51 protein-coding genes (2 of these 51 cut by a window edge) are annotated in these 57,013 nt (G+C 75.5%); 22 read left to right on the plus strand and 29 right to left on the minus strand.

Features of this window, described 5'->3' with window-relative positions:
• From ppsA to K8Z61_RS14910, 6 genes are all read right to left on the minus strand, one after another.
• On the minus strand, window positions 1-826 hold the beginning of the coding sequence (ppsA, locus tag K8Z61_RS14885) for a phosphoenolpyruvate synthase (RefSeq protein WP_224130669.1). The gene continues 1,610 nt to the left of window position 1, outside the view; the window shows 826 of its 2,436 coding nt (coding positions 1-826); it begins with the start codon at window positions 824-826; its stop codon lies beyond the left edge, outside the window.
• Window positions 823-1,722 carry a pyruvate, water dikinase regulatory protein gene (locus K8Z61_RS14890; protein WP_224130670.1) on the minus strand — a complete coding sequence of 300 codons (900 nt, stop codon included), beginning with the start codon at window positions 1,720-1,722 and terminating at the stop codon, window positions 823-825. Before K8Z61_RS14890 ends, ppsA begins: the two co-directional genes overlap by 4 nt.
• A gap of 77 nt (window positions 1,723-1,799) precedes the next feature.
• Window positions 1,800-5,237, minus strand: coding sequence for a thiol reductant ABC exporter subunit CydD (gene cydD, locus K8Z61_RS14895; RefSeq protein ID WP_224130671.1), 3,438 nt, complete (start codon window positions 5,235-5,237; stop codon window positions 1,800-1,802).
• Window positions 5,234-6,274 carry a cytochrome d ubiquinol oxidase subunit II gene (cydB, locus tag K8Z61_RS14900; RefSeq protein ID WP_224130672.1) on the minus strand — a complete coding sequence of 347 codons (1,041 nt, stop codon included), beginning with the start codon at window positions 6,272-6,274 and terminating at the stop codon, window positions 5,234-5,236. The genes cydD and cydB overlap by 4 nt, the downstream gene beginning before the upstream one ends.
• Window positions 6,275-6,311: 37 nt before the next feature.
• Window positions 6,312-7,820 carry a cytochrome ubiquinol oxidase subunit I gene (locus tag K8Z61_RS14905; RefSeq protein WP_224130673.1) on the minus strand — a complete coding sequence of 503 codons (1,509 nt, stop codon included), beginning with the start codon at window positions 7,818-7,820 and terminating at the stop codon, window positions 6,312-6,314.
• Between the two features lie 200 nt (window positions 7,821-8,020).
• Window positions 8,021-8,950, minus strand: a complete 930-nt coding sequence (locus K8Z61_RS14910; protein WP_224130674.1) for a hypothetical protein — start codon at window positions 8,948-8,950, stop codon at window positions 8,021-8,023.
• Between the two features lie 157 nt (window positions 8,951-9,107).
• Here K8Z61_RS14910 and K8Z61_RS14915 point away from each other — a divergent pair, with 157 nt between their 5' ends.
• Entirely contained in the window at window positions 9,108-9,773 is a 666-nt protein-coding gene (locus K8Z61_RS14915) for a response regulator transcription factor (RefSeq protein ID WP_224130675.1), read from the plus strand.
• A gap of 1 nt (window position 9,774) precedes the next feature.
• Window positions 9,775-11,520 (plus strand): GAF domain-containing protein, encoded by a 1,746-nt coding sequence (locus K8Z61_RS14920; RefSeq protein ID WP_224130676.1) that lies wholly within the window; start codon window positions 9,775-9,777, stop codon window positions 11,518-11,520.
• A 255-nt stretch (window positions 11,521-11,775) separates the two neighbouring features.
• Here the strand turns inward: K8Z61_RS14920 and K8Z61_RS14925 are convergent, their stop codons facing one another.
• Window positions 11,776-12,216, minus strand: a complete 441-nt coding sequence (locus K8Z61_RS14925; RefSeq protein ID WP_224130677.1) for an OsmC family peroxiredoxin — start codon at window positions 12,214-12,216, stop codon at window positions 11,776-11,778.
• An 82-nt stretch (window positions 12,217-12,298) separates the two neighbouring features.
• On the opposite strand from K8Z61_RS14925, the gene K8Z61_RS14930 reads away from it, so the two are divergent.
• Together K8Z61_RS14930 and K8Z61_RS14935 are read left to right on the plus strand one after the other, a co-directional pair.
• Complete coding sequence (locus K8Z61_RS14930) at window positions 12,299-12,790, plus strand: MarR family winged helix-turn-helix transcriptional regulator (RefSeq protein WP_224130678.1); 492 nt, start codon at window positions 12,299-12,301, stop codon at window positions 12,788-12,790.
• A 314-nt stretch (window positions 12,791-13,104) separates the two neighbouring features.
• Window positions 13,105-14,415 carry an HNH endonuclease signature motif containing protein gene (locus K8Z61_RS14935; RefSeq protein ID WP_224130679.1) on the plus strand — a complete coding sequence of 437 codons (1,311 nt, stop codon included), beginning with the start codon at window positions 13,105-13,107 and terminating at the stop codon, window positions 14,413-14,415.
• Window positions 14,416-14,523: 108 nt separating this feature from the next.
• Here the strand turns inward: K8Z61_RS14935 and K8Z61_RS14940 are convergent, their stop codons facing one another.
• The 5 genes from K8Z61_RS14940 to K8Z61_RS14960 form a co-directional block, all read right to left on the minus strand.
• Entirely contained in the window at window positions 14,524-15,315 is a 792-nt protein-coding gene (locus K8Z61_RS14940; RefSeq protein WP_224130680.1) for an FAD:protein FMN transferase, read from the minus strand.
• The gene (locus K8Z61_RS14945; RefSeq protein ID WP_224130681.1) at window positions 15,312-15,884 is read right to left on the minus strand and encodes an FMN-binding protein; all 573 of its coding nucleotides are present in this window, start codon (window positions 15,882-15,884) and stop codon (window positions 15,312-15,314) included. The genes K8Z61_RS14940 and K8Z61_RS14945 overlap by 4 nt, the downstream gene beginning before the upstream one ends.
• A 5-nt stretch (window positions 15,885-15,889) precedes the next feature.
• The gene (locus K8Z61_RS14950) at window positions 15,890-17,323 is read right to left on the minus strand and encodes a ferric reductase-like transmembrane domain-containing protein (protein WP_224130682.1); all 1,434 of its coding nucleotides are present in this window, start codon (window positions 17,321-17,323) and stop codon (window positions 15,890-15,892) included.
• Between the two features lie 4 nt (window positions 17,324-17,327).
• On the minus strand, window positions 17,328-17,969 hold the full coding sequence (locus K8Z61_RS14955) for a hypothetical protein (RefSeq protein WP_224130683.1): 642 nt from the start codon (window positions 17,967-17,969) through the stop codon (window positions 17,328-17,330).
• 119 nt (window positions 17,970-18,088) lie between these two features.
• Window positions 18,089-20,140, minus strand: coding sequence for an MMPL family transporter (locus K8Z61_RS14960; RefSeq protein WP_224130684.1), 2,052 nt, complete (start codon window positions 20,138-20,140; stop codon window positions 18,089-18,091).
• Window positions 20,141-20,158: 18 nt separating this feature from the next.
• Between K8Z61_RS14960 and K8Z61_RS14965 the strand changes: the two genes are divergently transcribed.
• Complete coding sequence (locus tag K8Z61_RS14965; RefSeq protein ID WP_224130685.1) at window positions 20,159-20,662, plus strand: MarR family winged helix-turn-helix transcriptional regulator; 504 nt, start codon at window positions 20,159-20,161, stop codon at window positions 20,660-20,662.
• 6 nt (window positions 20,663-20,668) lie between these two features.
• Here K8Z61_RS14965 and K8Z61_RS14970 read toward each other — a convergent pair whose 3' ends face one another.
• Entirely contained in the window at window positions 20,669-21,643 is a 975-nt protein-coding gene (locus tag K8Z61_RS14970) for a DUF389 domain-containing protein (RefSeq protein WP_224130686.1), read from the minus strand.
• A gap of 79 nt (window positions 21,644-21,722) precedes the next feature.
• Here K8Z61_RS14970 and K8Z61_RS14975 point away from each other — a divergent pair, with 79 nt between their 5' ends.
• From K8Z61_RS14975 to K8Z61_RS14990, 4 genes are read left to right on the plus strand one after another with little or no spacing between them, the layout of a single operon-like run.
• Window positions 21,723-22,502, plus strand: a complete 780-nt coding sequence (locus tag K8Z61_RS14975) for a YqjF family protein (RefSeq protein WP_224130687.1) — start codon at window positions 21,723-21,725, stop codon at window positions 22,500-22,502.
• Between the two features lie 10 nt (window positions 22,503-22,512).
• Complete coding sequence (locus K8Z61_RS14980; RefSeq protein ID WP_224130688.1) at window positions 22,513-23,703, plus strand: pyridoxal phosphate-dependent aminotransferase; 1,191 nt, start codon at window positions 22,513-22,515, stop codon at window positions 23,701-23,703.
• 35 nt (window positions 23,704-23,738) lie between these two features.
• A complete protein-coding gene (locus K8Z61_RS14985) occupies window positions 23,739-24,134 on the plus strand; it encodes a hypothetical protein (RefSeq protein ID WP_224130689.1) in 396 nt (131 codons plus the stop codon).
• Entirely contained in the window at window positions 24,131-25,531 is a 1,401-nt protein-coding gene (locus K8Z61_RS14990; RefSeq protein WP_224130690.1) for a hypothetical protein, read from the plus strand. Before K8Z61_RS14985 ends, K8Z61_RS14990 begins: the two co-directional genes overlap by 4 nt.
• A gap of 33 nt (window positions 25,532-25,564) precedes the next feature.
• Here the strand turns inward: K8Z61_RS14990 and K8Z61_RS14995 are convergent, their stop codons facing one another.
• Together K8Z61_RS14995 and K8Z61_RS15000 are read right to left on the minus strand one after the other, a co-directional pair.
• Window positions 25,565-27,064: a VWA domain-containing protein gene (locus K8Z61_RS14995; RefSeq protein ID WP_224130691.1), complete on the minus strand. Its 1,500-nt coding sequence runs from the start codon at window positions 27,062-27,064 to the stop codon at window positions 25,565-25,567.
• A gap of 24 nt (window positions 27,065-27,088) precedes the next feature.
• Complete coding sequence (locus tag K8Z61_RS15000) at window positions 27,089-27,967, minus strand: MoxR family ATPase (RefSeq protein ID WP_224130692.1); 879 nt, start codon at window positions 27,965-27,967, stop codon at window positions 27,089-27,091.
• 62 nt (window positions 27,968-28,029) lie between these two features.
• Between K8Z61_RS15000 and K8Z61_RS15005 the strand changes: the two genes are divergently transcribed.
• A complete protein-coding gene (locus K8Z61_RS15005; protein WP_224130693.1) occupies window positions 28,030-28,467 on the plus strand; it encodes a hypothetical protein in 438 nt (145 codons plus the stop codon).
• Window positions 28,468-28,538: 71 nt separating this feature from the next.
• Here the strand turns inward: K8Z61_RS15005 and K8Z61_RS15010 are convergent, their stop codons facing one another.
• From K8Z61_RS15010 to K8Z61_RS15020, 3 genes are all read right to left on the minus strand, one after another.
• Window positions 28,539-29,351, minus strand: a complete 813-nt coding sequence (locus tag K8Z61_RS15010; protein WP_224130694.1) for a crotonase/enoyl-CoA hydratase family protein — start codon at window positions 29,349-29,351, stop codon at window positions 28,539-28,541.
• Entirely contained in the window at window positions 29,348-29,878 is a 531-nt protein-coding gene (locus tag K8Z61_RS15015; protein ID WP_224130695.1) for a gamma carbonic anhydrase family protein, read from the minus strand. The genes K8Z61_RS15010 and K8Z61_RS15015 overlap by 4 nt, the downstream gene beginning before the upstream one ends.
• Before the next feature lie 203 nt (window positions 29,879-30,081).
• Entirely contained in the window at window positions 30,082-32,091 is a 2,010-nt protein-coding gene (locus K8Z61_RS15020) for an amino acid transporter (protein ID WP_374227969.1), read from the minus strand.
• A gap of 156 nt (window positions 32,092-32,247) precedes the next feature.
• Here K8Z61_RS15020 and K8Z61_RS15025 point away from each other — a divergent pair, with 156 nt between their 5' ends.
• Window positions 32,248-32,673, plus strand: a complete 426-nt coding sequence (locus tag K8Z61_RS15025) for a hypothetical protein (RefSeq protein ID WP_224130696.1) — start codon at window positions 32,248-32,250, stop codon at window positions 32,671-32,673.
• Here the strand turns inward: K8Z61_RS15025 and K8Z61_RS15030 are convergent.
• The 8 genes from K8Z61_RS15030 to K8Z61_RS15065 form a co-directional block, all read right to left on the minus strand.
• Complete coding sequence (locus tag K8Z61_RS15030) at window positions 32,655-33,332, minus strand: response regulator (RefSeq protein WP_224130697.1); 678 nt, start codon at window positions 33,330-33,332, stop codon at window positions 32,655-32,657. The two genes, K8Z61_RS15025 and K8Z61_RS15030, sit on opposite strands and share 19 nt — an antisense overlap.
• Window positions 33,329-35,947: a DUF4118 domain-containing protein gene (locus K8Z61_RS15035; RefSeq protein ID WP_224130698.1), complete on the minus strand. Its 2,619-nt coding sequence runs from the start codon at window positions 35,945-35,947 to the stop codon at window positions 33,329-33,331. Before K8Z61_RS15035 ends, K8Z61_RS15030 begins: the two co-directional genes overlap by 4 nt.
• Window positions 35,948-35,954: 7 nt before the next feature.
• Entirely contained in the window at window positions 35,955-36,581 is a 627-nt protein-coding gene (gene kdpC, locus K8Z61_RS15040; protein WP_224130699.1) for a potassium-transporting ATPase subunit KdpC, read from the minus strand.
• Between the two features lie 38 nt (window positions 36,582-36,619).
• Window positions 36,620-38,722: a potassium-transporting ATPase subunit KdpB gene (gene kdpB, locus K8Z61_RS15045; protein ID WP_224130700.1), complete on the minus strand. Its 2,103-nt coding sequence runs from the start codon at window positions 38,720-38,722 to the stop codon at window positions 36,620-36,622.
• The gene (gene kdpA, locus K8Z61_RS15050) at window positions 38,719-40,383 is read right to left on the minus strand and encodes a potassium-transporting ATPase subunit KdpA (protein ID WP_224130701.1); all 1,665 of its coding nucleotides are present in this window, start codon (window positions 40,381-40,383) and stop codon (window positions 38,719-38,721) included. The genes kdpB and kdpA overlap by 4 nt, the downstream gene beginning before the upstream one ends.
• Window positions 40,380-40,568 carry a hypothetical protein gene (locus K8Z61_RS15055; protein ID WP_224130702.1) on the minus strand — a complete coding sequence of 63 codons (189 nt, stop codon included), beginning with the start codon at window positions 40,566-40,568 and terminating at the stop codon, window positions 40,380-40,382. The genes kdpA and K8Z61_RS15055 overlap by 4 nt, the downstream gene beginning before the upstream one ends.
• Before the next feature lie 126 nt (window positions 40,569-40,694).
• Entirely contained in the window at window positions 40,695-41,417 is a 723-nt protein-coding gene (locus tag K8Z61_RS15060; protein ID WP_224130703.1) for a DUF305 domain-containing protein, read from the minus strand.
• Window positions 41,418-41,560: 143 nt separating this feature from the next.
• A complete protein-coding gene (locus tag K8Z61_RS15065; RefSeq protein ID WP_224130704.1) occupies window positions 41,561-42,190 on the minus strand; it encodes a hypothetical protein in 630 nt (209 codons plus the stop codon).
• Window positions 42,191-42,448: 258 nt separating this feature from the next.
• On the opposite strand from K8Z61_RS15065, the gene K8Z61_RS15070 reads away from it, so the two are divergent.
• Complete coding sequence (locus K8Z61_RS15070; RefSeq protein WP_224130705.1) at window positions 42,449-43,876, plus strand: OFA family MFS transporter; 1,428 nt, start codon at window positions 42,449-42,451, stop codon at window positions 43,874-43,876.
• 117 nt (window positions 43,877-43,993) lie between these two features.
• Here the strand turns inward: K8Z61_RS15070 and K8Z61_RS15075 are convergent, their stop codons facing one another.
• Entirely contained in the window at window positions 43,994-44,503 is a 510-nt protein-coding gene (locus K8Z61_RS15075; protein ID WP_224130706.1) for a DUF427 domain-containing protein, read from the minus strand.
• 114 nt (window positions 44,504-44,617) lie between these two features.
• Here K8Z61_RS15075 and K8Z61_RS15080 point away from each other — a divergent pair, with 114 nt between their 5' ends.
• The 10 genes from K8Z61_RS15080 (at window position 44,618) to K8Z61_RS15125 (ending at window position 56,273) form a co-directional block, all read left to right on the plus strand.
• Window positions 44,618-45,925 (plus strand): hemolysin family protein, encoded by a 1,308-nt coding sequence (locus K8Z61_RS15080; protein ID WP_224130707.1) that lies wholly within the window; start codon window positions 44,618-44,620, stop codon window positions 45,923-45,925.
• 9 nt (window positions 45,926-45,934) lie between these two features.
• Window positions 45,935-46,252 carry an antibiotic biosynthesis monooxygenase gene (locus K8Z61_RS15085; protein ID WP_224130708.1) on the plus strand — a complete coding sequence of 106 codons (318 nt, stop codon included), beginning with the start codon at window positions 45,935-45,937 and terminating at the stop codon, window positions 46,250-46,252.
• A 3-nt stretch (window positions 46,253-46,255) separates the two neighbouring features.
• A complete protein-coding gene (locus K8Z61_RS15090) occupies window positions 46,256-47,476 on the plus strand; it encodes a glycoside hydrolase family 5 protein (protein ID WP_224130709.1) in 1,221 nt (406 codons plus the stop codon).
• Window positions 47,477-47,669: 193 nt separating this feature from the next.
• Window positions 47,670-48,029, plus strand: coding sequence for a hypothetical protein (locus tag K8Z61_RS15095; RefSeq protein ID WP_224130710.1), 360 nt, complete (start codon window positions 47,670-47,672; stop codon window positions 48,027-48,029).
• Window positions 48,026-50,167, plus strand: a complete 2,142-nt coding sequence (locus K8Z61_RS15100; protein ID WP_224130711.1) for a glycosyltransferase family 2 protein — start codon at window positions 48,026-48,028, stop codon at window positions 50,165-50,167. The genes K8Z61_RS15095 and K8Z61_RS15100 overlap by 4 nt, the downstream gene beginning before the upstream one ends.
• A complete protein-coding gene (locus K8Z61_RS15105; RefSeq protein WP_224130712.1) occupies window positions 50,164-51,894 on the plus strand; it encodes a hypothetical protein in 1,731 nt (576 codons plus the stop codon). The genes K8Z61_RS15100 and K8Z61_RS15105 overlap by 4 nt, the downstream gene beginning before the upstream one ends.
• Complete coding sequence (locus K8Z61_RS15110; RefSeq protein ID WP_224130713.1) at window positions 51,891-52,475, plus strand: hypothetical protein; 585 nt, start codon at window positions 51,891-51,893, stop codon at window positions 52,473-52,475. The genes K8Z61_RS15105 and K8Z61_RS15110 overlap by 4 nt, the downstream gene beginning before the upstream one ends.
• Entirely contained in the window at window positions 52,472-53,626 is a 1,155-nt protein-coding gene (locus tag K8Z61_RS15115) for a hypothetical protein (protein WP_224130714.1), read from the plus strand. Before K8Z61_RS15110 ends, K8Z61_RS15115 begins: the two co-directional genes overlap by 4 nt.
• Window positions 53,623-55,098, plus strand: a complete 1,476-nt coding sequence (locus K8Z61_RS15120; protein WP_224130715.1) for a substrate-binding domain-containing protein — start codon at window positions 53,623-53,625, stop codon at window positions 55,096-55,098. Before K8Z61_RS15115 ends, K8Z61_RS15120 begins: the two co-directional genes overlap by 4 nt.
• Window positions 55,095-56,273, plus strand: coding sequence for a hypothetical protein (locus tag K8Z61_RS15125; protein WP_224130716.1), 1,179 nt, complete (start codon window positions 55,095-55,097; stop codon window positions 56,271-56,273). Before K8Z61_RS15120 ends, K8Z61_RS15125 begins: the two co-directional genes overlap by 4 nt.
• A 117-nt stretch (window positions 56,274-56,390) precedes the next feature.
• Here the strand turns inward: K8Z61_RS15125 and K8Z61_RS15130 are convergent, their stop codons facing one another.
• Together K8Z61_RS15130 and K8Z61_RS15135 are read right to left on the minus strand one after the other, a co-directional pair.
• Window positions 56,391-56,774 (minus strand): hypothetical protein, encoded by a 384-nt coding sequence (locus K8Z61_RS15130; RefSeq protein WP_224130717.1) that lies wholly within the window; start codon window positions 56,772-56,774, stop codon window positions 56,391-56,393.
• Window positions 56,775-56,915: 141 nt separating this feature from the next.
• A protein-coding gene (locus tag K8Z61_RS15135) for a sensor histidine kinase (protein ID WP_224130719.1) crosses the window boundary here: on the minus strand, window positions 56,916-57,013 show its final stretch. It continues 1,147 nt past the right edge of the window; 98 of the gene's 1,245 nt are visible here — the last part of the coding sequence; the start codon falls outside the window, past its right edge; its stop codon occupies window positions 56,916-56,918.

Below are 57,013 nucleotides of genomic sequence, written 5' to 3' on the forward strand. Positions count from 1 at the left end.
TCTTGGTGGCCTTGGCGCCCACGCCGCGCTTGAGGATGGCCGGACGCCCCTCGCGCAGCGCCGGCTTGTAGACGTAGAACTCGTCGGGGTTCACCGCGCCCTGGACGACGCCCTCGCCGAGGCCGTAGGCGGAGGTGATGAAGACGGCGTCGGTGAAGCCCGACTCGGTGTCCATCGTGAACATGACGCCGGAGGCGCCGATGTCGGAGCGCACCATCCGCTGCACGCCGGCCGAGAGCGCCACCGCGCTGTGCTCGAAGCCGTGGTGCACCCGGTAGGCGATCGCGCGGTCGTTGTAGAGCGAGGCGAAGACCTCGCGGATGGCGAGCAGCACGGCGTCGACGCCGCGCACGTTGAGGAAGGTCTCCTGCTGGCCGGCGAAGGACGCGTCGGGCAGGTCCTCGGCGGTCGCGGAGGAGCGGACGGCGAACGACGGCTCCTCGCCGGAGGCCTCGCGGGCCTCGGCGGCCAGCTGCTCGTAGGCGGCGCGGACGTCGGCCTCGAGGTCCTCGGGGAACGGCTGGGCGACGACGGCCTCGCGGATCTCGCGGCCGACCTCGGCCAGGCGGCGGACGTCGTCGGTGTCGAGGTCGCGCAGCAGCCCGTCGATGCGCTCGGCCAGGCCGCCCGACCCGTCGACATCAGTGCCGATGAAGCGGTGGAACGCCGACGCGGTGGTGGCGAAGCCGTTCGGCACCCGCACCCCGAGATCCGCGAGCTGGGAGACCATCTCGCCCAGCGAGGAGTTCTTGCCGCCGACCTCCTCGAGGTCGGCCATGCCGAGCTCGGAGAACCAGCGGACGTTCGCGGAGGTGTTCGTGCTCATCGGTGCTCTTCCTGGTGGCGGGGGCGACGGACCATCGGGGCGGACCCGGCGTGGGTGAGGGTCTGCAGGATGACGGCGGAGATCTCCTCGACCGAGCGGGCGGAGGAGTCGATCGACGGGATGCGGTGGGCGTGGAACAGGTCCGAGGCCCGGCGCAGCTCCCAGCGGCACTGCTCGGGGCTGGCGTAGCGGGATCCGGGCCGGCGCTCGTGGCGCACCCGGCTGAGGCGGTCGACGGTGGTGGTGATGCCGAAGCAGCGGTCCCGGTAGGGACGCACCGGCTCGGGCAGCTCGGAGCTCTCCAGATCCTCGTCGACGAGGGGGTAGTTCGCGACGTACAGGCCATGCTGGAGGGCCAGGTACATCGACGTGGGCGTCTTCCCGCAGCGCGACGGTGCGAGAAGGATCACGTCGGCCTTGTCGAGGGCCCGCAGCGACTGGCCGTCGTCGTGCTCGATGGTGAACTCCACCGCCGCCATCCGGGCGTTGTAGCGCTTGATGTCGCCCACGCCGTGCAGCCGCAGGGCCTGCCGACGGCCGCGCCGGCCGAGCAGCTGCTCGACGCGCGCCATGTGCAGGTCGAAGAAGTCGATGATCGGCGCGCGCGTGCGACCCAGCTCCTGGCGCACGTCGTCCTCGGCCGCGGTGCAGAACACCAGCGGGGCGACGGGGCCGGCGTCGAGGGCGGCGTCGATGGTCTCCACGACGGCCCGCGCGGCCTCGACCGAGGAGATGAACGGGATCGTGGTGCGCTCGAAGCGCAGCTCGGGGAACTGCAGCAGCAGCGCGTTGCCCATCGTCTCCGCGGAGATGCCGGTGCTGTCGGACAGGAAGAACACCGGGACGACGGGCTCCTGGCCGTCCTCGCCGGGCTCCTGCAGCCGGTCCTCGCTCACGCGTCCCTCCCCCCGCCCGCCGCTCCCTGACCGGGGACGGGCAGGCGAACCGTAACCACCTCGCGGCGGCGCGCGCACTAGCGACCGACGCGCGGGACCGGCTGCCCCACCCCGGCGGGCCCCCACCGGACGACCCGATCGACGAGCTCGAGCCCGATCGGCGTGTGGGTGATCCACAGGACCGTCCGGCCGCCGGCGACGCCCCGACCGAGCACCTCGCCGGCCAGCCGCAGCGCGGTCGGGTGGTCGAGGTGCGCGGCCGGCTCGTCGAGGACCAGCACCGCCGCGTCGGCCAGGAGGGCCCGCGCGACCCCGAGGCGTGCCCGCTCGCCGCCCGACACCGCCGCGTGACCGGCGCCGACGAGGGTGTCGGCGCCCTGCGGGAGCGCGTCGAGCCACTCCCCCAGGCAGGCGGCCCGGAGGGCCGCGACGACCTCGGCCCGTGACGCGGTCGGCCGCGCGAGCCGGACGTTCTCCAGCACGCTGGTCGCGAAGACGTGCGGCTCGTCGTCGACCAGCCCGACGCGCGCCCGGACGTCGTCGAGGGGCAGCGTGCGCAGGTCGACGTCGTCGAGCCGGACGCTCCCGGCGACGGGGTCGAGGAACCGCAGCGCGAGCGCCGCGACGGTGCTCTTGCCGCAGCCCGACGGGCCCAGCAGCGCGACCCGCTCGCCGGGCGAGACGACGAGGTCGACCGGGCCGACCAGCGGCGCGCCCGGCGTCCAGCGCGTCGTCGCGCCCTGCAGCGCCAGCCCCGGCCGGACGCCGGGGTGCAGGCGCGCCGAGGCCACGGTGTCGCGGACCGCCGGCGCGGTGCGCTCCCAGGCGTCCAGTCGCGCCGCCGCGGCCTCCACGCGCACGGCCAGCGCGCCGGCGTCGGCCAGCGGCAGCAGGAGGTCGAGCAGGGCGAGCGGCAGCAGGACGAGCAGCGCGAGCACGGGCCCGCCGAGGCTGCCGGTGCTGACGGCGGGCTCGGCGACGACGGCCGTCGCGGCGATGGTCGCGCCGGCCGTGGCGAGCAGCCACAGGCGGGCCGCGGCCGGCCCCCGGGCCGCGCGCCGTCCGGCGTCGGCGACCTCGGCGGCGCGGCCGGCGATCGCCCCGACGGCCCGACCGGTGGCCTGCCAGGCGCGCAGCTCGGCGGCGGTGCCGAGCGCCTCGACGACCACCCCGGAGAGCCGGGCACGGGCGGCCACGAGGTCGGGCTCCGCCCGGCGCACCGAGCGGCGGGCCAGCAGCCACGCACCGCAGCCGCCGGCGAGGGCGCCGCAGCCGACGACCACGCCGGCGGCGGGCAGGAGGAGCAGCGCGACCAGCGTGGTGCCGAGCCCGACGACGACGGCCTCCCGGACGGGCATGCGGACGCGCAGCTCGCGGTCGACCACGCCGTCGACGTCGTCGACGATGCCGGCCAGCACCTCGCCGCGGGTCCCCCCGGCGCCGAGCCGCGCCGGCACCAGCGGCACCAGGGCGGCGTAGGCCTCGACCCGTCGCCGGGCCAGCAGGCGCAGCGCGGCGTCGTGGCTGCGCAGCCGGGCCAGGTAGCGCAGCGCGGGTCGTCCGAGGCCGAAGGCCCGGACGGCGACGATCGCGACGAGCAGGGTCAGCACCGGCGGACGGGACGCCGCCTGCACGATCAGCCAGCCGGCCGTCGCGGTGAGCGCGACCCCGCAGCCGGACGCCAGCGCGCCGATCAGGGCGTCGACCCGCAGGCGGCGCAGGAGCCGGCGCTCGGACTCCGGTTCGTCGTCCGCGGCGGTCCCCGGAGACGCGGGGTCGGCCGCGGGCTCCACGTCCCGGACGGGGGGTCGGACGGCCGTCGCCGCCGGCCCCGGGTCCGCGGGCGGCGCGAGGGCGATGCGGTGGTCGGCGAGGGCGACGAGCGCGTCCTGGTGGGCGACGGCGAGCACCGCGACGTCGCGGGCGAGCTCGACGACGGTGTCGAGGACCAGCCGCTCGGTGATCTCGTCGAGGTGCGCGGTGGGCTCGTCGAGCAGCACCCAGCGTCGTCCGCCCACCTCGACGCCGAGGACCAGCCGAGCGAGCGCGAGTCGGGCGCGTTCGCCGGCGGACAGGCCGCGGCCGTCCTCCGCGACGGACGCCGCCAGGCCGCCCAGGTCGCGCACCCGCTCGGCGAGGGCGACCCGCTCCAGCGCGTCCCAGAGCCGTCGGTCGCTCGCGTCGGGCGCGGCCAGGCGCAGGTTGGCGGCCACGGTGTCGGCCAGCAGCACCGGCCGCTGCGGCAGGACCGCGACCTGCCGCCGCCACGCCTCCCCCGCCGGCTCCAGCGGGCGGCCGCCGAGCAGCACCGTCCCGCCGACCTCCGCGCCCGCGCCCGGCTCGCCGGCGAGCGCGCCGAGGAGGGTCGACTTGCCGCAGCCGGACGGGCCGGTGAGCACCGTCAGGCCCCGGGACGGCACCACCGCCGAGGTCGGCGGGAGCGCCGGGACGCGACGGCCGGGGAAGGCGACCGTGAGGTCGTCGAGCACCAGCGCCGCGGGGGACGCGTCCACCGGCGCCTCACCCCGGCCCGGGATCGCCCCGACGGCCCCGGTGGTCCCCGCGGCCCCCGCGAGGAGGGCCTCGGCAGCCTCGAAGGTGGCCACCCCCTCCGCGGCGGCGTGGAACTCCGCGCCGACCCGACGCAGCGGCCAGTACGCCTCGGGCGCGAGCAGCAGCACCAGCAGCGCGGTGTGCAGGTCGAGCCCCCCGTCGGCCAGCCGGACGCCGACGGTCACCGCGACGAGCGCCACCGACAGGGTCGCCACCAGCTCGAGCACCGCCGAGGACGCGAAAGCCACCCGCAGGGTCGCCAGCGAGGCCCGGCGGTAGGCGTCGGTCAGCGCGGCGATCCGGCGGGTCTGAGCCGCCGCACGGCGGTGCGCGACCAGCGTCGGCAGGCCGCGGACGACGTCGAGGAAGTGTCCGGACAGGCGCCCCAGCGAGCGCCACTGGCGGGCCGCGCGGTCGCGGGTGGCCAGGCCCACGAGGGCGCCGAAGACCGGGACGAGGGGCAGGGTGGCCAGCACGATCAGGGCGGTCGTGAGGTCCTCGAGCGCGATCGCGACGACCGTCAGCGGCGGCAGGACGACGCCGAGCACCAGCGCCGGCAGGTAGCGGGTGAGGTACGGCTCGGCGGCCGCGACCCCGCGGGTCAGCAGCACCGAGTCCCGGGCGGCGTCGGGGGCCGGGCGAGCCAGCACGACCCGGGCGAGCCGCTCGCGCAGGGCGACGCCGACGCGTCCGGCCGCGCGGGCCGCCGCCTCGTCGCCGACCCGTCCGACCACGCCGCGCAGCAGCAGGACGACGGCGACCGCCGCCGCCCATCCGCCCGCGCCCAGCCCGGCGGTCGTGCGGCCGAGGGGCGTGGGCAGCACCGCGAGCACCAGCCCGGTGACGCTCCACGCCTGGGCGACCACCAGGCCGGCGGAGAGCACGCCGGCCAGCCCGACGACCGCGAGGGGTCGCCGGGCCGGCGCGAGGTGCGGCAGCAGCCGCGGGTCGAGCGGCCTCACGCGCGGCCCGCCTCGACGGGCCGGCGGGGCTGGGCGCGGCGGCCGACCGACGCGGCCGGGCCGGCGACGCGCTGCCGGAACACCCAGTACGTCCAGGCCTGGTAGGCGAGGACGAGCGGGGTGAAGACCGCCGCCACGACGGTCATGACGCCGAGGGTGTAGGGCGTCGCGGCGGCGTTGGTGACCGTCAGGGACGCCCCGCCGGCGAGGCTGGTGGGCAGCACGTCGGGGAACAGCGCGAGGAACAGGCCGGCCACCGCCACCCCGATCGCGGCGAACGTGCCCGCGAACGCGCGTCCCTCGGCGCCCGCGGCGGTGGCGAGCAGCCCGCCGACGAGCAGGACCGCGGCCGCGGCGAAGGCGAGGCCGGACGCGAGGGTGCCGGTGCGCTCCTGGGTCCAGGCCAGGAAGGTCACCGCCGCCAGCGCCGCGGGCAGTCCGCAGCGCAGCGCCAGCTCGCGCGCCTCGCGGCGCACGCCGCCCTCGGTGCGCAGCGCGAGGAACGTCGCGCCGTGGGTGAGGAAGAGCAGCAGGGTGGTGAGGCCGCCGAGCAGGGCGTAGGGGCTGAGCAGGTCGAGGAGGCCGCCGACGTACTCGTGCCGCGCGTCCAGCGGCACCCCGCGCAGGATGTTCGCGAACGCGACGCCCCACAGCACGCTCGGCAGCGCGGAGCCGACGACGAGCGCGACGTCCCAGCGGCGGCGCCACACGGCGTCCTCCCGCTTGCCGCGGTACTCCAGCGCGAGCCCGCGGACGATCAGGCCGACCAGCACCAGCAGCAGCGGCAGGTAGAGGCCGCTGAACAGCGAGGCGTACCACTCCGGGAAGGCCGCGAAGGTGGCGCCGCCGGCGACGAGCAGCCACACCTCGTTGCCGTCCCAGACGGGGCCGATCGTGGCGAGGATCTGCTGCCGCTCGGCCTCGCCGCGGCCGAGCACGGGCAGGAGCAGGCCGACGCCGAAGTCGAACCCCTCCAGGCACAGGTAGCCGATCCACAGCACGGTGATCAGGCCGAACCAGACGGTGGTGAGCTCCATGACGGTTCCTCTCTCGAACGGGGGCGGGGCGGGGCGACTAGAAGGCCAGGGCGAGATCGGCGCCGGCGTCCTCGGCGTCGGCCTCGCGGTCGGCGGCGCCGTCGGCCCCGCCGGGGGTGCGCGCCGGCGGCTCGCCGGGGTCGAGGGGGTCGAGGCCGCGCCGGACGTGGTCGAGCAGCAGCCGCAGCTCGACCACCGCCAGCACGCCGTAGAGGAGCGTGAAGGTGACCAGCGAGACCAGCACCTCGACCGTCGACACCGACGGCGAGACGGCCTGCGCGGTGGTCATCAGCCCGAAGACCGCCCAGGGCTGGCGGCCCATCTCGGTGAACACCCAGCCCGCGGTGTTGGCCAGCAGCGGCAGCAGCGGCAGGGCGACGGCGGCGGGGAGCACCCAGCGTCCGGTGGGCGTGCGGCCGCGGCGGGTGGCCCAGAGCACGACCGCGCCGATCAGCGAGGCGAGCGCGCCGAGCCCGATCATCAGCCGGAAGGTCCAGTAGGTCACCGGGATGACCGGCGTGTAGTCGCCGGGCGAGTAGTACCGGGCGCCGGGGTCCTGGCCGTAGGCGGCCCGGTAGCGCTCCTGCAGCTGGTGGATGCCCTGCACCTGACCGCTCGGCGAGCCGGTGGCCAGGAAGGACAGCAGCCGCGGCACGCGCACCGAGAAGACCTCGCGGCTGCCGTCGGGCGTGCCGAGGGTGAACGCCGAGAAGGGGGCGGAGGACTGCGTGTCGTAGAGCGCCTCGGCGGCCGCCATCTTCATCGGCTGCACCTCGGTCATCACCTTGCCCTGCAGGTCGCCGCTGACCGAGACCCCCAGGCCCGCCACGAGCATCACCCACGCGGCCGTCCGGACCGCGCCGCGGTAGGCGCGGTGGTCGGCGACGGCGTCGGGACGGCCGGCCGCAGCGGCGGCGCGTGTGCGGGCCAGGTGCCACAGCCCGATGCCGAGCACGAACCCGGCGGAGGTGAGCCAGGCCGAGAGCAGGACGTGCGGGAAGGTCACCAGCTGCACCTTGTTCAGCAGCACCGCCGCGAAGTCGGTCATCTCGGCCCGGCCGGTGACCGGGTCGTAGTGGTAGCCGACGGGGTGCTGCATGAACGAGTTCGCGGCCAGGATGAAGTAGGCGGAGAACAGCGTCCCGACGTGCACCAGCCAGATGCACGCCGTGTGCACGGCGTCCGGCAGGCGGCCGCGGCCGAACATCCACAGGCCGAGGAAGGTCGACTCCAGGAAGAACGCGAGCAGCCCCTCGACGGCCAGCGGCGCGCCGAAGACGTCGCCGACGAAGCGGGCGTAGTCGCTCCAGGCCATGCCGAACTGGAACTCCTGGACGATGCCGGTGACCACGCCGATGGCGACGTTGATGACGAACAGGCGTCCCAGGAACGTCGAGACGCGCAGCCAGCGCTCGTCGCGGGTGCGCAGCCACGCCGTCTGGTAGGCCGCGACGAGGCCCGAGAGGCCGATCGTGAGCGGCACGAAGAGGAAGTGGTAGACGGTCGTGATGGCGAACTGCCAGCGCGCGAGGTCGAGGGGGTCCACGGTGGTCTCCTGGAGCTGCGGAGCGGGTCGCGATGGCCCGGGTCGGCGGTCTGCCGACCGCTCCTCACGCTAGGAATCGGCGGGCACGGCGCCCACGGGCCCGCGGCCCGTCCCTCGACGACCCGGGGCCCGGCCCGGCGGGACCGAGGTCCCGGCCCGATCCCGGCCCGATCCCGGACCAGATCCGGAGCAGGCGCGGCTCAGAGGACGGCGAGGACGTCGGCCAGCGGACGGCGCGGGGTGCGCCGCGGACGGCCGATCGGCTGCCAGCCGATCCGCACCAGCAGCTGCGGCTCGAGCCGGCCGGCGAGCACGTCGCGGGCGAGCTCGGCGCGGGTCTCGGCCACCTCGTTGACCGCGGAGAGCGGCACGACCGAGAGGCCGACCCCGGTGGCGTGCAGCCAGAGCGCCGAGAGCGCCTCGCCGACCGCCAGCCAGGCCGTGGGGTCGTCGTGCCCGGGCGCGGAGCCGAGCACGAGCAGGCCGTCGCCCGGCTCCAGGTCGCGGTCCGGCGCGACCACGGGGGAGTCCAGGAAGGCGGGCGGCTCGCCGGCGGCGCGACGCAGCCGGTCGTCCGCCCGGCCCAGCAGGCGTCCGACGCGCACCCGGTCGCCGAGATCGAGCAGCGGCTCGGCCAGCGCACCGCGGGAGCGGGCCTGGCCCGCGAGGGCGTCGAGGTGGTCGGGCGGCACCGGCCAGGTGGTGAACCGTCGGCGATCGGTGCGGCGCTCGAGCAGGGCGTGCAGCGCGGCGACGTCGCGCGGGTCGACGGCCGGCGGCTCCCCGCCACCGGACGCGCCCGGGGCGCGGCCCAGCCGCAGCCGGGCGAGCAGGTCGGGCTCGGCGGCGGACGGCGTCCGCTCGACCTCGACCCGCAGACCCAGACCGCGGGCGGCGACGAGCGCGTGGTCGAGCGCGGCGCCGCAGCTCAGCACGCGCATCCGGCCGTCGGGGTCGTAGTCCGGGGACGTGCGCGCGGGGTCGACCCACAGCTGCAGCCCGTCGGGCGCGAGGCGCCACCGCCAGGGCTGGGCGTTGCGGACGCTCGGCGCCAGGCACGCCAGCTCGACGACCCGCGCGACGGCCTCGAGGAGCGACGGTCCGAGGCGCTCGGACTGGTCGAGTCCCACGGCTCCTCCTCTCGTCTCCGGGTCGTGGGTGGGCAAGCGCAGCGCCGCACCGTCCCAGCCTGGGCCCCGGCGCGCCGCGATCGCAGGGTCCTAGGTCCCGTCGGACCGAGCCCTCGGGCACGTTCCCCGCACGGTCCCGGAGCACTACCGTGCTCCCATGGCCGACCCCGTCCCCAGCGCCGGCAGCGCCGCAGCGATCCGCGTCTTCCTGCTCGACGACCACGAGATCGTGCGTCGCGGCATCAAGGAGCTCCTCGAGAGCGAGGGCGACATCGAGGTGGTCGGCGAGGCCGGCCTCGCCGAGGACGCCATCCGCCGCATCCCCGCGGTGCGCCCGCACGTCGCGATCCTCGACGGCCGGCTGCCCGACGGCTCGGGCGTCGACGTGTGCCGCGAGATCCGCTCGATCGACCCGTCGATCGCCGCGCTCATCCTCACCAGCTACGACGACGACGACGCGCTCTTCGCCGCGATCATGGCCGGCGCGGCGGGCTACGTCCTCAAGCAGGTGCGCGGCACCGACCTCATCGAGACCGTCCGCCGGGTCGCGGCCGGGCAGTCCACGCTCGACCCCCACGTCACCGCGCAGGTGCTCGAGCGGGTGCGGCGCGGCCCGGTCAGCGACCCCGAGCTCGACTCGCTCACCGCGCAGGAGCAGCGCATCCTGGAGCTCATCGGCGAGGGCCTCACCAACCGGCAGATCGCCGAGCGCATGTTCCTGGCCGAGAAGACGGTGAAGAACTACGTGTCCTCGCTGCTGGGCAAGCTGGGGCTGAGCAGCCGCACGCAGGCCGCGATCTTCGCGACCAAGCACAAGATCTGACGTGCCCGAGCGCGCGCGCAAGGAGCTCGACGGCCTCCTGCGGGAGGTCATCGACCGGGTCGAGCTGGTCCTCGACGAGCGCGAGCGCATCCAGCTGCTGCTCGACGCCGTCGTCGCGCTCGGCGCCGACCTGCACCTCGACGGCGTCCTCGAGCGCATCGTCGCCAGCGCGGGACGCCTCGTCGACGCGCAGTACGCGGCCCTCGGCGTCGTCGGCCCGGCGGGGCGCGGCGAGTCCGGGCGCCGCCTGCTGACCTTCGTGCACGACGGCCTGTCCGACGAGGACGTCGCCCGCATCGGCTCCTTGCCGCAGGGCCACGGGCTGCTCGGCCTGATCATCGACCGTCCGGAGCCCGTGCGGCTCGCCGACATCGCCGCCCACGACGCCTCCGTCGGCTTCCCGGCCGACCACCCGCCGATGCACTCCTTCCTCGGCGTGCCCGTGCGCACCCGCGAGCGGGTCTTCGGCAACCTCTACCTGACGGAGAAGCGCGGGGGCGGCGAGTTCACCGACCGCGACGAGGCGATCGTCGTCGCCCTGGCGGCCGCGGCCGGCGTCGTCATCGAGAACGCCCGGCTCTACGAGGAGGCCGAGCGGCGGCAGCGCTGGCTCGAGGCGACGGCAGAGGTCACCGCGGTGCTGTCGGGGGCCGACTCCGGCGTCGACCCGCTGCAGCTGGTGGCCGACCGCGCGCGGGAGTGCGCCGGCGCGCCGCTCGCCTGGATCTCCCTCGGCACGACCCCGCAGGAGCTGACGATGCGGATCGTGTCGTCCGCCGACGGCGCCGGCGACGTCGCGCCGCTGACCGACGTGTCCCTGGCCGAGTCCCTCGCGGCGCAGGTGGTGGTGACGGGGGCGCCGATCTCGGTGCGCGACGTCGCGGAGTCGCCGCACGCGCTCGACGTCGCGCGGCTCTTCGGCTGGCCCGACCTCGGCCCGGTCACGCTGGTGCCGCTCGGCTCGGCGTCCGGCATCGAGGGAGTGCTCGCGCTCGGCTGGCACCGCGGCGAGGAGGACGCCCACGCGGCGGTCGACGTCGCCCTGGTCTCGGCCTTCTCCGAGCAGGCGGGCCTCGCGGTGCAGGTGGCGCGGGCCCGGGAGGACCAGGCGCTGCTGGCGCTGCTGGAGGACCGCGACCGCATCGGTCGCGACCTGCACGACCTGGTGATCCAGCGGCTCTTCGCGGTCGGGCTCGGGCTCGAGCGGCTGGCGCGGCGCACGGACGACGAGGCGCAGCGCGCCGGTCTCGAGCAGGCCGTCGACGACCTCGACGACACCATCCGCGACATCCGTCGCTCGATCTTCGCGCTGGGCGCCACCGCGACCTCCGACGACCTGCAGGCCGAGGTGACGCGCCTGGTCGACCGCGCCGCCGCCACGCTGAAGTTCCGGCCCACGCTGCGCTTCGACGGGCCGGTGCGGCTCCTGGTCGACGACACCGTCGCCCCCGATCTGCTCGCGGTGCTCGGCGAGGCGCTCTCCAACGCCAGCCGGCACGCGCACGCGACCCGCGTGGCGGTGTCGCTGGTCGTCGAGCCGCCGGCCGAGGGCGCGCCCGGACGCGTCGCTCTCGAGATCGTCGACGACGGTCGCGGCCTGCCGGACGCGCCGGTCGAGAGCGGACTGTCGAACATGCGGCTGCGAGCCGAGCGACGCGGCGGCTCGCTGCTGCTCGAGTCGGGTCCGCAGGCCGGCACCCGCCTGGTCTGGTCGGCGCCGATCGCGGGCGGGCCCGCGACGTCCTGACGCGACACGACCCCGTCCGACGTCGTCGTCGGCGGGGCCGTGCTCGGTCGCGGCGCTCGAGGCTGTGGGTGTCAGTCCGGGATCACCCCCGAAGCCGCGGTGGGGCTGGCTCCATCGTCCACCCATCCGGGTGACGTGACCAGCGTTCGGCGAGATTGCCCCGGAACCGGTGCGGACGTGACCGACCCCGCCCGCCGGGTCGCGGCGAACGGGGTCGGTGTCGGGGGCGCTGCGGAGGGCCCGCAGCGGCGTGGCTCAGGCCTCGAGCGCGGCGTCCAGGGTGATCTCGACGCCGGTCAGCGCCTTGGAGACGGGGCAGCCGGCCTTGGCGGCCTGCGCGGCGTTCTCGAAGCCGGCGGCGTCGAGGCCGTCGACCTCGCCGCGGACGGTGAGGGTGATGCCGGTGAGCTTGAAGCCGCCGGCGGAGTCCGGGCCGAGGGAGACGTCGGCCTTGACGTCGAGCGCCTGCGGGGTGCCGCCGGCCTCGGCGATCAGGGCGGACAGCTGCATCGCGTAGCAGGCGGAGTGGGCCGCGGCGATGAGCTCCTCGGGCGAGGTGGTGCCGTCGGCGTCCTCGGCCGCGCGCTTGGGGAACGAGACGTCGTAGGTGCCGACCTTGGAGCTGCTGAGCTCGACCTGGCCGGAGCCGTCCTCAAGCGAGCCGTTCCAGGCGGTGCGGGCGGAGCGAGTGGGCATCGTGGAATCCTTACGTCAGCGGGACAGTTACGTCGTACACAAGATACTTGTCTACGACCTTTATTCCCAGGAGGGGACCGTGATGACCCAGCAGACGCCGCCCCCGGCCGACTCGGCACACCCCGCCGGAGACCCCGCCGGCCCCCTCGACCCCCTCCTCTGCTTCGACCTGTACGCCGCCTCGCGCGCCGTCACCGCCGCGTACCGGCCGATCCTCGGCGACCTCGGGCTCACCTACCCCCAGTACCTCGTCCTCGTCGTCCTCGCCGCGGAGCCCGACGGCGCCGCCGGCCTGCCGATCAAGGCGCTCGGCGCCACGATCCGCCTCGACCACGCGACCCTCACCCCGCTGCTGCGCCGCCTCGAGGACGCCGGCCTGCTCACCCGGCGCCGCAGCGAGCGCGACGAGCGGTCGGTCGTCGTCGCCCTGACGAGCGCGGGCCGCGAGGTGGCCTCCCACTTCGACGACGTGCAGTGCCGCGCCGCCGAGGTGCTCGGCCTCGAGCCCGCGCAGATGGGCCAGCTGCGCGACCTGCTGCGCGCCGTCACGCTCTCCGCCACCGGCTCGCTCTGACGCCGGCCCGCGGCGCCCATCTCGGTGGTCGAGCGCCGCTCCGGTGGTCGAGCGTGTCGAGACCCCCGCACCCGAATGCTGACAGTGGCCTGCGGTCGACCAGCCGCGGTCTCCTCGCCGCTCGCCTTGGTCTCCGTGGCGGTCATGGCACTCGGTGGTCGCTCGCCGTCTCGGTACAGCGGGTGTTCCCCCTTCGCCGCTGCCGGCTCCGCCGTTCGTCTCTCTCAGTTGTCTATGGCTGAGGTTCTCAAAACCCTCATCTGATCTGGGGATATCCACTTCTTTTCGAACGCGTGTTCGCATAGACTCAGGCTATGCCCTCTCGGACTCCCCGGCTGCTGCGTGACAGCGACGCCCTGCGCGCCGCGATGGCCGCGCGAGCTGCTGCCGAGCAGGCTGAGCGGGACGTGTTCATCGCCGCGGCGGACTGGGCGATCGCGCACGTGGCCGGCAGTGGCGACGTGGCGGGGTACGTCATCGACACCGGGATGATGCTCCCGCTCGCGGGCCAGGGTGCGCCGGAGGTCCAGGAGCATGCGGTCACCGAGTTCATCACCGCCCTCGGCATGACCCAGCAGGCGGGCTCCTTCTACGTCGGCCACGCCCTCGAGGCATGTGTGCGGCTGCCGCGGGTGTGGGCACGACTTCTGCGCGGGGAGCTGGCGGTGTGGCAGGTCCGCCGGATCACCGAGGACACCATCCCGCTCTCCGCCGAGGCAGCGGCGTTGGTGGATGCCCGGATCGCCGCGTACGCCCACCAGGTCTCGCGCACCCAGATCTCGAACATCTGCCGGGTCGCCCAGGAGCACGCCGACCGCGGGGACGCAATCCTGCGGAAGGCCCGCGAGGCAGAGCACCGCCGTTTCGATGTGTGGCTCGGGCAGACCGGCTTCGACGGGACGGTCGACGTGTCCGCGATCCTCGACCAGCCCGACGCCGCCGACCTCGAGCGCGCCATCGCAGCCCTCGCGGAACAGCTGAAGGAGGCCGGCTCGGAGGAGACGCTGAGCGTCCGTCGGGCTAAGGCTGCCGGGATGCTCGCCCGCGGTGAGCAGGCGCTTCCGCTCGAGGCCGCTCCGGTCGAGTCGACCGCCAAGGCTCGCTCACGGCACCTCACGCTCTACGTGCACCTCTCCGTCGACGCGGTCACCGGGGCCCTCGGGGACGTCGCCCGGAGCGAGGCATCACGGTCGCCGCTCGGGATCGACGTGATCAAGGCCTGGTGCCAGGCCGCAGGGACGAGCGTCACCGTGCGTCCGATCCTGGATCTCGCGGCGGAGCGGTACTCCGACGCCTACGAGGTGCCAGACCTGATGCGCGAGCAGATCATCCTGCGCGACCACACCTGCGTGTTCCCGTACTGCCGCAGACCCGCGCGGTCCTGCGACGCCGACCACATCGACCCCTACGAGACCGGCGGCCCGACAGCGTCATCCAACCTCGCGCCACTGTGCCGCAAGCACCACCGCCACAAGACCCACGACGGCTGGAGATACAAGCCGGCAGGACCGGAGGAGCCCGGGGTCTACCTCTGGCGCAGCCCGAACGGCGTCCGATTCCGACGCGACCGCCACGGCACCACCCTCGTGGTGGTCGAGCCTGTCGAGACCCCCGACACCACCTGACGGTCTCGACAAGCTCGACCACCCCACGCACGGCCCGCAGCCCGACACCACCCGGTGATCGGGCTGCCGGCGTGCCCTACGGACAGCCGGGAGATGGGACGACGAGAGTCAGCCGAGCACCTCGAGCCGTCCGTCGGCATGGACGACGAGGCCGGTGCGTCCGCGGGAGCGGAGCCAGTCGGCGCCCTCGGCGTCCAGGGCGAGGGCGGCGGTGGCGTCGACGTCGGCGGTGGTGAGGTCGCCGGCGACGACCGTCACCGAGGCGAGCGCGGATGGCACGCGTCCGGAGCGGGCGTCGACCACATGGGCTCCACGGCGGGCGAGACCGCTGGTGGCGACCGCTCCGCGACGCACGGGGATGGTGGCGACGACGCGGGTCGGGCCGGAGGGGTCCTCGACGCCGATCCGCCACGGCTCGCCCGCGGGATCGGCGACCGAGCAGGCGAGATCGCCCCCTCCGCCGAGGCAGGAGTCGGTGTCGGGCAGCGCCTGCAGGTGGCGCGCGGCCCGCTGGATCGCCCAGCCCTTCACGACGCCCGACGGATCGAGCGCGCGGTCGGGTCCGCGCCGCACGTCGAAGGCACCGCCGGAGTCGACCCGCGCCCGCTCACCGACGGCCAGCACCTCGGCGACCAGCGCCGCGTCGGCGGGTGGAAGGTCGTCGATCGTCAGCTCGCCGCGGCCGATCCGGGTGATCGGGGACTCCCGCCAGGTGGTGAAGAGGTCCTCGAGCGCCCGGAGCTCAGCGACCGCAGCGGTCCACGCGGCCCGCCCGACGGCGTCGCCGGCGTGCCGTCCGCGGAGCGCGACCGACACCGGCAGTCCCATCACCTGCTCGACCGCCCGCCACGTGCGGACGTCGACGCCGGCCACCGCGCTCACCGTGCCCACCGCGCTCACAGACCAGCCTGGTCGAGGGCGCTCTGCAGCGAGGTCAGGTAGCCCTCGCTGGTGACGGTCGCCCCGGAGACCATGTCGATCTGCGCGGACTGCGCCTCGGTGGTCTCCTGCATGAGCACCGGCAGCGCGTAGGCGTTGATCTCGGCGTCCTTCGGGTTGTCGTTCGGGTACTGCGGCACCGCCACGGCGGTGATGGTCCCGTCCTCCACCGTGACGCTCACCTGCACCGGACCCCAGCGGGTCTGCGCCACGGTGCCGGTGTAGGTCTTCGCGGCGGACGACGACCCGGACGAGGAGCCGGAGGAGGAGCCCGAGCCCGAGGAACCGGACGAGGAGCCCGAGCCCGAGGAACCGGACGAGGAGCCCGAGGACGAGCCCGAGGACGAGCCCGAGGACGAGCCGCTCTCGGCCGGCGCGGACGACGTCGTGTCGGAGCCCGAGATCGGGGAGACCGACGGCGGCGACTCCGAGCCGCTCAGCGCCATCGTCGAGGAGGTCGAGGTGCGGTAGCCGAACAGCAGCACCACCACCGTCAGCGTGCTCATGAGCCACAGCACGATGCGTCGCATCGTCATCACCATCCGAAGGTCTCGTCGTGGAGGCGCTCGGGCGGGAGCCCGGCGCGCAGGAGGTCGTCGCGCAGGCGCTCGGCCCACGCGGCGGGACCGCACACGAACACGTCGCGGTCGAGGAGGTCGGGCACCCAGCCGCGCACGACGTCGACGTCGCGGTAGCGCTCGGCTCCCTCGGGCAGCAGTTCGCCGAGCCACGAGTCCGGGTGCCGCCGGCGTCCGGCCAGCGGGACGACCTGCAGCCCGCGGGTGCGGGCGAGCTCGTCGAGCTCGGCGCGGAAGAGCGGCTGGTCGGTGAAGCGGTAGAGCAGCGCCGCCTCGCCCGGGGCGTAGTCGAGACCCTCGGCGAGGGCACGCAGCGGGGCGATGCCGACGCCGGCGCCGATCAGCGCCACCCGCCGGGTGGTCCGCGCCCGGGCCGAGAGCCGACCGTACGGGCCCTCCACCGCCACCCGGCTGCCGCGACGCAGCGTCGCGAGCGAGCCGGAGCCGTCGCCGACGTCCTGCACGGTGATCCGCAGGCGGCGACCGTCCGGCGCGGCGGAGAGGGAGTAGGGGTTGGCGCGGGTCCAGCCGTCGCGGCCGAGGAACCGCCAGGTGAGGAACTGGCCGGCCTCCACCCGCAGGCGCGCGAGCCCGGGGCCGGCCACGTGCACCGAGACGATCCCCGGGGCCTCGCGGACGACGTCCTCGACCCGCAGGCCGAGGCGCAGGGTCCGGACGAGCGGCAGCAGCACCCGCCAGACCACGACGGCGCCCGCCGCCGCGCCCCACAGCGACCACCAGAAGACGGTGCGGCCGGGCGAGGAGACCAGCTCGGTGCCGGTCCACAGCTGGTGCGGCAGCGCCAGCCCGACGCCGAGGTAGGCGTAGAGGTGCAGCAGGTGCCACGACTCGTAGCGCAGCCGTCGTCGCGCCGCCTTGACGCTGGTGACGACCACCAGGACGAGGCAGACGGTGCCGGCGGCCGCGAGCAGCATGCCGGGGTAGGTGACGGTGAGGTCCCACAGCGTGCCGGGCGTCGCGGCCAGCGAGCCGGCGGCGTACCCCCAGGTGATCAGGCCGATGTGCGCGACCATCAGCGTGAAGGACGTGAAGCCGACGAGCCGGTGCACCCGCGCCAGCTCGTCCTGGCCGAAGGCCCGCTCGAGCACCGGCACCCGGGCCATCAGGAGCACCTGCACGAGCAGCAGCAGCGACGACCAGAGGCCGGTGAGGCGCCCGGCGGAGGTGAGCCCCGAGGCCCAGCCGCCGAGCTCCTGGACGCCGCCGGCCGCCGTCCACCACCAGGTGACGAGCAGCAGGCCGGACCACAGGGAGACGACGGCCGCCAGGCGCACCGCCGCGTCCCGGCGCGAGCGGAGGCCCACCGGGACGGTGCGCCGCGGACGGGCCGCAGCGGCGCGCGGCGTCGCGGGACGGGTGAGCGTGGCCATCACGTCAGCTGTTCACGGACGGCGACGCGCCGGTGCTCGGCTGGGTCTGACCGGGCTGGGTCTGACCGGGCAGCTGGCCGGGCAGCCCGGGACCGTCGCCGTCGCCGTCGCGGTCGCCGGGACCGCCGGGGCCACCGGGCAGCTGACCCATCTGGCCGGGCTGGCCGGGCTGGCCGGGCTGGCCGGGCAGTTGACCGAGCTGGCCCTCGCCGCCCATCCCGCCCATCCGGCCCAGCCGGCCGCCGTCACCGTCCCCGTCGCGGTCGGCGAACGCGCCGCCGTGGCGGCCGACGCCGTCACGGGCGGGCCCGTCGCCGCCGGTCGCGCGGCCGAGGGCGAAGCCGGTGCCGCCGAGCACGAGGACGAGCAGCGCGGCGCCGGCGGCGCCGGCGCCGATCCGGGCCGGCCGCGAGCCGGTGCGCCACCGTTCGGCGACGCTGCGACGCGGACGCGCGGGGCCGGCCGGCGAGGCCGCCGCGGCGGTCGCGTCGGTCGCGCTGGTCGAGTCGGCGACGCCGGGCTCGGCGTCCACGGGCAGGGCCGCGGTGGGCGGGCTCCACGCGTCGGACTGGGCACGGACCGGCTGGGTCTCGTCCTGCGGCTGCGGCGCGCGGGGCTGGTCGGGGTCGGGGCGGGTGTCGTTCACCGTGGTCTCCTCCTGGATCGGATGACACCACCGTCGACGACCCGGCTGGGCGGTCGGTGGGCGGCTCCTGTGACCCCGCTGTGAGTCCCGGAGCCGCCCGTCCGCGGCTCAGCCCGTGGTCACGAGACGGGGCCGACCCTGCGCGGCGTCCAGAAGCGGTGGCCCAGCCGCACCGCCACCGCGGGCACCAGCACGGTGCGCACCAGCAGGGTGTCGAGCAGGACGCCCACGCAGATGACGATGCCGAGCTGCGCGAGCACCACCAGCGGCAGCACGCCCAGCACCGCGAACACCGCGGCGAGCAGGATGCCCGCGCTGGTGATCACGCCGCCGGTCGAGGCCAGCGCCCGCAGCATCCCCTCGACCGCCCCGTGGGTGCGCGCCTCCTCGGCGGCCCGGGTGACGAGGAAGATGTTGTAGTCGACGCCGAGCGCGACCAGGAAGATGAACGCCTGCAGCGGCACCCCGGTGTCGAGCCGGTCGAAGCCGAACACGCCGTTGCCGATCCACCAGCCCAGGCCGAGCGCCGCCAGATAGGTCGCGACGACCGACACCACCAGCACCAGCGGCGCCACCAGCGAGCGCAGCAGCAGCACGAGCGCGACCAGCACGACGCCGAGGATGAGCGGGACGATCAGGTCGCGGTCGGACGACGAGGCCGCGGCGATGTCGAGGTCGGAGGCGTCCGTGCCGCCGACGATCGCGTCACGTCCCGCGTCCGAGCCGGCGAGCGCGGCACGGATCGCCGTCACGTCCTCGCGCGCCTGCGGCGTGCCGGGGGTGCCGTCGAGCACGACGTCGAGCCGGGTGCGCCCGTCGTGGTCGCCCGTCGAGCGCACGGAGCTGACGCCGTCGACGTCCTTCAGGACGGCCGTGACCGCGTCGGCCTGCGCATCGGGCACGAGCACGGTCGCGGGGTCGGACGTGCCGGCCGGGAACGAGCGCTGGAGCCGCTCGCCGGCCGCGATCGACTCGGGCTTCTGGAGGAACTGGTCGGACTCCGAGAGCCCGGTGCGCACGCTCAGCAGGCCCGACGCCAGGGCCGCGAGCACCACGACGCCGGCGACGATCGCCGCCAGCGGACGCCGGGCCACCGCGTCGCCGATGCGGCGCCACAGCGAGCGGGTCTCCGAGAGCACCGCCTGGCCGACGACGGGACGCCGCGGCCAGAAGATCCAGCGGCCGAAGCAGACCAGGGCGAGGGGCAGCACCGTCAGCACCGCGGCCGCACCGATCAGCACGCCGATCGCGCAGGCCAGACCGAGGCCGCGGGTGGTCGGGAAGGCCGAGAGCAGCAGCGTCACCAGCGCGACGACGACGGTCAGAGCGCTGGCGAGCACGGCCTCGACGGTGCGCTTCCAGGCGTGCGCCATCGCGACCGCCCGCGACTCGGTGACCCGCAGCTCGTCGCGGTAGCGGCTGATCAGCAGCAGCGCGTAGTCGGTGGCGGCGCCGAAGACGAGCACCGACAGGATGCCGGTGGTCGACTCGTCGAAGGCGATGCCGAGGCCGGTGAGCGCATGGGTGGCCGCGACCGCGGCGATCTGGTCGGCGACGCCGACGGTGAGCAGCGGCACCAGCCACAGCACCGGCGAGCGGTAGGTGAGGATCAGGAGGATCGCCACGATCGAGGCGGTCGCGGCGAGCAGGTTGACGTCCGCGCCGTCGAAGACCTTCGCGAGGTCGGCCTGGATGCCGGCGGGCCCGGTGACGTCGGCCGTCACGCCGTCGGGGAGGTCGGCCCGCAGCCCGGCGCGCAGGTCGTCGACGAAGGTCGAGAGCTGCGTCGCGTCGGCGAACGACGTGGGGACGACGCCGAGCAGCGCCGTGCCGTCCTCGGAGCGCTGCAGCGGCGTGGCCTGCACGTCGAGCCGCTTCGCCACCGAGGCGAAGGCGGTGCCGAGCCGGCGCTGCTCCGCGGCGTCGATGCGCGCGTCGGAGGCGAACAGCACCACCGCGACCTCCGACTCCCCCTGCGGGAAGGAGTCGAGGAGGGTGGCGACCTCGGCGGAGTCGTAGCCTTGCGGGAGCTGGTCGGCGGGGCCGCGCTCCACGGGGCTCGTGCCCACGGCGCCGATCAGGGCGCCGCCGAGCAGCAGGTAGAGGACCGGCAGGATCCAGGCCAGCCGCAGGCGCAGGATCGCGGGGGACTTCTCGCGAGTTCGTTCCACGATGGAAGGATAGAGGGCGTGAGCACGGCAGAGCCAGGACCGGTCGGCACCGAAGGGGTGGGCCCACGGCCCCCGCGTCCGGTGCCGCTGCTCCTGCAGGAGCTCAACCTCGAGCTCGACCGCTTCGCCCACGGCTTCGCCCGCCGGCACGGCCTGCACGCCACCGACGTCGGCGCGCTCGGCCAGCTCGCCCAGGCCGAGGCGCGGGGCCTGCCGATGACGCCCTCGCGCCTGGCCGCCGCGGTCGACCTCTCCGCCCCGGCCACCAGCGCCCTGCTCAACCGGCTCGAGCAGATCGGCCACGTCGAGCGCTCGCCCGACCCCGACGACCGGCGCCGGCAGCTCGTCTCCCTGCACCCCGCGGCCCGGACGATGGCCTCGGCGTTCTTCGGCCCGCTGGCCGACGCGCTCGAGGGCGCGCTGGAGGACCTCGACGACGCCGAGGTCGCGGTCGTCGAGCGGTTCCTGCGGTCGGCGATCGAGGCCACCCGGACGCTGACCGAGCAGGCGCCGGAGGCCTGACCCGAGTCAGGCCGCGGGACGCTCCCGGCGGTGCCGCAGCCGCTCGAGCACGGCCGCCCGTCGCGCCGAGACCGGCTGCCAGACCAGGTGCTGGAGGGTCAGCGTCAACCAGCCGGCCACCGCCATGCCGACGATGTTCACCAGCAGCTGCAGCGAGCTGCCCACCACCTCGTCCCACACGCCGAAGGCGAGCGCGAGGGCGATGTTGCCGGCCGCCGGCACCGTCGTCACCGAGATGAAGACCCCCGAGAGGCCGCCGACCTTCGCCGAGGTCAGCGAGAGGACGCCCGCGGCGCCCGCGATCACCGCCACGACGAACGACCAGCGGTCGGGGCTGTAGACGAACTCCGTCTCGGGGCGGGCCACCAGGTCGCCGACCTCGATCCAGCCCCACCACCGCCCGAGCAGCGAGGCCAGCGTGGCCACCGCGATCGCCACCACGAAGCCCACCAGCAGGGCCCGCAGCGCCTGCCGCAGCAGCCCGGGACGACGCCGCACCAGCGCGAGGCCGAGCGCGGCGATCGGCACGAACTCCGGCCCCAGCACCATCGCGCCGATCAGCAGCACCTGCGAGTCCAGCACCAGCGCGATCGCGGAGATCATCGTGGCCATCGTCATGAAGCTGGCGTAGGTCCAGTTCAGCTCGGACTCGTCGTACGCGCGCTGCGTCACGTCGGCCCACACCACGGCGTCGGCGCTGCTGCCCGGCGTGCGCCGCTCGGCCTCGAAGCCGTCGCGGGAGAGCCAGGTGGTCGACGGCTCGACGTGGATCGAGCCGCGCTCGTGCAGCCCCCACGAGCGCAGCGCGTCGAGGATCTCGTTGACGCCCTCGCGGGCGACGTCGGCGACGATCAGGTCACCGGCGGGCCTCACCGCGGCACCGGGCTGGTGGACGATCGCCGAGACGGCGTGGTCGTCCTGCAGGGTCGCGAGGATGCGGGGGGCGAGGTCGGCCGGGGTGACGACGCTGACGCGCAGCATGGGGGGACGGTAGCCGCTCGCGGCGGCCGCGGCCGTCACGGCGTCCGGGCGCTCTTGGGCGCGCGGCGAGGATGGAGGCATGAGCAGCCACCCCGACGTCGCCCTCGAGCCGGTCAGCGCCGACGCCCCGCCGCTCACCGGGCCGATCCTGATGAACCAGGACTGGCGCGACCTCACCTACCTGCACTGGGCGATCGAGCCCGAGCGGGTCGCGCACCTGATGCCGCCGGGCGTCCGCCCCGACGTGCACGACGGCGCCACCTACGTCGGCCTGGTGCTCTTCCGCATGGTCGACGCCGGCTTCGGCCGCCGCACCACCGTGCCGTACTTCGGCTCGTTCCTGGAGACCAACGTCCGGCTGTACTCCGTCGACGCGCAGGGCCGGCGCGGCGTCGTCTTCCTCAGCCTGGACGCCGACCGGCTGGCCGTCGTGCTCGCCGCGCGGGCCGGCTTCGCGGTGCCGTACCGCTGGGCGCGGATGTCCTACGAGCGGGAGGCGCGGGCCGACGGCGTCCGCCACACCTACCGCGCGTCGCTGCGGTGGCCGGGCGTGCGCGGCGCGAGCACCGTCTCGGTGCTCGCGGGCGAGCCGCGCGAGTCGACCCCGCTGGACGACTTCCTCTCGGCCCGCTTCCGGCTGCACACCTCGCTGGTCGGTCGCACCCTGCGCATCCCGAACGAGCACGGCCGGTGGCCGCTGCACGACGCCGAGGTGCTCGAGCTGGACGACGACCTCGTCGCCTCGGTCGGCCTGCCGGGGCTGTCGGGCCCGGGGACGTCGGGCCGCGCACCCGACCACGTCGCCTTCTCCCCCGGCGTCCACACGCGCTTCGGCCTGCCGCAGCGGGTGCGGCCGTAGGCTGCGCCGGGTGAGCTCCGCCGCCCGGTTCGCCGCCGCCCAGCGCGCCGCCGTCGCCCCGTTCCACGTCATGGACCTGCTGGCCGCGGCCGCCGAGCGCCGCCGCACCCACGGCGACCTGCTCGACCTCCTGGCGGGCCAGCCCAGCACCGGCGCCCCCGGCCCGGTGGCCGAGGAGGCCGTGCGGCTGCTGCGCTCGGGCGATCCGCTCGGCTACACGCCGGCCACCGGCATCCTCGAGCTGCGCGAGGCGATCGCGGGCCACCACCGGCGGGTGCACGGCCTGGAGGTCGACCCCGACGACGTCGTGGTCACCACGGGCTCCAGCGGCGGGTTCCTGCTCGCCTTCCTCGCCGCCTTCGAGCACGGCGACCAGGTGGCGATCGCGCGTCCGGGCTACCCCTGCTACCGCAACGTGCTGGCGGCGCTGGGCTGCGAGGTGGTCGAGATCCCCACCGGCCCAGAGACCCGCTTCCAGCCGACGCCCGAGCAGGTCGCGGCGCTGCCCCCGACCGTGCGCGGCCTGGTGGTCGCCAGCCCCGCCAACCCCACCGGCACGATGCTGCTGCCCGAGGAGCTCGCCGCCCTCGCGCGGATCTGCGCCGAGCGCGGCATCCGGCTGATCAGCGACGAGATCTACCACGGCATCGAGTACGCGCCGCTCGAGGGCCACGCGCCGCTGGCCCGCTCGGCGTGGGAGACCAGCCGCGACGCCGTGGTCTTCGCCAGCCTCTCGAAGTACTTCTCGATGACCGGCTGGCGGATCGGCTGGATGCTCGTGCCGCGCGACCTGCGCCGCGCCGTCGACGTGCTCACCGGCAACTTCACGATCTGCCCGCCGGTGCTCTCCCAGCGCGCCGCCCTCGCGGCGTTCACCGAGGCGTCCTACGCCGAGCTCGACGGCCACGTGCGCCGCTACGCCGAGAACCGGCGGCTGCTGCTGGAGGGCCTCCCGGCACTGGGCGTCACCCGGCTCGCGCCGGCCGACGGCGCCTTCTACGTCTACGCCGACGTCGGCCACCTCACCGACGACTCCCTCGCCTTCACCCACGAGCTCCTGGCGCGCACCGGCGTCGCGCTGGCCACCGGCGTCGACTTCGACACCGTCGACGGCGGGCGCTTCGTGCGGTTCAGCGCGGCGGGCGCGACGGCCGACGTCGCCGCGGCGCTCGACCGGCTCTCCACAGTGCTGCGCGGCTGAGGTTCGCGGGCCGGGTGGCCGGGCAGGTCGACTCCATGGACCTGCCCTCGCCCGCCGCCCTCGTCGCCTCGCTCGTCCCCGACCTCCCACCCGATCTCGGGCCGGGGCTGCAGAGTCTTCAGGGGCTCGACGCCGCCGTCCCCGCGCTGCGCGCCCGGGCCGAGGCCGTCCGCGCCCTGGGCGAGGAGCTCGTGACGCTGGCCGCCCGGACGGCCTGGGAGGGCGCGGCGGCCGACGCGCTGCGCGAGCGACTGCGGCGACACCGCGACGAGCTCGACGACCTCGGCCGACGCCACGAGCTGGCCGCCACGCTGCTCGAGCGGCATCTCGAGGTCGTCCGCGCCCAGCTGCGCGGCCTCGAGCTCGCGGGCGCCGGGCTGTCCGGCGCCGTGGCCGTCGGGTCGACGCTGCTCGACCGGGTGCTCCCGTGAGGCCGCGCCTCCCGGGGCCGGTGCCCGGCGGCGGCGTGGTCGCAGCGCCCCTGGTCGAGGTCTCGGGCGGCGCCGGTCGGATCGGCCTGGAGGCGCAGGCGGCGCTGGACGTCGCCACCGCCCTCGACGCCGCGGCCGAGCGGCTGCGCGGGTGGGCGCTCGACCCGCCCGTGCCGGCGGGCCCGCTCGCGGCCACCGCCGTGCTCGACGGGGTGGGCGCCGCGGCCGTCTCGGCGGCGCTGGCCGAGGCGACCGTCGGCCCGTCCGGCCTGCTGCGCCTGGCCTCCGCGCTGCGCGACGACGCCGACGCCACGAGGCAGGCGGCCCTCGAGCTGGACGCCGCCGACGTCGCCGCGGCCGACGCGATGCGGGCGCTCGAAGGCGTGCTCGGCCTGCCGCTGGCGGCCGGCCTGGTGGGCGGCGCGGTCGGCGCCGTGGCGATCGCCGACCACGACCCGCGGCTCGACGCCGACGACCGCGCGCGCCTGCTGGCCTCCCTCACCGACGACCCGGCGCTGGCCGAGCGGACGCTGCACCTGGCCGCCGCGCCGCTGGGCGGGGTGCCGGTCGGCGCGGGGCTGATCGCCGGTCGCTACGGGCCCGACGTCGTCGAGGTCGAGCGCCGACCCGACCTGCGGGCCCCCGCCCCCGGCCGCGAGCGCGACCTCGCCGGGCTGGTCGAGCACCTCGGCCGGGTCGCGGAGCTCGCCGACGCCGAGGGCCGTCCGCTCGAGGGGCAGATCGAGGTGCAGACCCTCACCACGCCCCAGGGACCCCGCCACGTCGTCTACCTGCCGGGCACCGACGACCTCACGACCCTCCCCGGCGGGCGCGACGACACCGTGCGCGACATGGGCGTCAACCAGGCCCTCCTGGCCAGCGGCGTCACCGGCGGCGTCAGCGGCTACGGCGCCGGGGTGCTCGCGGCGCTGCGGCGCAGCGGCGTGCGTCCCGGCGAGCCGGTCCTCCTCGTCGGGCACTCCCAGGGCGGCCTGGAGGCCGCGGCCCTGCAGGCGCGGGCGGGCGGCTACGCGTTCCGGCACGTGGTGACGGCCGGCTCGCCGCTCTCCGGCGTCGCCGCACCCCCGCCCGGCAGCCGTCTGCTGGCGCTGGAGAACGTGCACGACGTCGTCCCGGCGGCCGACGGCGCGCCCAACGACGCCCACGACCGCCGACTGACGACGGTGCGCGGCGACGCGGCCGCGGCGATCGGCACGCGTCCCGGGCGGGTGGTCGAGGAGCACGGATTCCCGTCGTACCAGTCGATCGCCGCCGCCGCCGATCGCAGCCCCGACACCTCGATCCGCGACCAGCTCGACGCCCTCCGCGCCGACGGCTTCCTCGGGCGCGACGACGTGCCGGTCACCTCGCGGGTCTTCCGGCTCCGACGGCCCTGACCTCCTGCCGCCCCGTCGGCCCGTCCCGCGGGGTCAGAGCAGGTCGCGGACGAACTCCGAGAGCTGCGCCAGGTTGCGGCACTCCACCATCGGCACGATCTCGGCGTAGCGGCCGGCTGCGGAGTCGCCGGTGTCCCACTGCCGACGGTGCTCGGGGTTGAGCCAGTGCGCGTGCCGCACCCGCCCGGCGATGTCGGCCACGGTGTCGAGCGCGAGATCGGAGTAGTTCGAGCGCGCGTCGCCGAGCACCAACAGCGAGGTCTTCGGGCCGATCGCGTCGGGGTGGAGCTCGGCGAAGCGGGTGAAGGCGCGGCCGTAGTTGGTGCGGCCCCACAGGGCGGCCTGGGCGGTGGAGGCGGAGAGGTCGGCCATCACGTCGACGAGGTCCGCGCCGGGGCGCAGCAGCGGCGTCACCTCGTGCACGTGGTCGATGAAGGTGAAGGCCCGCACGCCCTGGAACTGGTCGCGCAGCGCGAAGACCAGCAGGAGCGTGAACTGGGCGAAGTGCGCGACGCTGCCCGAGACGTCGCACAGCACGACCAGCTCGCTGCGGTGCGGCCGCTTGGGCCGGTGGTGGGTCGTGAGCGGGACGCCGCCGGTCGACATCGACGCACGCACCGTGCGCCGGAAGTCGAGCGGGCCGCGACGTCGCGCGGCGTGCTGCTGGGTGAGCCGGGTGGCCAGCCGTCGGGCGAGCGGATGGATCTCGCGCCGCATCTGCTCGAGGTCGGTGCGCCGCATCTGCAGGAAGTCGAGTCGCTCCAGGGTGGGCCGCACCGCGACGCGGGCGAGGTGATCGGGCCCCTTCTCCTCGGCGATCCGACGTCGGGCGTCGGCCTCGACGGCCGCCGTCAGCCCGCCGACCCGCTGGCCGGCGGCCCGCGTCGCCTCCTCCTCGGTGCGTCCCTGCGCGAGGAGGCCGGCGACGATCCGGTCGGTGAGCTCCTGCGGCGCCACCCGCTGCAGGGCGGTGTAGGCCGACCACGACGAGAGGCCCGGGCCGCGGCCGGGCATGGCGCCGAAGCGGGCGACCATCTCGGCGGCCATCCGCTGCAGGCGCTGCTCGTCGCCCGCGAGGAGCGCGTCGAGGAGCTGCTCGCGGAAGGCCTCGAGCGCGGCGGCGTTGTCGGTGACGGGCGCGCCCTCGGCGCCGGCCGATCCCTCGGGGCTCCCAGGGTCGTCGTCGGACCCGCCCGGCTCCTCCCCGACGTCGCCGAGGGACTGCCCGCCCGAGCCGGTGACCCGCGGGAAGTAGAGGTCGAAGAGCGTGTCGAACGTCGGACGCTGACCGTGCCGCTTCACCAGCGCCGCGGCGTAGCCCTCGCGGACGACCGCGCGGTCGTCCCAGTCGAGCGCGCGCAGCACGGCGATCGCGTCGAGGTCCTCGGCGAGCGACACCGGCAGGCCCGCGCCGCGCAGCGCCTCGACGAACAGCACGTGCCGCTCGAGCAGCCCCGAGCCGCGGGGGCGCTCGTCGCCCGAGGGACCGGGGCCGGCGGTGCCGGCGTCGCGGCGCAGGCTCGGCAGCCTCATCAGATCGGCCTCATCGGTGCAGCCTCATCGCGGGAGCCGGAGCTCCTTGACGGCACGCTCGGCGTCCGAGGCGTGCTTGAGCACGACGCCGAGGGTGCGGCTGACCGCGGCGTCGTCGAGGTCGCGGATCTCCAGGGCGATCAGCGTGCGGGCCCAGTCGACCGACTCCGCGATCGAGGGCGCCTTCTTCAGCTCCAGCTCGCGCAGCCGCGCGACCATCGCGACCAGCTGGGTGGCCAGCGCCTCGTCCAGCCCGGCGACCTGCGAGCGGATGATGGCCCGCTCGCGCTCGAGGTCGGGGTAGTCGAGGTGCAGGTAGAGGCAGCGGCGCTTGACCGCCTCCGACAGCTCGCGGCTGGCGTTGGAGGTGAGCACGACGAACGGCCGGCGCACGGCGGTGACCGTGCCGAGCTCGGGGATCGTCACCTGGAAGTCCGAGAGCACCTCCAGCAGCAGGCCCTCGACCTCGACGTCGGTCTTGTCGACCTCGTCGATGAGCAGCACGGTCGGCTCCTCGCGGCGGATCGCGGTGAGCAGCGGCCGGGTCAGCAGGAACTCGTCGGTGAAGATGTCGTCGTGGGTGGCGTCCCAGCCCTGCCCGTCGCCGGACGCCTGGCTGGCCTGGATGCGCAGCAGCTGCTTCTTGTAGTTCCACTCGTACAGCGCGCGGGCCTCGTCGAGGCCCTCGTAGCACTGCAGCCGCACCAGCTCGGCGCCGGTCGCGCGGGCCACGGCCTTGGCGAGCTCGGTCTTGCCGACGCCGGCCGGGCCCTCGAGCAGCAGCGGCTTCTCCAGGGCGCCGGCCAGGAAGGTCGTGGTGGACGCGGCCTCGTCGGCCAGGTAGCCGACCTCGGCCAGCCGGGCGGTGGCGTCCGCGGGCGAGGCGAACCAGCTGCTGCTCATGCCCGGCAGTGTGGCATCCGGCACCGCACGTCACCCCGGGGCGTCCGGCTCGTTGACCGTGCATGCCCCCCACCGCATCGGTGCGGTCGGCCGCGTCCCCCGCCGCGGCAGCGACCGGCCCGTCCCCCGCGCCCTCCCGCGCGCACCGGCGTCGGGTGCTGGCGCTCGTCCGCCTCGCGCAGGGCGTGCTGGTCGGCGCGATCGGCGTCGTCCTGCTCACCGCGTGGCTCGGCGCGCCGCATGCCGCGTCCGGCAGCCCCGAGCGCACCGCGGCGGCCGCCCAGGACGCCGTCCAGGCCGCCCGCGTCGACCGGCTGATGACCCGCGAGCGCTGCTCGCCCACCGGCTTCGGCCCCTCCGTCATCCCCGCCCGGGCGCTGCTGCGCACCGGCGACGGCGTCGTCCGCGTGGTCTCCTTCGACCGCGGCTGGGCCGCCTACGAGGGCCGGGCGCCCGGGACGCTGGTCGCGGTCTGCCTCGGCCGCGCGTCCCGCATGTAACGCGGAGTCCCGTGAACTGACCACCACTCCTGACGGGTGGGAAGTTGACGGGACTCCGCGTTACAAAGGGGTCACGCGCGCTCGGGGACTCCGCCGCGGCCCGCGCCGCCGACGAACCGGGCCGCGCCGTCGAGGGCGTCGGAGGCCAGCGAGACCAGGCCGTGACGCCACTCGACGGCCAGGGCCTCCTGCTCGTCGAGACCGGCGCTCTCGAGCACGGCGGCGCGGTCGCCGCGCAGGCAGGTCTGGGGCAGCGCGGCGAGCTCGTGGGCCAGCGCCTCGGCGGCGGAGCGGGCCTCGCCGGGCTCGACGAGCCGGTTGACCAGGCCGATCCGCTCGGCCTCGACGGCGTCGATCGGACGCCCGGTGAGGACGAGGTCCATCGCCCGGCTCTCCCCGATCAGCCGCGGCAGGCGCACCGTGCCGCCGTCGATCAGCGGGACGCCCCAGCGGCGGCACAGCACGCCGAGCATCGCGTCGCGGGCGGCGACCCGCAGGTCGCACCAGGCGGCCAGCTCGAGGCCACCGGCCACGGCCGGGCCCTCGATCGCGGCGATCACGGGCTTGGAGAGCCTCAGCCGACTCGGCCCCATCGGCCCGGGTCCGGCGCCGACGTCGTGGATCTCGTTCTGCCGCTCGGTGCCGAGCCCGGCCAGGTCGGCGCCCGCGCAGAACGCCCCGCCCTCGCCCCAGAGCACCGCGACGGCGGCGTCCGGGTCGGCGTCGAACTCCTCGAACGCCGCCAGCAGCGCCGCGGCGGTCGGCCCGTCGACGGCGTTGCGGACGTGCGGCCGCGCCAGGACGACCGTCGTCACCGGCCCGTCCCGCTCGACGCGCACCGCCGACCCGTTCACGCCGGCGCCGCTCACTCCGGCGTCGCTCACTCCTCGACCACCCGCGCGCCGGCGGCGTGGCGCGCCGCGAGCTCGCGGTAGTACTCGGCGTTGGTGAGCACCCAGAACTCCGAGGAGGTGCCGGCGATCGGCTTGGTCGGCTTCGCGGGGATGCCCGCGGCGACCACCTCCTCGGGGATCCGCGCCCCCGGCGTGACGACCGACCCCGCGGCCACGAGCGTCCGCGCCCCGACGACCGACTCGTCGAGCAGCGTCGAGGCGTTGCCGATCAGCGCGTTCTCGCCGACCTCGCGCCCGTGCACCACGCACGCGTGGCCGATGGTGGCGTTCGGCCCGACGACGAGCGTCTCGTGCGGCGCCGCGTGCAGCACCGAGTTGTCCTGCACGTTCGTGCCGGCCTTGATCACGATCGTGCAGATGTCGGCGCGCACCACCGCGCCGTACCAGATGCTCGCGCCGGCCTCGACCGTCACGTCGCCGATCAGCGTGGCGGTCTCGGCGACGAACGCGTCGGGATGGACGACGGGCCGCTTGCCCTCGAACTCGATGAGCCTCATGCGGCGCATTCCACCAGACGCGGCCCGCATCCGACCGGCTGACCGGCCCGACGCCCACCACTCGACGTCAGCCCTTCCGTGACGCGCACGGCACCTCGGATCCGGCCCCGCGGTGCCCACCGCGTCACGGAGCGTCGGTTTCCCCGGGCGCCCGGGGAAACCGACCGATGGCTGACGCGTCACCGACCCTCAAGGCCAGCGGTTCACCCCACGTGCACGTGCGGCCGCCGCGAGCGGTGCGGCTCGGCACGGCGCAGCACCTCGCGGGTGACCGGCGCGACCTCGCCCTGACCGAAGAAGAGGAACCGGAGGAACTGGACGACGGGGTTGCCCTCGGTCCACTCGAAGTACAGGTGCGGGGTGGAGCCGGTGGTGTCGCGGACGTGCAGGGCGAGCGCGGCGAGCGCGTTCGGCACGGCGGCCGACTCGAAGCGCAGCACCCGGCGGGTGCCGGCCACCACCTCGCCGTGCACCCGCAGGCGGCTCTCGAACTCCGACGGGTCGGTGAGGGTGACCTCGACGAAGATGACGTCGCCCTCCTCGCGCAGGTCGTGGTCGCGCACGGTCTGGCGGGCCTTCTCGTCGTACTCGGCGGCGTCGCCGGCGTCGGGCTCGTTGGCGACCAGGCGGATCGAGCGGCGGGCGCAGTCGCGGAGGAACCGCTCGGCGGTGGCGTCGAGCTCGATCTCCGTGATGCGCAGCTCGAAGGCGCGGCGCACGCGGGAGTACGCCGAGACGGCCACGATCGCGAGGATGAAGCAGGCGCCGATCTTGACGCCGTCGGGCCGCTCGACGACGTTGCTCGCCGTCGTGTAGCCGAACACCGCGGCGATCGCGCCGAACCCGATCGTGGCGCGTCGCTGCCCGGCGCGGCGCGCGGCGAGGGTCACCGCGACCGCCGCGGAGGTCATCAGCACCAGCACGCCGGTGGCGTACGCGCCGCCCTGCGCGTCGACGTCGGCCTTGAAGATCCAGGTGACGAGGAAGGCGACGCCGATCAGCACCAGCACGAGCGGACGCACGGCGCGGCTCCAGTCCGGCGCCATGCCGTAGCGGGGCAGGTAGCGCGGGATCAGGTTGAGCATGCCGGCCATCGCCGAGGCGCCGGCGAACCACAGGATCGCGATCGTCGAGACGTCGTAGACGGTGCCGAAGACGTTGCCGAGGTAGTCGTGGGCCAGGAACGCCAGGGCGCGGCCGTTGGCCTCGCCGCCGGGCTGGAACTGCTCGGCGGGGATGAGCAGCGTCGTGACCGTCGAGCTGGTCACCAGGAAGACCGACATGGTGACGGCGGCCGTGGTGAGCAGGCGGCGCGTGTCGCGGATGCGGCCCTCGGGACGCGCGGGGTCGTCGCCGGCGGCGCCGCGCACCTGCGGCATGACCGCGACGCCGGTCTCGAAGCCGCTCATGCCGAGCGCGAGCTTCGGGAAGACGATCAGCGCGATCGCCACGACCATCAGCGGATTGCCGTGCTGGGTGGTGAGCGCGCTCGTCCAGTCGGCGATCACCGACGGGGCGGTGGCCACGTGGTAGAGCCCGACGCCGATGACGATCGCGTTGAGCGCGAGGTAGACGGCGACCAGCACCACCGCGACGCCGATCGCCTCGCCGAAGCCGCGCAGGAACACCGCGCCGAGCGCGGCGAGCAGCACCAGGGTGATGAGCACCTCGTGGCCGTGCCAGGCCTCGGGCACGTGGGGGTTCTCGACCAGGTGCGCGGTGGCGTCGGCGGCCGAGAGGGTCATGGTGATGAGGAAGTCGGTGGCCGCGAAGCCGAGCAGCACCAAGACGAAGAGCTTGCCCTTCCAGAACGACAGCAGCCGCTCCAGCATCGCGATCGAGCCCTCGCCGTGCGGCGACTCCGCGGCCACCCGGCGGTAGACCGGCAGCGCGCCGAGCAGCGTCAGCGCGACGAGCACCAGCGTCGCCAGCGGCGAGACGACGCCGGCCGCGAGCGCCGCGATGCCCGGCTGGTAGCCCAGAGTCGAGAAGTAGTCGACGCCGGTGAGGCACATGACCCGCCACCACGGCTGCCCGGCCTCGGGGCGCTCCTCGTCCTCCGGCGTGCCGTGCGCCGCCGCGCGGCTGCGGTGGTCGCCGAGGTCGGCCAGCAGCCAGCGGGCGATCGGCCCGCGTCGGTCCGGCGTCCGGGGGCGCGCGGACGGGCCCGAGGGCGCCGGGGACGACGGGGAGGGGTCGGTGGCGATGGCCATGGCTCCAGCCTGCCGCGCCGATGCCCCCGATCCGACCCGTTCTCGGCTCCGGGGCGTCAAGAATCCGTAAGGATTCGTCGCCCGGGCCGCGTGGCGGCGTCGACATCCCGTCAACGGTGGTGTCGATCACGTCCCGTGCGCGCTGGACTGGACGGTGTGTCCGCTCTCGACCCGTCGTCCCCCGGTCCCTCGGCCCCGTCCGCCCCGTCCCTCGCTGCGGCCGTCACGGAGGTGCGGGCCGGTCTGGCGGCCGGCGGTCTGGCGGTCGCGACGGCCGGCGCCCTGGCGCTCCACGCGACCCCGACGCTCGGGCTGGCGCTGATCGGCGGCGGCGTCGCGGCCGGCGCGCTGACCCTGACGCCCGGGCTGGCGCTCCTGGTCGGCGTCACCGGCTGGGCCCTGCTCACCGGGTTCCTCGAGCCCCACGCACCGCACGACGCCGGGCGGCTGACGCTCCACGCGGCCGACGCCGCCCGGCTCGTGGCCCTGCTCGGCGTCGCCGCGCTGGCGGCCCGCGCCGGTCGACCCGGTCGACCCGGTCGCGCCGGTCGCGCCGGCAGTCGTCACGCCTCCAGGATGTAGCCCAGCCCCGCCGAGGTGATCAGGTGGCGCGGGTGCGCGGGGTCGTCCTCGATCTTGCGGCGCAGCTGGGCGGCGTAGACCCGCAGGTAGTGCGTCTGGTTCTCGGTGCCGGGCCCCCACACCTTGCGCAGGATCTCCTCGCGCGGCACCAGCCGGCCGACGTTGCGGGCCAGCAGGTCGAGGAAGGCCCACTCGGTGGGCGTCAGCCGCACCTCCTCGCCGCCCTTGAGGATGCGCTTGCGCGCGAAGTCGACGGTGAGGTCGCCGACCTCGAGCGACTCCGTCGGCGGCGCCTGGTGCACGCGACGCACGGCCGCCCGCAGCCGGGCCATCAGCTCGCTCATGCCGAACGGCTTGGTGACGTAGTCGTCGGCGCCGAGGTCGAGCGCCTCCACCTTGTCCTCGCCGTGCTGCCGCGCGGAGAGGACGACGATCGGCACGGTCGTCCAGCCCCGCAGCCCGGCCAGCACCTCGGTGCCGTCCATGTCGGGCAGGCCGAGGTCGAGCACGACCACGTCGGGGTGGGTGTCGGCGGCCGCCGCGAGGCCCGAGCGACCGTCGGCGGCCGTGACGACGTCCCAGCCCGCGGCGCGCAGGTTGATCGCCAGGGCGCGGGCCAGGGCCGGCTCGTCGTCGATCACCAGGACGCGCTGCTTCATGCCTCGGCTCCTTCCGGGAGGGGGTCGCGGACGTCGGCGGACGGGACGGCGGGCCGGACGGGCTGCGCCCGCGGCACGGTGAGCACCATCGTCAGGCCGCCGGCGGGGGTGTCCTCGGCGCTCAGGGTGCCACCCAGGGCCCCGATCAGCCCGCGCGCCACGGCCAGCCCCAGGCCCAGGCCGACGCCGAGCGCCGGGCCCCCGCCGTCGCCGAGCCGCTGGAACGGCTCGAACATCGCCTCGCGCTGCTCCTCGGGGACGCCGGGGCCGCGGTCGACGACGAGGATCTCCACGACGTCGGGCAGCACGTGAGCGAGCACCCGCACCGGCTGGCCGGGCGCGGCGGCGGCGGGGCTGCGGGCGGCCCGGACGGCGTTGGTCAGCAGGTTCGCGACCACCCGCTCGAGCAGCCCCGCGTCGGTGAGCACGAAGGGCACGTCCTCCTCGACCTCCAGGCACACCGAGCCCGGCGGCAGGCCGGCCATCGCCAGCGGCAGCGCCTCGTCGAGGCTGCACGGCTCGAGCCGCGGGCGCACCAGCCCGGCCTCGACCCGGGAGAGGTCGAGCAGGTTGTCGATCAGCCGCTCGAGCTGGTCGCTGGAGGAGGCCACCGCATCGAGCAGGTGGCGTCGGTCGTCGGCGTCGAGCTCGGCGTGGACGAGGCCGTCGACCGAGGCCCGCATCGTGGCCAGCGGCGTGCGCAGGTCGTGCGAGACCGCCCGCAGCAGCGCGGTGGACGTGGCCTCGGCGGACTCCAGCACCGCCGCCCGCTGCTCGCGCTCGCGCAGCCGCCGGTACTCCAGCACCAGGCCGGTCTGCACGCCGAACGCCTCGAGCACGCGGCGGTCGTCGGCCCGCAGGCGGGGGCCGACGAGCACCAGCAGGTGGTCGTCGTCGATCGTGACGCGGCCCTCGCCGTCGGCGGGGTCGGCGGGCGGCTGCTCCCCCGAGGCCGCGACCGTGCGCCAGCCGAGGTCGTCCCGCTCGAGCAGGGCGACGGCCTGCTGGCCGAACATCTCGCGCACCCGCTCGACGATCGCCTCCGCGGTGTCCTGCCCGGTGAGCACCGAGCGCGAGAGCGAGCCGAGGGTGGCGGCCTCGGTGCGCGCCCGCACCGCCTCGGCGGCGCGGCGCGACGCGCGGTCGACGACCGTGGCGACGCCGATCGAGACGGCCAGGAACACCACGAGGGTCAGCAGGTTGCGCGGCTCGGCCACGGTGAAGGTGCCGGTGGGCTCGGTGAACCACCAGTTCAGGCTGAGGAAGCTCACCACCGCGCCGATCACGCCCGGCAGCAGGCCGCCGACCAGCGAGACGAGCACCGAGGTGGCCAGCAGGGCCATCGTGACGAGGTCGAGCTCGTCGGGACCGCTCGGCCAGCGCAGCACCTCGGCCAGCGCCAGCGGCGCGAGCACCGAGAGCACCAGCCCGAGCACCTGCCGACGGCGCGAGAGCGGCGAGCCCCAGGGCCGCGGACGTCCGGCGCTGGGCGCCTGGTCGTGGGTGACGAGGTGGACGTCGATGCTGCCCGCGAGCCGCGCGATGCGGTCGCCGGTGGTGCCGACCAGGGAGCGCCGGAGCCGGCCGTGCCGCGAGGTGCCGACGACGATCATCGTGGCGTTGGCGCCGGCGGCGAAGTCGACCACCGCGTCGGCGGCCTCCTCCCCGACCACGGTGTGGTAGCTGCCGCCGAGCGCCCGCACCAGCTCGACCGTGCGGGCCAGGCCGCGCTCGTCGGCGGTGCGCAGGCCGTCGGCCGAGACGACGTGCAGGGCCAGCAGCTCCGAGCCGGCCGCGCGCTGGGCCAGCCGGGCGCCGCGGCGCAGGAGGGTCTCGCTCTCGGCGCCGCCGGTGACCGCGACGACGATGCGCTCCTTGGTCGGCCACGGGTGCTCGATGCGGTGCCGGCGCCGGTAGTCGCCGAGCGCGTCGTCGACCCGGTCGGCCAGCCACAGCAGCGCCAGCTCGCGCAGCGCGGTGAGGTTGCCGACGCGGAAGTACGACGTCAGCGAGGCGTCGATGTTCTCGGGCCGGTAGATGTTGCCGTGCGCCATCCGCCGCCGCAGCGCCTCGGGCGCCATGTCGACGAGCTGGATCGCGTCGGCCACCCGCACCACCTCGTCGGGCACGGTCTCGCGCTGCCGCACGCCGGTGATGCGCTCGACCTCGTCGTTGAGCGACTCCAGGTGCTGGATGTTGACGGTGGTGACGACGTCGATGCCGGCCGCCAGCAGCTGCGCGACGTCCTCGTGCCGCTTGGCGTGCCGGCTGCCGGGCACGTTCGTGTGCGCGAGCTCGTCGACGAGCACGACGGCCGGGCGGCGGGCGAGCACGGCGTCGACGTCGAGCTCGGTGAGCAGGGTCCCGCGGTGCTCGATCTCGGCGCGCGGCACGACCTCCAGGCCCTGCAGCGCGGCCACCGTGTGCGGCCGGCCGTGGGTCTCGACGAACCCGACGACCACGTCGGTGCCGCGCTCGCGGCGGCGTCGCGCCTCGTCGAGCATCGCGTACGTCTTGCCGACGCCGGGAGCGGCGCCCAGGTACACCGTCAGCCGCCCCCGGCGGCCCACCGGCGTCCGCTCCGCGGCCCCGGCCGCCTGCTCCCCGTCGCTCATGACGCGGTCATCGTCCCCTCTCGGCCTGCAGCACGTCGATGTTGAGCCGCAGGACGTCGACCCGCGGCTCCCCCAGCGTGCCCCACGTGCGTCCGGACGTGTGCCGCTGCACCAGGGCGCGCACCTGCTCCTGGCTCAGCCCGGAGGCCTGCGCGACGCGCGGCACCTGGAGCGCGGCGTAGGCCGGCGAGATCTGCGGGTCCAGCCCCGACGCCGACGCCGTGAGCGCGTCCGGCGGCACCGCGGCGGGGTCGACGCCCTCGCGCTTCGCCACCTCGGCACGACGGTCGCGGATGGCCTGCTCGAGGTCCGGGCTCTCGGGACCCAGGTTGGAGCCGGCCGAGGCGAGCGCGTCGTAGCCGTCCCCGGCCGCGGACGGCCGCGGCAGGAACAGACCCGCGGCGCGGGGACCGGTGACGGCCTGGCCGATCAGGGCCGAGCCGACCGCGTCGTCGGTGCTGTCGGTGTGCGCGCCGGCGGCGGTGAGCAGCGAGCCCTCCGCGTGCCAGGGCAGGGCGAGGTGGGCGACGCCGGTGACGGCCAGCGGGTAGGCCACGCCGAGCAGCAGCGTCGCGGCCACCATCATCTTGAGCCCGGCCACGCTGAAGCGGGCGAGGGCGAGGAGGTCCTTCATGGCGAGTTCCTTCTGGGTGGATCCCGTGCGGCGCCGGCTCAGAGGCCGGGCAGCAGGGAGACGACGAGGTCGAGCAGCTTGATGCCCACGAACGGCGCGATCAGCCCGCCGACGCCGTAGACGAGCAGGTTGCGGCGCAGCAGGTCGGCGGCGGCCGCCGGGCGGTAGCGGACGCCCCGCAGCGCGAGCGGGATGAGCGCGATGATCACCAGCGCGTTGAACACCACCGCCGAGACGATCGCCGAGCCGGGGCTCGAGAGCCGCATGACGTTGAGGACGTCGAGCTGCGGGAACGCGGGCACGAACATCGCGGGCAGGATCGCGAAGTACTTCGCGACGTCGTTGGCCACCGAGAACGTCGTGAGCGCGCCGCGGGTGATGAGCAGCTGCTTGCCGATCTCGACGACCTCGATCAGCTTGGTGGGGTCGGAGTCGAGGTCGACCATGTTGCCGGCCTCCTTGGCCGCCACCGTGCCGGTGTTCATCGCGACGCCGACGTCGGCCTGCGCGAGCGCCGGGGCGTCGTTGGTGCCGTCGCCGCACATCGCGACCATCCGGCCGCCCCGCTGCTCCTGGCGGATCAGCGCGAGCTTGTCCTCCGGCGTGGCCTCGGCGAGCACGTCGTCGACGCCGGCGCGCTCGGCGATCACCCGGGCCGTCACCGCGTTGTCGCCGGTGATCATCACCGTGCGGATGCCCATGGCGCGCAGCTCGGCGAAGCGCTCCGCGATGCCGTCCTTGACGACGTCGGCGAGGTGGATGACGCCGAGCACCCGGGCACGACCCTCGGCCTCCCGCTCGGCGACCACCAGCGGCGTCCCGCCCTGCTCGCTCACCGCGCCGACGACGGCGTCGAGGTCGGAGGGCACCACGCCGCCGTGCTCGCGCACCCACGCCTGGACGGCGCTCGCCGCGCCTTTGCGCAGCTCCAGGCCGGGCGCGTCGAGGCCCGACATGCGGGTCGCGGCCGAGAACTCCACGAGCGCGGCACCCGCGGGCGCGTCGGCGTCCGCGAGGGTCGGCGTCGTGGCCCGCACCAGCTCGACGATGCTGCGGCCCTCGGGGGTCTCGTCGGCCAGCGAGGAGAGCAGCGCCGCCCGCTCCAGGGCCGCCTGCTCGACCCCGCCGACGGCGAGGAGCTCGGTGGCGCGGCGGTTGCCGTAGGTGATCGTGCCGGTCTTGTCGAGCAGCAGGACGTCGACGTCGCCCGCGGCCTCGACCGCGCGTCCCGACATCGCGAGCACGTTGCGGCGCACGAGGCGGTCCATGCCGGCGATGCCGATCGCGGAGAGCAGCGCGCCGATCGTGGTGGGGATCAGGCAGACCAGCAGCGCGACGAGCACGAGCACCGACTGGTGGGCGTCGGAGTAGTCGGCGACGAAGTACAGCGAGGCGACGACGACGCCGAAGATGATCGTCAGCGAGCCGAGCAGCACGTCGAGCGCGATCTCGTTGGGGGTGCGCTGCCGCTGCGAGCCCTCCACCAGCGCGATCATCCGGTCGACGAACGAGGAGCCGGGGTCGCTGGAGATGCGCACCAGGATCCGGTCGGAGAGCACCACGGTGCCGCCGGTGACGGCGCTGCGGTCGCCGCCCGACTCGCGGATCACCGGCGCGGACTCGCCGGTGACGGCCGACTCGTCGACCGACGCGACGCCCTCGATCACCTCGCCGTCGCCGGGGATGCGCTCCCCGGCCTCGACGAGGACGACGTCGCCGGCGCGCAGGCTGGTCGAGGGCACCAGCTCGTGGCTGCCGTCCTTGAGCCGGCGGCGCGCGTCGGTCTCGGCCTGCAGGGCGCGCAGGCTCGCGGCCTGCGCCTTGCCACGGCCCTCGGCGACCGCCTCGGCGTAGGTGCCGAAGAGCACGGTGAGCCACAGCCAGACGGTGACCATGACGCCGAGGGTGCTGGGGTCGCCGACCGAGAGCACGGTGGTCACCACCGCGCCGATCTCGACGACCAGCATCACGGGGGTGCGGACGAGCTCGAGCGGGTTGAGCTTGCGCAGGGCCGCGGGCAGGGCCTCGACGACCTGGCGGCGGCCGAGGCCGAGCGCGGACTGGCGGGTGCCGGCGTGGTCGTCGGGCTCGGGGGACGAGCCGGGGGCCTGGCCGTTGGGGGTGAGCTGGGTGGTGGTCACGAGAGGGCCTCCGCGATCGGGCCGAGGGAGAGCACGGGCACGTAGGTCAGGCCGACGAGCACCAGCGCCACACCCCCCAGCAGCACGGCGAACAGGGGTCGGTGGGTGGGCAGGGTGCCGGGGCCGGCGGGCAGCGTCCGGGCGGCGGCGAACCGGCCGGCCAGGGCGAGCACGAGGACGATCGGCAGGAACCGGCCGAAGAGCATCAGCAGGCCCAGCAGCGTGTTCCAGAACGGCGTGCCGGACGTGAGGCCGCCGAAGGCCGAGCCGTTGTTGTTCGACGCCGAGGTCACCGCGTAGAGGGCCTCGGAGAGCCCGTGTGGGCCGGACTCCTGGAGCCCCGCGAGGCCGTCCTTCGCGGTGATCGCCACCGCGATGCCGGCGAGCACGAGCACCGGCGTGGCGAGCACGTAGCCGGCCACCAGCATCATCTCGCGCTGGCCGATCTTCTTGCCGAGGTACTCAGGGGTGCGGCCGACCATCAGACCGGCGATGAACACCGTCACGACGGCCAGCATCAGCATCCCGTAGAGACCCGATCCGGTGCCGCCCGGCGCGATCTCGCCGAGCATCATGTTGAACATCGCGAGGCCGCCGCCGGCGGCGGTCAGCGAGTCGTGGGTGGCGTTGACGGCGCCCGTCGAGGTGCCGGTGGTGGCGGCCGCGAAGAGCGCGCTGGCGGCCTCGCCGAAGCGCACCTCCTTGCCCTCCATGGCGGCGCCGGCCAGCTGCGGCGCGGTGCCGTGACCGGCCATCTCGGCCCACGTGAGCAGGCCGATGGACGTGCCGAGCAGCGCCGTCATGACGGCGATGACGACCCCGCCCTGGCGCCGGTCGCGGACGATCAGCCCGAACGCCCAGGCCATCGCGAAGGGCAGCACGAGCATGAGGAAGACCGCGAAGAGGTCGCTCAGCGGCGTCGGGTTCTCGAACGGGTGGGCGGAGTTGGCGTTGTAGGGCCCGCCGCCGTTGGTGCCGAGCTGCTTGATCGCCTCCTGGCTGGCGATCGGGCCGCCCGGCAGGCTCTGTGAGCCGCCGTCGAGGGTCGTGATCGTGCGGGCGCCCGCGAGGTTCTGCACCACGCCGAGGGCCACCAGGACGAGGGCTGCGACGAAGGCGCCGGGCAGCAGCACCCGCACGCAGGTGCGGGTGAGGTCGGCCCAGAAGTTGCCGACCCGGCCGCCCGCGCGCTGCCGCGCCAGGCCCCGGGCCAGGGCCGCGGCGACGCAGAGGCCGACCGCGGCCGACACGAAGTTCTGCACCGCCAGGCCGGACGCCTGGAGCAGGTTGCCCGCGGCGGACTCGCCCGAGTACCACTGCCAGTTGGTGTTGGTGACGAAGGAGACCGCGGTGTTCCAGGCGCCGTCGGCCGGGAAGGACGCCATGCCGATCGAGGCCGGCAGGTGCGGCTGGAGGCGCGCGATCGCGTAGACGGCGAAGACCCCGACCATCGAGAAGGCCAGCACCGACAGCGCGTAGACGCGCCAGTGCTGGTCGGCGTCGGGGTCGAGCCGCAGCACGCGGTAGGCGGCCGACTCCACGCGCCAGTGCCGCTCGCTGGTGTAGACGTGGGCGAGCAGGCGGCCGAGGAACGGCACGGCCACGGCCAGCGCGACGACGAGCACCGCGATCTGGCCGAGCGCCGGGAGGGTCTGGCTCATCGTCGACCCCCGTTGCTGGTCGCGGGCACGGCGGCGTCGGCGGGGCGCGCGTCGGCGGCGGAGCCCGGGACGTCGGCGTCATGGTCGGAGTCGGGGTCGGCGAGGCGGCGGTCGATCAGCCCGGCGAGCAGCGCCAGGGATCCGAACGACAGCAGCGTCACGAGCACGTAGAGCAGGTCGGACACACCTGATTGATAGGCCCCTGACGACTCCCGACCTGCCGATCCTGATGCTTCCCTGACGCTCGGGGCGACGATCTTGACGACACCCTGCCCGGCCGGTGAGCCGGGTCACCGGCGCCGGGCGCGGGATCAGATCAGGCCGCGCAGGCTCAGGATCTCGGCCGACTGCACGTCGACGATCTGCTGCGCCAGCGTCCGCGCCTGCGGCCACCGTCCGTCGCGCAGCTCGACGCGGGCGACCTCGACGGCCCCGCCGTGGTGCCGCACCATCGCGGTGGCCCAGGCGGTGGTGAACGCGTCGACGTCGCGGATGCGGGCGAGGGCGCGCAGCTCGGCGGCGGTGAGCAGGCCCGGGGTGCTGCTGACGCCGGGGCCGAAGGGCTCGCCGAGCACCGGGCGCACCCGCGGCCCGGGGACGACGCCGGCGCGCAGGGCCCGGACGGTCGCCGCCGACTCCCCCCACGTGCGCAGCCAGCGCGCGGTGCGCGGCACCACCGGCGCCTGGCCGGCGGCGATCGTCGCCGCGAGCAGGCTGACCCGCGGCTCCACGGCACGGCCGCGGAGCATCTCCACCAGCGCCATGCCCTGAGACTGGTAGACGAGCATCGCGGCCGCGAACTCGACGTCGGCGGCCGTGTAGGACGCCGTGGCCGGAGCGGTCGGCGTCAGCGGGCTCGGCGACGTGGCGGAGGCGGACGGCGCGGGGGATGCGGAGGATCCGGAGCCCGAGCCGGTGACGATCGCCGGCGCCGGGCCGGCGTCCGACCCGGATCCGCAGCCGCCCAGGGCCGCCGTGCCCGCGAGCACGAGGGCGATCGCCGCCGACGCGGTGCGGACGCGGGGCTGCGGCACGGTCGTCTCCTCGGCGCGGGTCGGCGGGCTCGGGCTGGCGGCCCGGCTGGCGGCCGCCGTCGCGTCGGACGCGGCGTCCGACGCGACGACGGCGATCCTCCCACGCGCTCAGGCGCGGTCGGGGCAGCCGGGTCGCCTGGCGGTCAGAGCGCGCCGAGGAGGATGGAGGAGCCGAACGCCAGCGTGCCGGTGCCGACCACGAGCAGCGTGAGCCGCACCGACCGTCGCGAGAAGAGGGTCGCGATGCCGCCGAAGAACAGCGTCAGGGCCAAGAAGACCGTGGCGAGCTCGAACTTGTCGCCGCGCTCGTCGGCGGCCTTGGCCTCCTCGTAGGTCTGCTTGGACGCCTCGCCCTGGGCCTGGCCCTCGGCGTAGTCGGCGTTCTCGTACGGGTTGTCGTCGGCCTCGTCGAACGGCGTGACCGCGTCCTTCGCGTCCACCCACCAGTCGACGGCCTCGACGAGCTCGGGGCGCATGAGCGTCTTGAGGTACTCGGCGAGGTCGGCCTTGTCGTCCTGCGTCGCGGTCGCGTAGGCGACGAAGAGGGCGCGGTCGCCGGCCTCGACCTGGTTGCCCTGGCCGTAGTAGAAGTTGCTGTCGGCCAGCTTCTGGCTCGCCTCGGTGTAGCCCTGCAGCGCCTCGCCGTCGGTGAGCGCGGAGTTGTAGGCGGAGAAGGCGGTCAGCGTGGCGGCGATGCCCAGGAGGATCGCGGCGATCACCTGGAGGAAGTCCGAGGTCGGCTCCTCGGGGGTCTCGATGAAGGTCTCGGTCATGGTGCTTCCTGCTCGGGGACGGGGGTCTGGCCCAGGGCCTGGCCGCGCTCCCGAGATCAGCGCTGCGGCGCCATGGAACCAGACGCCGCCCCCCTCCGGTCGCGCGTCCACGTGAGCGGACCTCTCCCCTGGGGTGGTGGCGCGGCTCGGTGACGACCGTCACGCGTGGTAGACCGGTCGACGGCCCGATCCCGGGCCGTCCCGCCGCGGCCGTCTCGGGTCGTCGCCGCTCTCGGAGATCTCGGAAAGGGGAGCCCCGTGGTCCCGTCGTTCCTCGCCCGCGAGCGCATCGTCGCCCGCCCCGGCCACAGCCGCTGGCTGGTGCCGCCGGCCGCGCTCGCCGTGCACCTGTGCATCGGCCAGGTGTACGCCACCAGCGTCTACAAGACCGCGCTCGTCGACCGCTTCGACACCAGCGGCACGACGATCGGCCTGATCTTCTCGGTGGCCATCGCCATGCTCGGCCTCGCAGCCGGCTTCGGCGGAACCTGGGTCGACCGCAACGGCCCGCGCGCCGCGATGGCGGCCTCGGCGGCGTTCTGGGTCACCGGCTTCCTGGTGGCCGCGCTCGGCATCCACCTGGGCGCGCTGTGGCTGGTCTTCCTGGGCTACGGCGTGATCGGCGGCATCGGCCTGGGCCTGGGCTACATCTCGCCGGTCTCGACCCTGATCAAGTGGTTCCCCGACCGCCCGGGCCTGGCCACCGGCCTGGCGATCATGGGCTTCGGCGGCGGCGCGCTGATCGCGTCCCCGCTCTCGGGCCGCCTGCTGGCCCTCTACGACTCCGGCTTCACGCCCACCGACCCGAAGTCGGTGGCGTCCGGCGACGCCGTCGCGCTGCTCTTCGTGACGCTCGCCGCCGGCTACGCGGTGCTCATGACCTTCGGCGCGCTCACCGTCCGCGTGCCCCCCGAGGGCTGGACGCCGGCCGGCTTCGACGCCACCGCGGTGCGGGCCCAGCCGCTGGTGACCACCGCGAGCGTCTCCGCGCACGACGCGCTGCGCACCCCGCAGTTCTACCTGCTCTGGGTGGTGCTGTTCTGCAACGTGACGGCCGGCATCGGCATCCTCGAGCAGGCCTCGCCGATGATCCAGGACTTCTTCCGCGACAACGGCGCCTCGACGATCACCGCCGCGGCCGCCGGCGGCTTCGTCGGCCTGCTGTCGCTCGCCAACATGGCCGGACGGTTCGTCTGGTCGACGACCAGCGACCTGCTCGGCCGCCAGCGCACCTACGTGCTCTACCTGGGCGCGGGCCTGGCGTGCTACGTGCTGCTCGCCCTGCTCGGCGGCTCGTCCACCGTGCTGTTCGTGCTGCTGGCCGCCGTGATCATCTCGTTCTACGGCGGCGGCTTCGCGACCATCCCCGCCTACCTGCGCGACCTGTTCGGCACCTACCAGGTGGGCGCGATCCACGGCCGGCTGCTGACGGCGTGGTCGGCCGCCGGCATCGCCGGGCCGCTCATCGTCAACCGGTTCCTCGACGCCCAGGGCGAGCCCGGCTCGCTCACGGCGGAGGCCTACCGACCGGCCCTGCTCACCATGGTCGGGCTGCTCGCGGTCGCGAGCGTGGCCAACCTGCTCGTCCGGCCGGTCGCCGCCCGCTTCCACCAGCCGGCCGCCCCCGGCGCGACGTCCAGCGCACCGACCCCCTCGCCCGCCGAGACCGGAAGGACCTCCGCATGAGCCCCACGCTGCGCCTGCGCCTGATCGGCGCCTGGACGCTGGTCGGCGTCCCGATCGCCTACGGCCTGGTCGAGACGGTCCGCAAGGCCTCCGCGCTGTTCGGCTGAGCGCCGCCGGTCACCAGCCCCAGCTGCCCGGGATGCCCTTGAACGGCCCGGAGACCTTCGAGGTGATCCAGCCGCCGTAGAAGCCGCCCGGCTGCGGGGTGACGGTCTCGCCGTCGACGGTGCAGCGGTCCATCTGCGCGGCCATGACGGCCACGGCGTGGGCCAGGTCGACGAACCGCGGCGTCGGCTCGGGGTAGGTCCAGGCGGCGCGTGGCGCGACGACCTCGGCGCCGGGTGCGCCGCCGACGACGTCGAGGTAGGCGGCCTGGCCCTTCCACTCGCAGTGGCTGGACCCGGCGGCCGGACGCAGGACGCCGGCGGCGAACGCCTCGCGCGGCAGGTAGTACGTCGGCGGGTGGCTCGTCTCGAGCACCTTCCACACCTCGTCGGTCGCGGCGACGAGCCGGCCGCCGAGGTGGATCTCGACCCGCTCGCGGGCCAGCACGAGGGCGGGGGGACGCGGGTAGTCCCAGACCGACTCCTGGCCGGGTCCGGGCTTGTCGGGCACGGGATGGCGCATGCCCTCGACGGTAGACGTCGCCCGGTCGGCCACCCGCGGGGATGACGGCGGCATCCGCCCGGCCACTAGCCTTCGGGAGGTGACTCCGCCCGCCACGCGTCCCGCCCCCTGCTGATGGACCTCCAGACCCTCGTCAACCTGGGCCTGGTCGTCCTGTTCGTGCTCGTCGGCGGCGTGTTCGCGGCCACCGAGATCGCGTTGGTCTCGCTCCGCGAGAGCCAGCTGGCCGGGCTGGCCCGCTCGGGCGCCCGCGGCGCGAAGGTCGCCGAGGTCGCCCGCGATCCCAACCGCTTCCTCGCCGCGGTGCAGATCGGCGTCACGGTCGCCGGGTTCTTCTCCGCCGCGTACGGCGGCTCGACGCTGGCGCCCGACCTGGCGCCGTCCCTGACCCGGCTGGGCCTGGGCGACGACGCCGCGCAGACCGTGGCGCTGGTCGCCATGACCCTGCTCATCGCGTACCTGTCGCTCGTGCTCGGCGAGCTCGTGCCGAAGCGGCTGGCGCTGCAGCGCTCGGCGGGCCTCGCGGTCGTCGTCACGCCCGCGCTCGACCGGTTCGCGCGGCTCATGCGCCCGGTGATCTGGCTGCTCTCGCTCTCCACCGACGCGCTCGTCCGCCTCCTCGGCGGCGACCCGGACGCCACCGGCGAGGAGCTCTCGGAGGAGGAGCTGCGCGACCTGGTCACCACCCACGAGGGCCTCGACGACCAGGAGCGGCGCATCCTCGGCGACGTGCTCGGCGCCACCCGCACGACCGTGCGCGAGGTGATGCGCCCGCGCGGCGACGTCGCCTTCCTGGACGCCGACCTCCCGCTCGCCGACGCCGTCGCGCGCGTGCGCGACCTCCCCTACTCCCGCTACCCCGTCACCGGCCGCAGCGTCGACGACGTGGTCGGGTTCCTGCACGTCCGCGATCTCATCGACCTGCCGGCCGGCGGCTCCACGACGGTGCGCGACGTCGTCCGCACCATCCTGCTGGTGCCGAACACCGCGCTCGTGCTGCCCACCGTCACGACGATGCGCGAGGCCGGCACCCACCTGGCGGTGGTGGTCGACGAGTACGGCGGCACCGACGGGATCGTCACCCTCGAGGACCTCGTCGAGGAGCTCGTGGGCGAGATCGCCGACGAGTACGACCCCGACCCGGCCATGGCCCCGGCGCGCCTCGACGAGGTGGACGCCGCCCTCTCGATCGAGGACTTCGCCGAGCTCACCGGCGTCGTCCTGCCCGACGGCGACTACGACACCGCCGCCGGCTACGTGCTGGCGCGGCTGCAGCGCATCCCGACGGTCGGCGACGAGGTGGAGGTGCTGCTCGCCGACGACCTCGACCCCGACGACGGCGAGGACGGCAGCGTGCGCGTCCACCTGCGCGTCATCGCGATGGCCGGGCCGCGCATCCTGCGGCTGCAGGTGCGTCGCTAGCCTGGGCCCATGGCCGTGGTGAAGATCAACGCGATCCGGGTCCCCCCGCAGGCGGGCGTCGAGCTCGAGCGCCGGTTCGCCGAGCGGGCCGACTCGATGAGCGGCACCCCGGGGTTCCTGGGCTTCCAGCTGCTGCGCCCGGTGGCCGGCGAGGAGCGCTACTTCGTCGTCACCCACTGGGCCGACGACGCCGCCTTCGAGGCGTGGCGCGACGGCGACGCCCGCGCCGCGCACGCGCCCGCGGACGCCGACGGCGAGCCCCGTCGTCCCGTCTCCAGCGGCGCCGACCTGCTGGAGTTCGAGGTCGTCCTCGACGTCACGGGCTGATCCGTGCGTCGTCGACGGCTCCGCGCCCTGACGCTCGGCGCGCTGCTCGCCTCGACGCTGCTCACCGCCTGCGGCGGCGATCCGGCCGCCGACCCCGCGCCGACGGCCGCCTCCAGCCCGTCCGCGAGCCCGTCGGACGAGCCGTCGGAGTCGTCAGGGTCGGCCGCACCGGCCGGGGCGCCGCAGCCGATCGTCCAGGGCGCGCGCCTTCTCGACGCCCGCACCGGGCAGCCGTGGATCCCGCACGGCGTCAGCTGGTCGGGCTTCGAGTACTCCTGCGCGCAGGGCCGCGGCTCCTCGCCGATGGACGCCCTGGGCTCGGGCGCCGAGGACGCCGAGGCCGCCGCCCTGGCGTCGTGGCGGATCGACGTCGTCCGCCTCCCCCTGAACCTCGACTGCTGGCTCGGCACCCAGGGCGCGCCGGTCGGTCCGGGCGCCACCGCGCCCGGCTACCGCGACGCCGTGCGCGCCTTCGTCACCGCCCTGCACGCGCAGGGCATGGCGGTGATCCTCGACCTGCACAGCCGCAAGCGGTTCCAGGAGGACGAGTTCGGCAACCCGCCGATGCCCGACGCCGACGCGCTGACCTTCTGGGACTCCGTGGCCGCGGAGTACGCCACCGACCCCTCGGTGATGTTCGACGCCTGGAACGAGCCCTACGCCCGCTACGACGAGCGCACCGGCACCTACCCCGCGCAGCTGACCTGGGCGTGCTGGGCGCAGGGCGGCTGCCCCGCGTACGGCGAGGACGACCGGGTGCCGCTCGACGACGGCGGGCCCTACCAGGCGACCGGCATGCGAGCGCTGGTCGGCGCGATCCGCGATGCCGGCGCGCCCCAGCCGATCCTGCTCGGCGGGCTCGACTACGCCAACGACCTGCGCGAGTGGGTGCGCTGGGCGCCCGACGACCCCTCGCTCGTCGCGGCGCTGCACACCTACCCCGACAAGCGCTGCGCCTCCGCCGCCTGCTTCGACCGCGAGCTGCTGCCCGTCCTGCGGACCCGGCCGGTGCTGATCTCCGAGGTCGGCGACGGCGACTCCTCCGCGCGGCACGTGCGATCCGTCTCACAGTGGGCCGCCGCCCACGACGTCGGCTGGCTCGCCTGGGCCTGGGAGGCCGACCCCGACAACGCGTTCTCGCTGGTCACGGCCGATCGCCGGACGCCGAGCCGGCCGTACGGCGAGCGCGTGCGCGCCCTGCTCGAGGCCGCGGCAGCGGACTAGACCGGAACTGATCCGCGGGTAACATAGGGCTCCCTACGGCGTTGGCCGTAGGGAGCACACCTGTGGCCTGATCACCCCTCTTACCCCGAGAGGAAGACGTCGGGCCGACCAGCACGGGCCTCCCCAGCCGCTGCAACGACGCATCCCCTCCCCGTCCCCTCCCCCCGGTCCCCAGCCGGAGCAAGGCCTCCCCATGTCGTCGCTCACCCCTGCCCAGCCACCCCGCCAGCCCACCCAGCTGACCCAGCCCGCCGAGACCGCCCCGATCGCTCCGACGGCGGCGCCGACGTCCGTGCCGGCCTACCTCGTGCCCGCCACCGGCGGCGCACTGGTCACGGCCGGCGGCATCCTGCTGACCCTGCTGCTCTTCGTGGTCGGGTTCGTCGGCTTCCTCATCGCGCCGTGGATCGTGCTCGGCGTCGCCGGCGCGGCGTACTGGATCCGCACCGCCTCCTCCCGCGAGCGCGGCGCCCGACGTCCGGGCGCGGGCGCACCGGGCGGCGGGCCCGCGCCCGACCAGACGCCCGGCGGGTTCGGCGGAGGTCTGCGATGACCACGCTGGAGCGACCCGAGGCCGTCGACGCCCGGGTCGTCCCCGGCGCCCCCCTGCCCGACGACCTCGTCCGCACGCTGCGCGGCCTCCGGATCGCGGACCTCGGCTGGGAGGGGCCCGTCCTGCGCTGGGGCGCCGCCCCGGCCGACGTCGAGCTGGCCCGGCTGATCGGCGGGGCGCTGCCCGCGGGCGGCCCCGGCCAGGCAGGCGTCGCGACCGGCGAGGTCGTCGAGGTCGTCGCGCTCGGGGAGGCCGAGCTGGCGGCGCTCGCGCCCGAGCCGGACGTCGACCCCCGGCTGCTCGCCGGCTCCGACGGCCTCGCGGTGACGCGGCGCCTCCTCGACCTGCGCCTGGTCGCGCCGGCCGACGTCGCCGTGGCGGTGGCCGAGCACCTGGCCACCGGCGACCCCGTGGCCGAGATCTTGGTCTCGCGGGAGGCCGTGAGCCAGGACGTCCACACCGCGGTGCTGGCCGACCTCGCAGGCCTCCCGCGGGTCGACCTCACCGACGCCGAGGTCGACCTCGACGTCGCCCGGTCGATCCCGGCCTCGACCGCCCGCCGACTGGGCGCGGTGCCGCTGGCCCGCCGCGACGACGCCGTGCTGGCGGCCGTCGGCCGTCCGCTCACCCCGGAGGCCGCCGACGAGCTGGCGACGCTGCTGCAGGCGCGGGTGATCCCGCTGCTGACCCCGCGCACCGCCATCGACCAGCTCGTCCAGCGGGTGCACCGCGACGACTACGCGCACCAGGCCCCGCGGATGCTGCTCGAGCAGCACCCCGGCGACTCCGCGCACATCGTCGCCACCACCGGCCAGAAGGTCGGCCTCGTGCTGTTCGCGCTGGCCGTCGTGGTCTGCGCGATCCTCGCGCCGATGGCCACCGCGATCGGCGCGGTCGGCGTGTGCAGCGTGGTCTACCTGGCCGTCTCGCTCTACCGCTTCCGCCTGACCTACCGCGCGCTGGGCCACCGGCTCGAGCGCGACGTCACCGCGGGCCTCGAGCACCTCGACGAGCGCACCCTCCCGCTCTACACGGTCTTCGTGCCGCTCTACAAGGAGGCCGGCATCGTCCGGCGCCTGGTGCGCGACCTCAACGCCCTCGACTACCCCCGCACCCGGCTCGACGTGAAGCTGCTGTGCGAGGAGGACGACGAGGACACCATCCGCACCATCCGCTCCCTCGACCTGCCGCCGCACTTCAGCCTGGTCGTGGTGCCCGACAGCCAGCCGAAGACCAAGCCCAAGGCCTGCAACTACGGCCTGCTGCTCGCCGACGGCGAGTACTGCGTCATCTACGACGCCGAGGACCGCCCCGACCCCGACCAGCTGAAGAAGGCCGTCGTCGCGTTCCGCGGCGCGGGCCCCGAGATCGCCTGCATCCAGGGCAAGCTGAACTACTTCAACGGCCGGCAGAACATGCTCACCAGCTGGTTCGCCAACGAGTACTCGATGCACTACGAGCTGCTGCTCCCCGCCATGGGCGCCGACCGCGTGCCGATCCCGCTCGGCGGCACGTCGAACCACTTCCTCACCCAGGTGCTGCGCGACCTCGGCGCGTGGGACCCCTACAACGTCACCGAGGACGCCGACCTCGGCATCCGGCTGCACAAGGCCGGCTACCGCACCGAGATCATGGACTCCACCACGCTGGAGGAGGCCAACTCCCAGCTGCCCAACTGGGTGCGCCAGCGCAGCCGGTGGATCAAGGGCTACATGCAGACCTGGCTGGTGCACATGCGGCGTCCGGTCTCGCTGCTGCGCTCGCTGGGCCTGAAGGGCTTCCTCAGCTTCAACCTGACGGTCGGCGGCGCCTACGTGCACCTGATCAACCCGATCTTCTGGGCGCTCACGACGCTCTACCTGCTCACCCAGGCCGACCTGATCCAGGCGCTCTTCCCCGGCTTCGTCTTCTACGCCGCCGCGACCATGCTCTTCGTCGGCAACTTCGTGTTCGTCTTCCTCAACGTCGCCGGCAGCCTGCAGCGCGGGCAGTACGAGCTGACGCGGTACGCGCTCATCTCACCGCTCTACTGGGGCCTGATGAGCCTGGCGGCCTGGAAGGGCTTCATCCAGCTCTTCACCAACCCCTTCTACTGGGAGAAGACCGAGCACGGCCTCAACGAGGAGGAGCACGCGTGAGCGCCGTGACGCCGGCCGCTCAGGCCCCCTCCCCCGAGCCGCCGCCGACCCCGGCCGCGCTCGCCGCCGCCGCGTCCGCCGCGACCCGTCCGACCCGCTCGTCCGGGTACGCCGAGCGGCCCGTCGGCTGGGAGCGGTGGGAGTCGCGCGTCGTCGGCCTGCTCGTGACGCTCGCCTTCGCCGCGCTCGGGCTGTGGGTCGTCACCGACCTGCACGTGCTCGGCGCCGACGCGCTCGACCGGTTCGCCCGGGCCCTGATGGTCTGGCACAACGACCCGCCGAAGCTGGCCGCCATCGGCCTCGACGACCCGCCGCTCGGCGCGATGGCCGCCACGCCGCTGGCGATCTGGGCCGGCGGGGTCTCCAGCCTGGTGGTCGTCCCGGTCGCCTCGGCGGTCTTCGCCGGGCTCGCCGCCGCGTCCCTCGTGACGCTCATGCGCCGCTGCGGCCTCACCGCGCCGGTGCGCTACGCGGTGCTGGTCGGCCTGCTCGCCAACCCGGTGACGGCCTGGTACGCGGTCAACGGCCAGGGCACCACGCTCACCGTCGCGCTGCTGGTGCTGGCGCTGTCGTCCGCGATCACCTGGTTCGCCACCGCCGACCCCCGCCACCTGATGCTCGGCGGGCTCGCCTTCTGCCTGTGGATCGGCAGCGACTACGGCGCGATCGCCTGGTTCCTGCTGACGGTCGTCCTGATCGCCGGGGTGCTCGGCCGCGCCGGCGTGGGGCGCGAGCAGATCGAGGGCAGCGTCGTCGGGTTCAGCGCGCCGATGGTCTACGTCGTGGCGCTGTGGAGCATCCTCAACCTCCTCTTCGTGCGCAATCCCGTCGCCTGGCTGGTGCCCGACCGGGTGGCCGCCTCCGAGGTCCGCGGCGCCGAGCTGGCCCGCGGCCTGCTGGAGCTGGTGCTCACGGTCTCGCCGGTCACCCTCGTCGTCCTGCCGCTGCTGCTGTGGCGCGGACTCGGCCGCGGCGACGTCGTCGCCCGCTGGCTGGCCGGCGCCATCGTGCTGGCGCTCGGCGAGCCGGCGCTCTCGGCCTGGTTCGGCTGGTCGGCCTCGCCCCTGTCGCTGGGGGACGGGCTGGTGCTGCTCGCGATCACCGTGATCGGCGGCGTCTGGCTCGCCCGGGCCATGGCCTCGGCCGCCGTCGGCGGCGCCCTGCTGGCCACGGCCCTGCTCGCGACGGTGCCGTGGTCGTTCCACGCCGTCGGCGACTACCGCTACCAGGCGCTCGAGGGGTCCTTCGCCCGGGCCGTGCGCACCGGCGAGAGCCAGGAGGGCAGCCGGACGCCCACCGGCCAGACCGTCGGCTTCGACCCCGAGCTGGCGATGGCCGGCTACATCGACGACAACGTCGCCTCGCGCGGCAGCATCCTCACCGACAACGCCGCGACCTACGGCGTGCTGACCCTCTCCGGTCGGCCGGAGCTGTTCTTCGACCGGGTCGACCAGGGCGACGCCGTCTGGCGCGCGGCCGTGGCCGCTCCGCCGGAGCGGGTGCGGTACGTGCTCGTCGCGACCGACGGGCGTCCCGACCTGGTCGCGGAGGCCTACCCGGCTGCGGCCGCGGGCGGCGACGCCGACCTGCCGGTCGTCTTCCGCACCGACCGCTACGTGCTGCTCTCGGTGCCCGCGGGCTTCGTCCAGCGGCCGCAGCAGCAGCTCGACGGCACCGCCGCCGACCCGTCCGTCCCGGCCATCCCCAGCACCGGAGGCACCCCGTGACCGCCCAGCCCGCCCAGCCCGTGATCGCCCCGGCCCCGTCTCTGGCCGACCTGCTCGCCGCCCACGACGCCGGCGCGTCCCTGCGCACCCCGCTGCTGCGGGAGCCCGCGCTCGAGGTCGCCGACCCGGAGGCCGGCACCGCGCCGGCCGAGTCCGCGACGGCCGGTTCCGTGGAGGCCGACGAGGCCGACGAGGCCGTCGAGGCGGCAGCGCCGGCCGCGGTCGCGCCCGCGGTCCAGGCGGTCGTCCTGCCGCCGCCGGCCTCCCCCGCCGCCGAGCCGACGCCGCCCCAGGTCGTCCCGACCCTGGCCGCCGTCCCCGCCCCGGCGCCCGGCGCGGTCGAGCCCCCGGAGGCCGCCGAGCCGCGCGGGGACGCGGTGTCCGCGCTGCTGCGCGAGATCGCCGACCTCACCTCGACCGTCGACCACGCCCGCGCGGAGGCGGACGCCGCCGCGGAGCGGCTGCAGGCGGTGCTGGCCCGGGCCGAGGCGGTGCTCCCGGACGCAGCCCGGCCCGCGACCGCCCGGACGCCCCCCGCCGACGAGCCGGCCCTGCCCGCGCCTGCGGCGCTGCGCCGATGAGCCGCGTCCGAGCAGCGCTCGCCGCAGGCCTCGTGGCGAGCTCGACGCTCTCCCTCGCCGGGTGCTCGCGCGGCGGCAGCGACGAGGCCGCGATCGCCCCCCAGGCGGCGGCCCCGACCGCGGTGGTGCGGATGCAGCAGGGCACGTACTTCGCCTCCGACTCGCCCTGGAACACCCGGATCGACGCCGAGCCGACCGACCCCGACTCGGCCACGCTGATCGCGCAGGCCGCCGAGCGCACCGGCGTCCGCGAGCGCGCCGGCGACCTGCCGCCGCTCGTCGAGCGGCGGGTCGTGCGGGCCGGCCTGTGGATCAACACCGAGGCCTGGACGACGCCGATCGTCACCGACGGCGTGCCGACGACGATGACCTGCCGGCAGACCTCCTGCGGCGACGACCTGCCGAGCCGCCTGCCGGTGCCGGCCGACGTCAGCCCCGACCCCCGCTACGACGGCTGGATGACCATCCTCGACCCCGGCGGCCGCTACGCCTACGACCTGTGGCGGGCGCGGCGGGTGGGCGCGGCGCAGATCTCCTACCAGTTCGCGCGCCGCTGGGACCTCGACGGCCTGGGCTTCGGCGCCCCGCAGGTCGTCGGCGCCCGCGGCTCGGGCCTGCCGCTGTTCGCCGGGCTGATCCGTCGTGACGAGCTGATGGCCGGCCGCATCGACCACGCGCTGGCGATCAGCGTCCCCGGGCCGGCCGCGAGCACGTTCGTGCCGCCGGCCTCGACCACCGACGGCAACGGCCGGGTCACCTCGCTGCCCGAGGGCGCCCGGATCCGGCTGCGCGAGGGCGTGGTGCTGCGTCCGGCCCGCGACCCGCGCACCGGCCGCGCGCTGCCGCTGACCGCCGAGCAGCGCCGTCGCGCCGACGCCGTCGTCGCCTCGCTGCGCATGTACGGCGCGATCGTCGTCGACCGGGCCTCGGTGCCCACGCTGTACGCCGAGAAGGGCGCGCTGAGCGACGAGCTGGTGGGCAACGAGCTGCAGGGCCTGACCCTCGACGACTTCGAGGTCGTCCAGCTGCCCGGACGGCAGCGCTATCCCGCCGATCCGAGCGGGCCGTCCCCCTCCCCCGCCGCGCCGAGCACGGGAGCCACGACCGCCCCCGCCGCCGGCGCCGCCGCGACCCCCGGGAGCCTGTCGTGAGACCCCGCCTGCGCGTCCTCGCCGTGACGCTGACCCTCGGCTCGCTGGCCCCGCTGTCGGCGTGCGGGCTGGGGCTCGGCCGCACCGACATGGCCGCCGCCCAGGAGACCGACGCCGCGCGCCCGGCGTCCGAGACGACCCGGGTGCCGCAGGGGGCGACGCCGATCGCCCCGCCGACCGACGGCTCCGTACGCGTCGACGGCACCACGCGCGGCTCCCTGACGGTGCCCGCCGTCGAGCGGTTCGCCGCGGAGAGCCCGACCGCCACGGTCAAGGTCGGCTCGATCGGCGCGACCCCGGCCTTCCAGCGCCTGTGCGCCGGAGCGCTGGACGTCGTCGACTCCGCGCGCACGATCAGCGCCGACGAGCTCGCGCTCTGCTCGCGCTACGGCCAGCAGGTCGTCCAGCTGCAGGTCGCGGCCGACGCCGTCGTCCTGGCGACCCGGGCGGAGACCGACCTCGGCGGCGACTGCCTGACCGTCGACCAGGTCGCCGACCTGTACCGCGCCGGCTCGCAGGTGACCCGCTGGTCGCAGCTGGGCTTCGCCGGCGGGTCGATCCCGGTGGTCGTCGGCGGCCCGGACCCGGAGAACAACGCCTTCGACTTCTTCGGCCGCTACGTGCTCGACGCGCCCGAGCCGAGCCTGACCTACCTCCGCTCCGACTACCGCGCCCAGGCCGACGACCAGGCCGTGCGCCGCTTCCTCACCGGCGATCCGCGCGACCGGGTCGCCGCCGCCCAGGCGCCGGTGGCCGCGCGGGCCCGGACGCAGGCGGCCACCCTCGTCCGGCAGCGCCGGGCGGAGCTGAGCGGCGCCCGCACCGAGCTGTCGGTGGCGCTGCGCGAGCGGGCCAAGGGCGTGCGCGACCGGCGTCCGGCCGCGACCCAGCGGCGCGACGCCGCGCGGGTCAGCCGGGCCCGGGTGGCGCGCGCCGCCGCCGAGCGCCGCCTGGCGCTCGCCGCGCGCCAGCTGCGCATCGCCTCCTCCGACGCGCGCTCGACCGCGGCCGCCGAGAAGCGCGAGCGCGCGCTGCTGGGCCGGGTCGCCTACGTCCGCTCGAGCTACTACCACCTGTTCGAGGACCAGCTGCGCCCGCTGGAGATCAGCGCGGGCGGTACCGCCGACGACTGCGTCTTCCCGAGCGACACCACCGTGATCGGCGGCCAGTACCCGCTCGGCCGCCGGCTGCTGCTCACCACCACGATGCGCGCGCTGGACCGTCCCGAGGTCGCGGCCTTCCTGGCCTCCTACCTCGCGCACGCCCGCGAGACCGCGACCGCGAAGCGCCTGATCGCGCTCCCGCGGGCGCAGATCCGCACCGAGCTGGCGTGGGTGCGCGGCGAGCAGGCGCCCCCCGTGCTCACCGCGGCGGCGGCGTCCGCGCCCAGCAGCGGCGGCGCGAGCAGCCCGCCGGCCGGGGCGGCGTCGACGGCGACGACGCCGATGCCGAGCCCGACGTCCGCCCCGTGAGGCGAGGGGCGACCCTCGCGGCGGTGGCGGCCGCGGCGCTCGGCGTCCTGCTGCCGCTCGGCGCGCCGGGCACGACGCCTGCGGGCGTCGCGGCGCCGGCCACGAGCGGCGGCACGGTGCTCGAGCAGACCCTCGTCCTCGACTGGCGCGGCGCTCGCTACGACGGCGAGAGCCGGGTCGTGGGCACGGTGCCGGGCATCGGCACCCTGACCGCGCGCTGCCGTCGCGACGGCACCTCGCTGCGGCTCGCGCCCTACGACCGGACCCGCGAGACCCAGATGTGGCTGGCCAAGCACGAGGTCAAGGGCGGGCAGCAGGTCGTGGCGGTCAAGACCGCGCGGGTCTACCGCTGGGCCACCCGCGCCGACGACGGCCGCGGGGGCACCGGGCCGACGGCCGCCGAGGGCCTCAACCAGCGCTGGCCGATCGAGGACGACTCCACCGGCGGCTACGCCCACGGCCTGGTCAGCCAGCGACCCGGACGCCGCTCGGACGCCGCCGGCGTGCCCACCCCGGCCCCGACCAGCGTGTCGGCCACCTGGACGTGGCGGAGCCTGCGCAGCGACCCCGACCGCTCGTCGTGCCGCGTGGTCGTGCGCCTGCGCACCGACATGACCGGGCGGGAGGCCGCCGGTCGGCGCGTCGTCGACTCGGCCCGGTCGCGCTGGGTGCGGCTGGGCGACGACGTCATCCGCGTTGGCCGCACCGCGCGGCTGCTCGACCGGCCCTCGAGCCGGCTGACCCTCGACTGGCACGGCGTCGCGGACGCCGCCGACGGCGGGTCGGCGGCCTCGGCGCCCCTGGGCGACCTGGGCCGGCTGCGGCTGCGCTGCGATCCGCCCGACCCCGCGGACACGGGCGACCCGACCGCCGACGTCACCCTCGAGGTGCCGCCCTCGGCGCGCAGCGCCTCGGTGTACGTCGAGCAGATCTCCGGCGAGGGCGCGGTGGGCGACCACGTCGAGACCTACGAGACGGGGCTGGACCCCGACACCGGCGCCGTCGGCCCGATCGCCCTGCCGCCCAACGGGATGCTGCGCCTCTACCCGGCCGTCGACCTCGGCGAGGGCTCGGTCGTGGCGCCGCTCGTCGTGTCGTCCTATCGCGTCACGAACGACCGCGAGCACCCCGGACGGAACCTCTGCGAGGTGGCCGTCGGGCCCTGGGCGGACTGACCTCGGCCGCCCGGGCACCGCGTCGGTCTCCCCGGGCGCCCGGGGAGACCGGTCGCCGGCAGGCGAAGCTTCGCCCGCCACCGACCGGTTCTGCCCGCCCTGATCGGGCGGCCGGCGTCAGTCGCGCTCGATCACGACCGGCACGCCGAAGCCGTCGGCGCGCGTGATGACGTCCCGGACGGCGGAGCCGCTGCCGTCGTAGCGGTAGCCGATGCGGAGCACGGCGCGGTCGCGCTCGGCGCCGTCGCACGGCTGGTCGGCCCGCACCGAGACGTCCGCGCCGATCGCGATCAGCCGCCGCACGGTGTCGCGATGCGTGTGGATGGCCCGCTCGACGGCGGCGTCGGACGGCAGCTGGTCGCAGGGCGGGTGTGCCGTGGTGCGCATGCCGGGCACGCTCAGCGGCACGAGGCCGCGGGCGAGCACCAGCACGAGCAGGACGGCCGCTGCGAGGCCGAGGCCGAGCAGCACCTGGGGGCGGGCGAGGGGATGTGCGGGCATGACGACTCCTGATCGGGACGTGGGGCATCGACGGTCCGGCGGACCGCGAGGACGGGACGTGCGGAGGGGGCTTGCGGAAGGGGCTTGCGGAAGGGGCTTGCGGAGGGGCGAGGGCTGGCGGAGCGCGGGGAGCGGGCGGGGTCAGCCGAGCAGCGGGACGAGCGCGCGGGCGTGGTGGCGGTCGTCGTCGAGCGTCACCTCGAGCCGTCCGCCCACGGCACCGAGCCGCCGTCGGACGC

Origin of the sequence: Nocardioides sp. TRM66260-LWL, assembly GCF_020075545.1 — a bacterium.
In the GTDB taxonomy this organism is placed as follows: domain Bacteria; phylum Actinomycetota; class Actinomycetes; order Propionibacteriales; family Nocardioidaceae; genus Nocardioides.

What these genes read in the sequence shown, in the direction of transcription:
- K8Z61_RS15075 (WP_224130706.1), bottom strand. Translation starts at nt 44,503, where the DNA reads ATGCGCCATCCCGTGCCCGACAAGCCCGGACCCGGCCAGGAGTCGGTC.
- K8Z61_RS14950 (WP_224130682.1), bottom strand. Translation starts at nt 17,323, where the DNA reads ATGGCCACGCTCACCCGTCCCGCGACGCCGCGCGCCGCTGCGGCCCGT.
- K8Z61_RS15000 (WP_224130692.1), bottom strand. Translation starts at nt 27,967, where the DNA reads ATGAGCAGCAGCTGGTTCGCCTCGCCCGCGGACGCCACCGCCCGGCTG.
- K8Z61_RS14985 (WP_224130689.1), top strand. Translation starts at nt 23,739, where the DNA reads ATGGACCTGCCCTCGCCCGCCGCCCTCGTCGCCTCGCTCGTCCCCGAC.
- K8Z61_RS15020 (WP_374227969.1), bottom strand. Translation starts at nt 32,091, where the DNA reads ATGGCCATCGCCACCGACCCCTCCCCGTCGTCCCCGGCGCCCTCGGGC.
- K8Z61_RS14945 (WP_224130681.1), bottom strand. Translation starts at nt 15,884, where the DNA reads ATGCGACGCATCGTGCTGTGGCTCATGAGCACGCTGACGGTGGTGGTG.
- K8Z61_RS14970 (WP_224130686.1), bottom strand. Translation starts at nt 21,643, where the DNA reads ATGCTGCGCGTCAGCGTCGTCACCCCGGCCGACCTCGCCCCCCGCATC.
- K8Z61_RS15085 (WP_224130708.1), top strand. Translation starts at nt 45,935, where the DNA reads ATGGCCGTGGTGAAGATCAACGCGATCCGGGTCCCCCCGCAGGCGGGC.
- K8Z61_RS15130 (WP_224130717.1), bottom strand. Translation starts at nt 56,774, where the DNA reads ATGCCCGCACATCCCCTCGCCCGCCCCCAGGTGCTGCTCGGCCTCGGC.
- K8Z61_RS14930 (WP_224130678.1), top strand. Translation starts at nt 12,299, where the DNA reads ATGACCCAGCAGACGCCGCCCCCGGCCGACTCGGCACACCCCGCCGGA.
- K8Z61_RS15015 (WP_224130695.1), bottom strand. Translation starts at nt 29,878, where the DNA reads ATGAGGCTCATCGAGTTCGAGGGCAAGCGGCCCGTCGTCCATCCCGAC.
- K8Z61_RS15095 (WP_224130710.1), top strand. Translation starts at nt 47,670, where the DNA reads ATGTCGTCGCTCACCCCTGCCCAGCCACCCCGCCAGCCCACCCAGCTG.
- K8Z61_RS15080 (WP_224130707.1), top strand. Translation starts at nt 44,618, where the DNA reads ATGGACCTCCAGACCCTCGTCAACCTGGGCCTGGTCGTCCTGTTCGTG.
- K8Z61_RS14915 (WP_224130675.1), top strand. Translation starts at nt 9,108, where the DNA reads ATGGCCGACCCCGTCCCCAGCGCCGGCAGCGCCGCAGCGATCCGCGTC.
- K8Z61_RS14935 (WP_224130679.1), top strand. Translation starts at nt 13,105, where the DNA reads ATGCCCTCTCGGACTCCCCGGCTGCTGCGTGACAGCGACGCCCTGCGC.
- cydB (WP_224130672.1), bottom strand. Translation starts at nt 6,274, where the DNA reads ATGGAGCTCACCACCGTCTGGTTCGGCCTGATCACCGTGCTGTGGATC.
- K8Z61_RS14925 (WP_224130677.1), bottom strand. Translation starts at nt 12,216, where the DNA reads ATGCCCACTCGCTCCGCCCGCACCGCCTGGAACGGCTCGCTTGAGGAC.
- K8Z61_RS15035 (WP_224130698.1), bottom strand. Translation starts at nt 35,947, where the DNA reads ATGAGCGACGGGGAGCAGGCGGCCGGGGCCGCGGAGCGGACGCCGGTG.
- K8Z61_RS14975 (WP_224130687.1), top strand. Translation starts at nt 21,723, where the DNA reads ATGAGCAGCCACCCCGACGTCGCCCTCGAGCCGGTCAGCGCCGACGCC.
- K8Z61_RS15065 (WP_224130704.1), bottom strand. Translation starts at nt 42,190, where the DNA reads ATGACCGAGACCTTCATCGAGACCCCCGAGGAGCCGACCTCGGACTTC.
- kdpC (WP_224130699.1), bottom strand. Translation starts at nt 36,581, where the DNA reads ATGAAGGACCTCCTCGCCCTCGCCCGCTTCAGCGTGGCCGGGCTCAAG.
- K8Z61_RS15100 (WP_224130711.1), top strand. Translation starts at nt 48,026, where the DNA reads ATGACCACGCTGGAGCGACCCGAGGCCGTCGACGCCCGGGTCGTCCCC.
- K8Z61_RS15005 (WP_224130693.1), top strand. Translation starts at nt 28,030, where the DNA reads ATGCCCCCCACCGCATCGGTGCGGTCGGCCGCGTCCCCCGCCGCGGCA.
- K8Z61_RS14995 (WP_224130691.1), bottom strand. Translation starts at nt 27,064, where the DNA reads ATGAGGCTGCCGAGCCTGCGCCGCGACGCCGGCACCGCCGGCCCCGGT.
- K8Z61_RS15115 (WP_224130714.1), top strand. Translation starts at nt 52,472, where the DNA reads ATGAGCCGCGTCCGAGCAGCGCTCGCCGCAGGCCTCGTGGCGAGCTCG.
- kdpA (WP_224130701.1), bottom strand. Translation starts at nt 40,383, where the DNA reads ATGAGCCAGACCCTCCCGGCGCTCGGCCAGATCGCGGTGCTCGTCGTC.
- K8Z61_RS15030 (WP_224130697.1), bottom strand. Translation starts at nt 33,332, where the DNA reads ATGAAGCAGCGCGTCCTGGTGATCGACGACGAGCCGGCCCTGGCCCGC.